This is a genomic window from Lactobacillus kullabergensis, from assembly GCF_000967195.1.
Taxonomy (GTDB): domain Bacteria; phylum Bacillota; class Bacilli; order Lactobacillales; family Lactobacillaceae; genus Lactobacillus; species Lactobacillus kullabergensis.
Window position 1 is genome coordinate 1,640,671 of record NZ_KQ033871.1, and the last position, 57,671, is coordinate 1,698,341.

General features: G+C 37.0%; 51 protein-coding genes and 1 pseudogene. 15 read left to right on the forward strand and 37 right to left on the reverse strand.

The window, feature by feature from the left end; translation table 11 throughout:
* On the forward strand, positions 1-1,039 hold a 1,039-nt coding region (hflX, locus tag JF76_RS08270; RefSeq protein ID WP_045928602.1), incomplete at its 5' end, for a GTPase HflX.
* A gap of 119 nt (positions 1,040-1,158) precedes the next feature.
* Here hflX and JF76_RS08275 read toward each other — a convergent pair.
* The 4 genes from JF76_RS08275 to JF76_RS08290 all read right to left on the reverse strand — a co-directional run bounded on the left by JF76_RS08275 (position 1,159) and on the right by JF76_RS08290 (position 4,394).
* A complete protein-coding gene (locus JF76_RS08275; RefSeq protein WP_045928603.1) occupies positions 1,159-2,073 on the reverse strand; it encodes a C40 family peptidase in 915 nt (304 codons plus the stop codon).
* Positions 2,074-2,227: 154 nt separating this feature from the next.
* The gene (locus tag JF76_RS08280) at positions 2,228-2,959 is read right to left on the reverse strand and encodes a C40 family peptidase (RefSeq protein ID WP_045928604.1); all 732 of its coding nucleotides are present in this window, start codon (positions 2,957-2,959) and stop codon (positions 2,228-2,230) included.
* A gap of 201 nt (positions 2,960-3,160) precedes the next feature.
* The gene (locus JF76_RS08285) at positions 3,161-3,754 is read right to left on the reverse strand and encodes a C40 family peptidase (protein WP_244267938.1); all 594 of its coding nucleotides are present in this window, start codon (positions 3,752-3,754) and stop codon (positions 3,161-3,163) included.
* Positions 3,755-3,839: 85 nt separating this feature from the next.
* Positions 3,840-4,394 (reverse strand): guanylate kinase, encoded by a 555-nt coding sequence (locus JF76_RS08290; RefSeq protein WP_045928605.1) that lies wholly within the window; start codon positions 4,392-4,394, stop codon positions 3,840-3,842.
* Between the two features lie 94 nt (positions 4,395-4,488).
* Here JF76_RS08290 and JF76_RS08295 point away from each other — a divergent pair, with 94 nt between their 5' ends.
* Positions 4,489-4,803 carry a hypothetical protein gene (locus JF76_RS08295; protein WP_045928606.1) on the forward strand — a complete coding sequence of 105 codons (315 nt, stop codon included), beginning with the start codon at positions 4,489-4,491 and terminating at the stop codon, positions 4,801-4,803.
* Between the two features lie 109 nt (positions 4,804-4,912).
* Complete coding sequence (locus JF76_RS08300) at positions 4,913-6,448, forward strand: O-antigen ligase family protein (RefSeq protein ID WP_045928607.1); 1,536 nt, start codon at positions 4,913-4,915, stop codon at positions 6,446-6,448.
* A 145-nt stretch (positions 6,449-6,593) separates the two neighbouring features.
* On the opposite strand, the gene JF76_RS08305 is transcribed toward JF76_RS08300, so the two are convergent.
* Positions 6,594-7,214 (reverse strand): LVIS_2131 family protein, encoded by a 621-nt coding sequence (locus tag JF76_RS08305; protein WP_045928608.1) that lies wholly within the window; start codon positions 7,212-7,214, stop codon positions 6,594-6,596.
* Between the two features lie 122 nt (positions 7,215-7,336).
* Positions 7,337-7,879 carry a hypothetical protein gene (locus JF76_RS08310; RefSeq protein ID WP_045928609.1) on the reverse strand — a complete coding sequence of 181 codons (543 nt, stop codon included), beginning with the start codon at positions 7,877-7,879 and terminating at the stop codon, positions 7,337-7,339.
* Between the two features lie 359 nt (positions 7,880-8,238).
* Here JF76_RS08310 and JF76_RS08315 point away from each other — a divergent pair, with 359 nt between their 5' ends.
* Both JF76_RS08315 and JF76_RS08320 read left to right on the forward strand, forming a co-directional pair.
* A complete protein-coding gene (locus tag JF76_RS08315) occupies positions 8,239-9,816 on the forward strand; it encodes a multicopper oxidase family protein (protein ID WP_045928610.1) in 1,578 nt (525 codons plus the stop codon).
* 99 nt (positions 9,817-9,915) lie between these two features.
* Positions 9,916-10,626, forward strand: a complete 711-nt coding sequence (locus tag JF76_RS08320; protein ID WP_045928611.1) for a C39 family peptidase — start codon at positions 9,916-9,918, stop codon at positions 10,624-10,626.
* Positions 10,627-10,799: 173 nt separating this feature from the next.
* Here the strand turns inward: JF76_RS08320 and JF76_RS08325 are convergent, their stop codons facing one another.
* The 5 genes from JF76_RS08325 to JF76_RS08345 all read right to left on the reverse strand — a co-directional run bounded on the left by JF76_RS08325 (position 10,800) and on the right by JF76_RS08345 (position 15,301).
* Entirely contained in the window at positions 10,800-11,276 is a 477-nt protein-coding gene (locus JF76_RS08325; protein ID WP_045928612.1) for a threonine/serine exporter family protein, read from the reverse strand.
* Positions 11,277-11,279: 3 nt separating this feature from the next.
* Positions 11,280-12,056 carry a threonine/serine exporter family protein gene (locus tag JF76_RS08330; protein WP_045928613.1) on the reverse strand — a complete coding sequence of 259 codons (777 nt, stop codon included), beginning with the start codon at positions 12,054-12,056 and terminating at the stop codon, positions 11,280-11,282.
* Between the two features lie 8 nt (positions 12,057-12,064).
* Positions 12,065-13,612, reverse strand: coding sequence for an ABC-F family ATP-binding cassette domain-containing protein (locus JF76_RS08335; RefSeq protein WP_045928614.1), 1,548 nt, complete (start codon positions 13,610-13,612; stop codon positions 12,065-12,067).
* Positions 13,613-13,713: 101 nt separating this feature from the next.
* The gene (locus JF76_RS08340; protein ID WP_045928615.1) at positions 13,714-14,088 is read right to left on the reverse strand and encodes a hypothetical protein; all 375 of its coding nucleotides are present in this window, start codon (positions 14,086-14,088) and stop codon (positions 13,714-13,716) included.
* A gap of 28 nt (positions 14,089-14,116) precedes the next feature.
* Positions 14,117-15,301, reverse strand: coding sequence for an LCP family protein (locus tag JF76_RS08345; RefSeq protein ID WP_045928616.1), 1,185 nt, complete (start codon positions 15,299-15,301; stop codon positions 14,117-14,119).
* 147 nt (positions 15,302-15,448) lie between these two features.
* On the opposite strand from JF76_RS08345, the gene pepF reads away from it, so the two are divergent.
* Positions 15,449-17,254: an oligoendopeptidase F gene (gene pepF, locus JF76_RS08350; RefSeq protein WP_045928617.1), complete on the forward strand. Its 1,806-nt coding sequence runs from the start codon at positions 15,449-15,451 to the stop codon at positions 17,252-17,254.
* Positions 17,255-17,380: 126 nt separating this feature from the next.
* Here the strand turns inward: pepF and JF76_RS08355 are convergent, their stop codons facing one another.
* The 12 genes from JF76_RS08355 to JF76_RS08410 all read right to left on the reverse strand — a co-directional run bounded on the left by JF76_RS08355 (position 17,381) and on the right by JF76_RS08410 (position 29,887).
* Positions 17,381-18,523, reverse strand: coding sequence for an ArgE/DapE family deacylase (locus JF76_RS08355; RefSeq protein ID WP_045928618.1), 1,143 nt, complete (start codon positions 18,521-18,523; stop codon positions 17,381-17,383).
* A 14-nt stretch (positions 18,524-18,537) separates the two neighbouring features.
* The gene (locus tag JF76_RS08360) at positions 18,538-19,287 is read right to left on the reverse strand and encodes an amino acid ABC transporter ATP-binding protein (protein WP_045928619.1); all 750 of its coding nucleotides are present in this window, start codon (positions 19,285-19,287) and stop codon (positions 18,538-18,540) included.
* The gene (locus JF76_RS08365) at positions 19,280-20,776 is read right to left on the reverse strand and encodes an ABC transporter substrate-binding protein/permease (RefSeq protein WP_045928620.1); all 1,497 of its coding nucleotides are present in this window, start codon (positions 20,774-20,776) and stop codon (positions 19,280-19,282) included. Before JF76_RS08365 ends, JF76_RS08360 begins: the two co-directional genes overlap by 8 nt.
* Positions 20,777-20,945: 169 nt before the next feature.
* Positions 20,946-22,175: a lactate oxidase gene (locus tag JF76_RS08370; RefSeq protein WP_045928621.1), complete on the reverse strand. Its 1,230-nt coding sequence runs from the start codon at positions 22,173-22,175 to the stop codon at positions 20,946-20,948.
* 172 nt (positions 22,176-22,347) lie between these two features.
* On the reverse strand, positions 22,348-23,145 hold the full coding sequence (locus tag JF76_RS08375) for a metal ABC transporter permease (protein WP_045928622.1): 798 nt from the start codon (positions 23,143-23,145) through the stop codon (positions 22,348-22,350).
* Positions 23,145-23,765, reverse strand: a complete 621-nt coding sequence (locus tag JF76_RS08380; protein WP_045928992.1) for an ATP-binding cassette domain-containing protein — start codon at positions 23,763-23,765, stop codon at positions 23,145-23,147. Before JF76_RS08380 ends, JF76_RS08375 begins: the two co-directional genes overlap by 1 nt.
* A gap of 53 nt (positions 23,766-23,818) precedes the next feature.
* Positions 23,819-24,946, reverse strand: coding sequence for an SLAP domain-containing protein (locus JF76_RS08385; RefSeq protein ID WP_045928623.1), 1,128 nt, complete (start codon positions 24,944-24,946; stop codon positions 23,819-23,821).
* Positions 24,947-24,965: 19 nt separating this feature from the next.
* Positions 24,966-25,865: a metal ABC transporter solute-binding protein, Zn/Mn family gene (locus tag JF76_RS08390; protein ID WP_045928624.1), complete on the reverse strand. Its 900-nt coding sequence runs from the start codon at positions 25,863-25,865 to the stop codon at positions 24,966-24,968.
* A gap of 253 nt (positions 25,866-26,118) precedes the next feature.
* Positions 26,119-26,844: an LrgB family protein gene (locus JF76_RS08395; protein ID WP_034978143.1), complete on the reverse strand. Its 726-nt coding sequence runs from the start codon at positions 26,842-26,844 to the stop codon at positions 26,119-26,121.
* Entirely contained in the window at positions 26,844-27,278 is a 435-nt protein-coding gene (locus JF76_RS08400; protein ID WP_233560919.1) for a CidA/LrgA family protein, read from the reverse strand. Before JF76_RS08400 ends, JF76_RS08395 begins: the two co-directional genes overlap by 1 nt.
* A 157-nt stretch (positions 27,279-27,435) precedes the next feature.
* Positions 27,436-28,173 carry a LytTR family transcriptional regulator DNA-binding domain-containing protein gene (locus JF76_RS08405; protein ID WP_045928626.1) on the reverse strand — a complete coding sequence of 246 codons (738 nt, stop codon included), beginning with the start codon at positions 28,171-28,173 and terminating at the stop codon, positions 27,436-27,438.
* Positions 28,154-29,887: a LytS/YhcK type 5TM receptor domain-containing protein gene (locus tag JF76_RS08410; protein ID WP_084600385.1), complete on the reverse strand. Its 1,734-nt coding sequence runs from the start codon at positions 29,885-29,887 to the stop codon at positions 28,154-28,156. Before JF76_RS08410 ends, JF76_RS08405 begins: the two co-directional genes overlap by 20 nt.
* A 334-nt stretch (positions 29,888-30,221) precedes the next feature.
* Here JF76_RS08410 and JF76_RS08415 point away from each other — a divergent pair, with 334 nt between their 5' ends.
* Positions 30,222-30,821, forward strand: a complete 600-nt coding sequence (locus tag JF76_RS08415; protein WP_045928627.1) for a hypothetical protein — start codon at positions 30,222-30,224, stop codon at positions 30,819-30,821.
* 163 nt (positions 30,822-30,984) lie between these two features.
* Here JF76_RS08415 and JF76_RS08420 read toward each other — a convergent pair whose 3' ends face one another.
* The 5 genes from JF76_RS08420 to JF76_RS08440 all read right to left on the reverse strand — a co-directional run bounded on the left by JF76_RS08420 (position 30,985) and on the right by JF76_RS08440 (position 36,864).
* Positions 30,985-32,955, reverse strand: coding sequence for a PTS fructose transporter subunit IIABC (locus tag JF76_RS08420; protein WP_045928628.1), 1,971 nt, complete (start codon positions 32,953-32,955; stop codon positions 30,985-30,987).
* 17 nt (positions 32,956-32,972) lie between these two features.
* Complete coding sequence (gene pfkB / locus JF76_RS08425) at positions 32,973-33,887, reverse strand: 1-phosphofructokinase (protein ID WP_045928629.1); 915 nt, start codon at positions 33,885-33,887, stop codon at positions 32,973-32,975.
* Positions 33,887-34,642, reverse strand: coding sequence for a DeoR/GlpR family DNA-binding transcription regulator (locus JF76_RS08430; protein ID WP_045928630.1), 756 nt, complete (start codon positions 34,640-34,642; stop codon positions 33,887-33,889). The genes pfkB and JF76_RS08430 overlap by 1 nt, the downstream gene beginning before the upstream one ends.
* Before the next feature lie 242 nt (positions 34,643-34,884).
* Complete coding sequence (locus JF76_RS08435; protein WP_045928631.1) at positions 34,885-36,270, reverse strand: MDR family MFS transporter; 1,386 nt, start codon at positions 36,268-36,270, stop codon at positions 34,885-34,887.
* Positions 36,271-36,414: 144 nt separating this feature from the next.
* Entirely contained in the window at positions 36,415-36,864 is a 450-nt protein-coding gene (locus tag JF76_RS08440; RefSeq protein WP_045928632.1) for a MarR family winged helix-turn-helix transcriptional regulator, read from the reverse strand.
* A gap of 170 nt (positions 36,865-37,034) precedes the next feature.
* Here JF76_RS08440 and JF76_RS08445 point away from each other — a divergent pair, with 170 nt between their 5' ends.
* Positions 37,035-38,390 (forward strand): threonine/serine exporter family protein, encoded by a 1,356-nt coding sequence (locus JF76_RS08445; RefSeq protein WP_045928633.1) that lies wholly within the window; start codon positions 37,035-37,037, stop codon positions 38,388-38,390.
* Between the two features lie 178 nt (positions 38,391-38,568).
* Positions 38,569-39,588: an adenosine deaminase gene (gene add / locus JF76_RS08450; RefSeq protein ID WP_045928634.1), complete on the forward strand. Its 1,020-nt coding sequence runs from the start codon at positions 38,569-38,571 to the stop codon at positions 39,586-39,588.
* 207 nt (positions 39,589-39,795) lie between these two features.
* Here add and vprA read toward each other — a convergent pair whose 3' ends face one another.
* The 8 genes and pseudogenes from vprA to JF76_RS10135 form a co-directional block, all read right to left on the reverse strand.
* Positions 39,796-41,241, reverse strand: a complete 1,446-nt coding sequence (vprA, locus tag JF76_RS08455; RefSeq protein ID WP_045928635.1) for a vinyl phenol reductase — start codon at positions 41,239-41,241, stop codon at positions 39,796-39,798.
* 65 nt (positions 41,242-41,306) lie between these two features.
* Entirely contained in the window at positions 41,307-43,172 is a 1,866-nt protein-coding gene (locus JF76_RS08460; RefSeq protein WP_045928636.1) for an FAD-dependent oxidoreductase, read from the reverse strand.
* 29 nt (positions 43,173-43,201) lie between these two features.
* Entirely contained in the window at positions 43,202-44,422 is a 1,221-nt protein-coding gene (locus JF76_RS08465) for an MFS transporter (RefSeq protein ID WP_045928637.1), read from the reverse strand.
* Between the two features lie 30 nt (positions 44,423-44,452).
* Complete coding sequence (locus tag JF76_RS08470; protein ID WP_045928638.1) at positions 44,453-45,937, reverse strand: FAD-dependent oxidoreductase; 1,485 nt, start codon at positions 45,935-45,937, stop codon at positions 44,453-44,455.
* A 204-nt stretch (positions 45,938-46,141) separates the two neighbouring features.
* Positions 46,142-47,053: a LysR family transcriptional regulator gene (locus JF76_RS08475; protein ID WP_045928639.1), complete on the reverse strand. Its 912-nt coding sequence runs from the start codon at positions 47,051-47,053 to the stop codon at positions 46,142-46,144.
* A gap of 195 nt (positions 47,054-47,248) precedes the next feature.
* On the reverse strand, positions 47,249-48,460 hold the full coding sequence (locus JF76_RS08480; protein ID WP_167594941.1) for an MFS transporter: 1,212 nt from the start codon (positions 48,458-48,460) through the stop codon (positions 47,249-47,251).
* 368 nt (positions 48,461-48,828) lie between these two features.
* A complete protein-coding gene (locus JF76_RS08485) occupies positions 48,829-49,719 on the reverse strand; it encodes a LysR family transcriptional regulator (protein WP_045928641.1) in 891 nt (296 codons plus the stop codon).
* A gap of 115 nt (positions 49,720-49,834) precedes the next feature.
* A pseudogene (locus JF76_RS10135) lies at positions 49,835-49,939 on the reverse strand (FMN-binding protein); the annotation flags it as partial.
* A 129-nt stretch (positions 49,940-50,068) separates the two neighbouring features.
* Between JF76_RS10135 and JF76_RS08490 the strand changes: the two are divergent.
* Complete coding sequence (locus JF76_RS08490; RefSeq protein WP_045928642.1) at positions 50,069-50,602, forward strand: hypothetical protein; 534 nt, start codon at positions 50,069-50,071, stop codon at positions 50,600-50,602.
* 513 nt (positions 50,603-51,115) lie between these two features.
* Here the strand turns inward: JF76_RS08490 and JF76_RS08495 are convergent.
* The gene (locus JF76_RS08495) at positions 51,116-52,918 is read right to left on the reverse strand and encodes an FAD-binding protein (RefSeq protein WP_045928643.1); all 1,803 of its coding nucleotides are present in this window, start codon (positions 52,916-52,918) and stop codon (positions 51,116-51,118) included.
* Positions 52,919-53,116: 198 nt separating this feature from the next.
* Between JF76_RS08495 and JF76_RS08500 the strand changes: the two genes are divergently transcribed.
* The 5 genes from JF76_RS08500 to lepA all read left to right on the forward strand — a co-directional run bounded on the left by JF76_RS08500 (position 53,117) and on the right by lepA (position 57,581).
* Positions 53,117-53,530 (forward strand): cupin domain-containing protein, encoded by a 414-nt coding sequence (locus JF76_RS08500; protein ID WP_045928644.1) that lies wholly within the window; start codon positions 53,117-53,119, stop codon positions 53,528-53,530.
* Positions 53,531-53,533: 3 nt separating this feature from the next.
* Positions 53,534-53,851: a carboxymuconolactone decarboxylase family protein gene (locus JF76_RS08505; protein WP_045928645.1), complete on the forward strand. Its 318-nt coding sequence runs from the start codon at positions 53,534-53,536 to the stop codon at positions 53,849-53,851.
* A 170-nt stretch (positions 53,852-54,021) separates the two neighbouring features.
* Positions 54,022-54,990 (forward strand): asparaginase, encoded by a 969-nt coding sequence (locus JF76_RS08510; RefSeq protein ID WP_045928646.1) that lies wholly within the window; start codon positions 54,022-54,024, stop codon positions 54,988-54,990.
* Between the two features lie 112 nt (positions 54,991-55,102).
* Positions 55,103-55,765, forward strand: coding sequence for a TetR/AcrR family transcriptional regulator (locus JF76_RS08515; RefSeq protein WP_045928647.1), 663 nt, complete (start codon positions 55,103-55,105; stop codon positions 55,763-55,765).
* 1 nt (position 55,766) lies between these two features.
* Complete coding sequence (gene lepA / locus JF76_RS08520; protein ID WP_045928648.1) at positions 55,767-57,581, forward strand: translation elongation factor 4; 1,815 nt, start codon at positions 55,767-55,769, stop codon at positions 57,579-57,581.
* Positions 57,582-57,671: the final 90 nt, after the last annotated feature.

The window sequence follows — 57,671 nt, forward strand, 5'->3', positions numbered from 1 at the left end:
TGATGAATTGACGCCAGTTCAAATTCGGAACTTAGAGAAATTAACTAAATTACGAGTAATTGACCGTACCGAATTAATTTTAGAAATATTTTCAAGTAGAGCACGCACTAAGCAAGCAAAACTGCAGGTTCAACTGGCACGCCTGCAGTATGAATTGCCACGTTTGCACCCATCAGAAAATACCCTGGACCAGCAACGCGGTAATGGTGGCTCAACTGGCGGCGGCTTTGCCAACCGTGGTGCTGGTGAATCCAAACTGGAATTGAATCGACGCACTATTGGTAAACAAATTTCTATTATAAAAAGGGAATTGCAAGCAATTGATAAGCAGGAACAAATCAAAGCCAAAAGACGTAATCAAAATCATATCCCTAAAGTAGCACTAGTTGGTTATACCAATGCTGGCAAATCTACCACCATGAATGGACTGCTAAAAGAATTTTCCAAACATAGCGATAAACAAGTTTTTGTGAAAAATATGTTATTTGCCACATTAGATACAAACGTACGCAGAATAGACTTAGAAAATAATTTTAGTTTTATTCTTTCAGACACAGTTGGTTTTATTTCTAAATTACCTCATAATTTGATTGAATCTTTTAAAGCTACTTTGCAAGAAGTTAAAGATGCCGACTTATTAATAAACGTTGTTGATGCTTCAGATCCTAATATGATTCAAATGATTCGCACTACACAAAATGTGCTTAATGAAATTGGTGTCAAAAACACTCCAATAATAACTGCCTATAACAAGGCTGACAAGTCGGAACGCAATTATCCCCAAATTGAAGGCAGCGGCATTTTATATTCCGCAGTTGACACTAAATCTATTGAAACCCTCGCTGATTTAATAACAAAACGAATTTTTACCAATTATAAAAAAATCAATTTGTTATTGCCTTTATCCGCAGGAAAGATTTTATCCTATTTACATGAAAATGCCCAAGTATTAACAGAGACATATCAAAATGATGGTGTTCATATTGCTGTGCGGCTCTCACCTAGAGAACAAGCACAATTGGCCAGTTATATTGTCTAGACGAAAATAAACGATAGAAAACTAACACTAATAAAAAAGATTCTCACTTCAATATGAGAATCTTTTTTAATATAAATTAATAATCGAAAATCAATTTGATCATTAACTTTGCCTGTAAATTAGAGAAGAACACGTTTTGCTACACAAGGATAAAAATATGAGCTGATTGTTTGTAATACAACGCCTTGTTCCGGTGTTGCAGCACTGACATACTGATTATTTCCAACATAAATGCCAACATGATAAGGCGCCTCTGTCGAACCCCAATATAATAAATCTCCGGGTTGTAATTGATTCATTGACACCGTTTGCCCAACCTTCACTTGATCAGTCGTTACACGAGGTAATTTCACACCACCAACTTGATTATACACATACTGCACCAGACCAGAGCAATCATAGCTATCTGGTCCATTGCCACCCCAGACATAACTTTTGCCTAATTGACTTTCAGCTAAATTGACTACAGCCTGTGCACGTCTTGAAGTATCGCTTGAAGAATTATTAGAAACAGTTTTATTACCTAAATTAATTGGATTTACGGTAGTTTTATTACTCTTCCTTTTAATAACATTATTTAAACTAGGAACAACTACTTTTTGTTTTTGAACCTTTTGCTTTTTTGGTACTTTTAATGCCTTTTTAGGCTTTATTTTTTTATCTTTCTTTTTTGTGGCAACAGATTTTACTTGTTCACGAGCAGTTTTAGCATCAGATTTTTCTTCTAGATCTTCAGTATAGCGAGCTTCAATCCACTCACTGTCACCAATCATATACCATAGCTTACCTTTGCGGTCCACTGCAGTTTTAGCAACATTCCACTTACTTTTATTTTTAGCACGAAAACTTATTAGTTGTCCCCCCTCAAAATTAGTCCATATCTTGACATCTTTATTTGGTAAACAACTAATTTGAATCCTCTTGACTGGGACTTTTAATGTAGCAGCATCCACAGCTTTCTGCGGTGAAGCCACACCAATTCCGGTTAGAGTCAATGCCGCGGCAAGACCCATTTTCCAAAAATTACGCTTCATCAAATCAGTTCTCCTTCAATAGCTTAATGTGATCAAAAATTAGTATTCAATTTTATTTTAAACGCTTCAGATTTTTAATCAAGTTACACCAATCAATTAGCAATAAAAAAACACTTAGAAGATTTTCTAAGTGTTTTAAATTTCAAACTTATTCTTATTCAAGAACACGTTTTGCAACTGATGGATAGAAATATGAACTTAAATTTTCTTTTACAACCCCTTGAGCCGGAGTAGCAGCATGTACATATTGATTGTCACCAACATAGATACCCACATGATATGGAGCTGTTGATGAACCCCAAAATAGAAGGTCACCGGGCTTTAAATTTTGCATTGAAACTTTCTTGCCCTGCTTAACTTGTGAATAAGTTGTACGACTCAAGTTTACTCCGGTAGCTTTGCTGTAAACATATTGAGCTAGACCTGAACAATCAAAACCTTGAGGACCATTTCCGCCCCACGCGTATGATTTACCAACTTCAGCATTTGCCAAATCAACAACTTTTTCAGCTTGTTTTACACTTTTCTTCTTGACAGTTCTGGCTTGAACTTTTGCTATTTTGACTCCCGGCTTGACAGTATAACGAGCTTGAATCCATTGATTTTCACCAATTTGATACCAAGTATTTCCCTTTTTATCAATTGCACTGCTTAAAATGCTCACTGTTTTACCGTGCTTAATTCTTTTTCCAGTAAAAGTAGGATTTTCATAATTATCCCACACATTAATGCCGTATCCAGGAACATAATTGATTTTTAACTTGTTTGTAGAAGCCTTAACATTAGTAGCCACAGAGTTGGTATTTACTGCATTTGCAATGCCAAATCCAGTAACAGTCAAAGCTGCAGCAGTAGTAAATTTAACTAAATTACTTTTAACTTTCAAAATCAAAATCCCCCCGTATTCGCATCAAATTTTTTAAAATTAAGTTCTATTTCTATGTTACAAAATCAATTTTACTCGCATATTGTTACAATAAGGTTACAATAATAATACCAGTAAGTAAAAAAGCCCTTTCAACTTCACTATACTTGAAAGAGCATATCTGCAATTTTATAAATTTTAAAATATAGAACTAGAGTTTAATTAATCTAAGATACGTTTAGCAGCGGAGGGATAGAAATAGGCACTAAGTGATTGCTTTAAAACACCTTGACTTGGGGTAGCTGCATGAACAAATTGGTTATCTCCAACATAAATGCCAACATGATAAGGTGCAACAGAAGAACCCCAGAAAAGCAAATCACCTTTCTTTAATTTTTTTAATGAAACCTTTTTACCCTGTGCTACTTGAGAATAAGTGGTTCTTGGTAAAGTTTTATCCCCAGCTTTTTTATACACATATTGTACTAAACCGGAACAATCAAAAGAGTAAGGACCTGTAGCACCGTACACATAGCCTTTACCTACCTGTTTTTTGGCTAATTTAGCTACAGCTGTCCGTTTCTTAGTTACACTACTGGCACTGACATCATTTGCAGTGGTAGCACTAACTAAAGTTACACTAGTTGTACTAGTGAAAAACAAAGCAATGAAAGTTATTAACTTAACTAATCTCTTTGAGTGTCCGTGTTTCAAAATTAAACTCTTTTCTAGTTCATAAGCAAAACTTTTTAATTCCAACAAATGATAATTAGAAATCATTCGCCCTATTTCTTCGACATTTTCTATAATACTCATTTAATGTTACACATTTGTTTCAAACGAGCTACAAAACGTTAAGAATTTTATTTTGAAACGGGTATTTTTTACAAAAGTAATTTAATTAGTTCGGTGAGTTTCTAAGACTTGTAACAATGGTAAGAAGTTCTTTTTCAGTCTGCTGCCAGTTATCATTAATTAATATGTGAGCGTCTTTTTTCAAGTTATCAGGTAATACATTTAGCTCGCTGCCACTTAATCGTTCTTTAATTTTATGCGGATCATCACCCCTTTTTAATAAACGCTCAGCAAGCATCTCTTTAGAGCTGGTAGTAATATATAAAAAATAAACTTGCTTATTGATTGCAGCCAAATATGAAGCAGCTCCCTTAATATCAACAATCAAGGATACTACATCATGGTTCAGCCAGGCTTTCTCTAATGCTTCTCTGCTCGAACCATATTGATATGAGCCATATTTAACGTGCTCAAAAAAATGCAGTTTTTTAAAACTGTCGTTAGTTTCAAAATGATAAGATCCCTCTGGGCTTTCTCCTGGTCTAATTGGCCTGGTAGTATGAGTCAAGACTCTGGGAATATCAAACTTATTTGCTAAGTATTCTGAAACAGTAGTTTTGCCTGCACCACTGGGGCCAGCAATTAAAATTAATTTTTGCAAAATCCAGGCTTCCTTTACTTGAAAACAATTCGCTTTTATAATAATATCTTTCTATTATAATGAAACATGGGTAAGAGAGGAAGTAAAACTTATTATGAAAAAAGCAGATGTGAAAGCAGATGACATTCTTAGCGCTAAATCTGAAGAAGAACTGACCAAACCTTTTTTAGGTAAAGTAGAAAAAATTTACGAAAATTCTGCCCTGCTAAAAATCATTGATTATGATCCTACTGACAGAACTGCAGTTAGTGATCTTAATCAAAAAATTGTAGTGAATTTTAAAAACTTGAAAAGCATTCCTAAAAAGAAGATCAAAGAAATTCAGGCTTTGGCCAAAAGTGATGTTAAAGTAGAAAAAATTAAAAAAGCTGCCAAAGAAAAAGCAAATACTGACAAGAAAAAAGATTAACAGCTATTTTTTAATTAAGAAACAGTGAATAAAGATTCACTGCTCTTTTTTTTTGCTGCGTTTTTGCCTAAAATTAAACCATGAAAATATTTATAATATGGAGAAAAAAGTGAAAGAAAAAGCAAGAACTGTCTTATTTTGGTTCATTTTAATACAACCGTTTTTAGATTTATATTGGTTTTACCATGGTACTCTGGCTAATATTTTACCATTTACTCTGCCTACCATTATTCGTATTTTAGCTGTGGCAACACTAGTTTGCCTTTATTTTAGTTCGCAAAATTCCTGGCAGAAACTATCACGGGAAAAGTGGCTGTTAATTTATATTATTCTTTTAGTTGTCTATTCAGCACTTCATTTACTGCATGTGCAACACTTTACCAGTGTCAGCCCTAACAATTATGGTTACACTGCCAGTGGAGAAATCTTTTATTTAATTAGAATGATGCTGCCCTTAACAGTTCTTTATTTGACTAATGAATTAGACTTTGATCAAAAACAATTGCAACTTGTGATTGAGGGTATTTCAGGACTTTTTTCAGGCACTATCGTTGTTTCCAACCTTTTTGTCATATCCCTTAAATCATATGAAACAGGAACTATTAGCGCCAATTTTTTTGAATGGTTTTTTAATCCTAATATTGGCTATTCTCATATGGCTTCCAAAGGTTTCTTCAACTTTACCAATATGATCTCGGCAGTCTTGTTCATGCTGCTACCACTTATGCTGTTCTACCTTTTTACTTCATTTAGCTGGCATACAGTTTTGCTAAATGTTGTGCAAGCTCTGGCAATGATCGAGATTGGTACTAAAGTAGCAGCAATTGGCCTAATTGGTGGCATAATAATTGGCCTTATCCTGTTTGGACTACATAAATATTTGATTAAAGATGTAAAAAACGGTGGTAAGGCATTTTTAGTTGCAGTCCTAATTGAAGTAGGATCTCTGTTGATTTTGCCTTTTGGCCCTGCAATTCAGCGTTACAATTATGAAATTTATTTAGCCAAACAATCTGACCACGACTTAACTGATGAAAAAAAGGAGCTGGCTGCGGGCTTACAAAAATATCCCAGTGGCGAAAAAAGAGCTGAATTTTTACGTTACTTCATTAAGAAAAATTATCAGGAATATGCTCTCAATCCCAAGTTTGTTTTCAAAAGCTATCCGTACCAGTATGATCCAGAATTTTGGCTCAAAATTATGAATGAACCGGGTCAAGCGCGGATGGAAAACCGCCATATTGAAAAGGCTATGCTTAATCAAGTAGTCAAAACCAATAACAACAAGCTAGACAAGCTTTTTGGTATTTCGTACATTCGAGAAAATAATATTTTTAATTTAGAACGCGATTTTACCGCCCAAATATATTCTTTAGGCTGGCTCGGAATGCTCCTGTTTGTCGGACCATATTTGGCAGTTTTATTTTATGGAGCATACAGGTGGCTAAGATATAAGTCAGCACGCACTTATTTAGTCAGTTCTTTAATTGTTGCCAGTGGCTTCATTCTGCTAGCTGCCTTTTCTTCTGGTAATGTAGTCGACTTCTTGACTGCCAGCTTTATTCTCGCTTTTGTCGAAGGAAATCTCCTGGTTCAAGTTCGTAAAAAGGAAGCAATACAATACAAAATTGCGAATTTATCATAAGATTCAATTTTAATTAAGGGGCTCATGTCGCTATCGGACTCGGTCCCTTTATTTTTACCTTTATTAACTTTTTTGACCATTAGAAAACCCCGAAATTTATCCAATTTCGGGGTTTAAACTAAGTTAGTTGCTTAAATTTTATTTTTTATTTCTCTTTGATAAATGATGAATCTGGAATTCTAATTAAATAGTAGCGAGTCGCATTATGACCAGCATGCATACCAATGCCATTCTGCCATACCTTTTTATAATCGGCCGTATAAATTGCAACATAAGCACGTTGATACTTACGGTCCATTTTCTGTAGTTCTTTTTTATCATACGGAATTTTTGCAGCATTAAGGTCTAAGGGACTTTTGCCATATGCAACAGTGGCAAAATCGCTGGATACTTTGATCTTCTTACCTGGTCTATAATAGGTAAAAGTCTGAGTGCTAATTCTTTTCTTTTTCGAATTAATCGTAACGTAACTTGAATTACCTTCCCCGGTGTTCATGACAATAGGTTCGTAAGTAATATGCGACGTAATTTTACTTGTATCCTCAAGGTCAGGATTGTCCAGTATAGTTTTGTTAAACAACCATACAATACCTACTATTAAAGCAACCACTTCAATAATATCGATTAAAAAATTTGGCCAGCTAAACTGCCTGTGCTTCTTGATAATCATAGTAATTCGGCGTTTGCGAATATTTTGCACAACAAAAACTAAATAAAGAATAACAATTACCCATAACAAAACTCCAAGTAGATTCCAGCTAACCATAACGGACCTCCTGCTTCTTTTTCCATTATATTGTAAAAAGTATCTTTTGAATAGCTGAGCTTAAAAATAGTATTATTAACGCAATAATTAAAAAACTTTTACCTGTTAAAAATTGAATATTTTTATTTAGTCTTTTTAGTAGTAGTTTTCTTAGTTTTTGCAGTATTTTTAGTGGCAGGCTTTTTTTTGGTCGAAGATGAAGTCTTTTGATATTCACGGACCTGCTTAATTTTTTCCTGCATTGCATCTGACAGTCTATCTGCAATTTCTTCTTGATTTTGTTCAATCTCTTCTTCTGTCGCTATTTGATCAATTCTAAACCCTGATGCATTCAAATATTCTGATTGTGTCTCAAAATATATAGCAACAGGATATTCTTTACCTTCTTCGAAGAAATTAGCGATCTTTTTGTAATTGCTATAAGGCAAATTAATGATATTGCTTTCCAAAGCAAAGACAACAGGCCTCTGTCCGCTTATTTCAAGTGCAACATGACTTAATGAACTATGTTTAAGTGCTGCTCTAGTTTCTGTAACTAATTTAGTCGCCAGCTCATGCATTCTAGCTTTTGACTTGCTAATGTCTGCATATTTAACAGTTTCTAAGTCTTCAATATAATCTTGTTTTTCTATTTTTGCAGTTAAATCTTTTAAGCTTATTTTCAAATTAAAAACCCTTATCTAAATTTATTAATTTTTATCAGTCTTTTATACGATACTCAAATTTTTGTTTAAAAACAATTTTTTTATTTCTTTTAAAAATATTTTTTAAAAAACACTTTTGCTAGTCAATGTTAATTTAAAATATCTAAAAACCGTTTTTATCCATAGAAAACCACTATTAAAGCAGAATTTTTGCTAATATTAAATAACACTTTGCTCTATAAAATTTTAAAAAAGCGTTTTTATAAATTATTATTTAAAAAACTTGGCCATATCTACTTTACAAGCGTTTTCACATAGAGTAAATTTAACATGTAACTAAAAATTTTTCACTAAATTTTTTAACTGAAAGGTAGACGAATATGTCAGATAAAGTTTACACAGATTATTTCTATAATTCCGAAGATTTTGATAAAAATCACGAAATGGGATACAAGGATCTTCATATTCCTGAAGGTGTTGAAGCTCAACCTTTAATTGTTCCACCAGTATTAGAGCCTGATAAACAAGAAAACAATGATGTTTGGTACACAATTGAGTCCCAAGAAGGTGACTTCCAATTTTTGCCAGGTAAAAAGACTCATACTTGGGGCTACAACTTCCCAGTTCTTGGTAAAACTATGGTTTTGACCAGAGGTCAACACGTTCACGTAACTTTGAAGAACAGCTTGCCAGAATTAACTACATACCACTGGCATGGTATGGAACTTCAAGGTCCTGGTAATGATGGTGCTTGCCACTCACCAGTTTATCCAGGTGAAGAAAAGCATATTGACTTTACTGTTAAGCAACCGGCAGCCTTAACATGGCTTCATGCTCACCCATGTCCATCAACAGCCATGCAAGTTTGGATGGGGCTGGCAATGGGTGTCGTTATTACTGACGCCAACGAAGCTAAGTTGCCAATTCCTAAGACATACGGCAAGGACGAGTTCCCAATTATTTTACAAGACCGTATTTTCCACGAAGATAACCAATTTGACTACAAGGCAGACTACAACGCAATGGGTATCTTTGGTGATACTCCAATTATCAACGGTGTCGTTCGTCCATACGTTGATGTCACTACCCAAAAAGTACGTTTGCTCTTCTTAGGTGGTTCCAACCGTCGTGAATGGCGCCTGCACTTCAGCGATGATTTGGTAATGACCCAAATCGCCGGCGATGACTCATTCTTGGAGCACCCAGTTAAATTGACTAAAGTCTTAATTGGACCAGGTGAGCGTCAACAAGTAGTTGTTGATTTCAGCAATTACAAAGAAGGCGATGTTGTCAACCTTTACACTGATGACTTCAAGTTGGTTGAATTCAGAATTCACAGCTATGAAAAAGATGACAGCGTAATTCCTGACACATTGTTCAAACCATACGATCCAGTTGTTAACCCTAACTCATCAATTCCTCATGTTACTATGGACAACCACAACATGATCAACGGCAAGTTGTTCTCAATGGAAAGAATTGACATGAAGCAGGAATTGATGAATGCTGAGTACTGGGATGTAACTAACACAAACGATAAAGTTAACGGCATGTTGCACCCATTCCACACTCACGGTGCCCACTTCTTGGTTGTATCACGCAACGGTAAAGAACCATATCCAAACGAAAGAGGCGTTTACAAAGACACTATCGAAGTAGCACCTCAAGAAACGGTTCGCATAAAGGTTTACTTCCAAAACACAGGTGTGTTCATGTACCACTGCCACATTATCGAGCACGAAGATGCCGGTATGATGGCGCAAATTCAAATTGTTGATCCAAAACACCCAGACAAGAAATATCATTTGATGGACATGGAAACTTTGACTAAGGCATTCGCCGAAGAAAGAGGAGTACCTGAAGACGAAGTCTTCTGCCCAGGAATGGACGTTGAAGGTATGGCAGTTAAAGGTGAAGATCACAGTCTTGATGCTTTATCAAGCGCAACTCACCACTAATTACCGCTTTCAATAAAGAAAAAATAAAATTTAGCAAAATCGCTCATTAATTTGAGCGATTTTTTGCTTTTAATAATCATCCTATGTTTAAATAGCTTTATGAAAAAGAAAAGATTTTCCTTTAAAGCTATTTTGATATTACTATTGGTTATTTTTTCTCTAGGTTTAGTCTATACAATCTTTAATTCTACAGGTGTTAAAGACCGCTATGATTGGTTAACCTTGAAATCATCCCAGAAGTTAGATGTTCCTTTAGAAAATCAGTATCCGGATTTGCCCAACGGCTGCGAAGTGACTTCTCTTTCGATGCTTTTGCGCTATTATGGTGTTAAAGTTAATAAACTCGATCTCTCAGAGAATATTAAGCACGTTTCTTCATATACGGATGATGGCAAATACCGCGGCAACCCTCATGTTGGCTTTGTTGGCTATATGAGTCAGGCCAATGCTGGCTGGTGCGTTTATAATGAACCGCTAGAACAAGTCGGACTAAAGTACACTAGTCGTATTAAGAATTTCACGAATCATGATTTTATCCAAGTAATAAAATTGGTTTCTGATGGTCATCCAGTTTTAATTATTACTACCACCAATTTTAATCATGTTGGCGACATGCAAACGTGGCAGACAGCTCAAGGTGAAGTTCATGTGACTCCGTCTTCACACGCTTGCGTTATTACCGGCTTTGATAAAAAGGCACGAATCGTTTACGTTAATGATCCCTTTGGTCATAAAAACAAAGCAATACCTTGGAAAAACCTGGAAAAAAGTTATAACCAGCAAGGAAAGCAAGCATTATATGTGGAATAAAAAAGAGCAGATTCAATTAAGAATCTGCTCTTTTTCAAATCGAGGCCCGTTAAAATTAACAGGTGACTACTTCTGTTCACATCAGGTTGGTCAACCACCAGCACTTCCCGTGCCTGCCACTTAAGGCGGGTGTCCTCATACAAATACGCATCTCGCGTTTTTGTCGACTCGCATTAATTATTATACTTATCTGAGTAACGTTTGTAAAATTTTTTTATTCTGAAGAAAATTTCCACACACATATTTGATAAAAGCATCCCCAAAGCAATTGATCCTGTGACAATTATTACTCTTAAAACTGCGTCATTTGCACCCCTAAGGTTGCCGGATGTTAATTCACGCACAGCCTGGTATGCTGGAACACCTGGCACTAAAGGCACAATCGCAGGGATATAAAAAACTGTAGCCGGGCATTTTTTCATTCTGGCAAAAACTATCCCTAAAATACCAATCGCAAAAGAGCCAAGTAAATTGGATAATAACCGACCCATCGACGCTCTCATTGACAGCCAATAAATAATCCAGCTAATAATTCCACTCACGCCGGCCAAATTAAGTACTCGTCTTGGGACATTGATTGTTAATGCAAAACAGGCTGAAGCCAAATAGGCGAAAGCAACATTAATTACTATTTCTAACCAAAAAGGCATTTTCTAAGCTCCTAAAAATTTTAAGACAATACCAACTCCGCCGCCCAATGCAAATGCTGTAAGCAGAGCCTCACAAATTTTCACCATTCCTGAAAGAATGTCACCTTTAAATAAGTCTCGCAGTGCATTTGTCAAAGCAAGACCCGGAACTAAAGGCATCAGCGCACCAGTTAGAATATGGTCAATAATCATTTGCGGAAAAAGTTGAACTAAACCGGCTGCAATAACCGTCATAATCAAGGCTGCAACAAGTTCAGCCAAGAATTTAACGTTAGTAAAACGTTTAAAATAATAAAATGAAAGAAATCCAATAGCTCCCACAATAGCCGCAGCAGGAAAATCAATCCAATCATAATTATTCATGAACAATACCATGAGCGTTGCACTTAAAATTGCGGCTCCAATCGTCTGTAGCCATATGGGAAAATTGGGATAATCACCCTTTGCCATCTTGGTAACTTCTTTTTTAACTTCTTGCAAAGTTATTTTTTTATCTGCAAAAGCACGGGACAAAGAATTGATACGGTCAACTAGTTCAAGGTTGATATTGCGCTCATGTACAAGTGTGCTCTGGCAATAGTTACCATGATCCAAGCTCATAAAAACACCCGTTGGTACTACAAAAACACGTGGATCAGGTTCACCAGCACTTTTGGCAATGCGCACCATCGTATCTTCAACCCGATACATTTCGCTTCCGCCTTCAATCATTAATTCACCGACAGTTAAGCAGGTCTCAAGCAAATCTTGGTAAAACAATTCACCTGGTCTAGCATTCATTTTTCACCTCAAAGTTTATTCATAGTCTCAATATCAATAGTTTTATCAACCCAATTGCCTTGGAAAAAATCACGTTCATGGCTAACGATAATTACTCCTCCCGGAAATTTAACGATAGCCTGTCTTAATGCGTCTTTAGAATCCCGGTCCAAATGATTGGTTGGCTCATCCAAAAATAATAAATTTGCCGGTTCAAATAACATTTTTGCCAGTTTGACTTTTTCCTGCTCACCGCCTGATAGCTTTTTCAAAGGGCTCATTGCCTGTTGAGCAGTGACGCCCAATTTTGCCAAAGCCCCTCTTAATTCTTTGGGTTTTATGCGTTCAAAGTTTTCCTGCAAATATTGCAAAGGCGTCATGTTATTATTTGGCCAAGTTAATTCCTGTTTAAAGTAAGCAATTTTAGCAGTTTCAGACAATTTATAGGTACCAAAAATCGGATCAAGTTGTCCCAGTATGGTTTTTAAAAGCGTTGATTTCCCAATACCATTAAAACCGGTAATAGCAACTTTTTCATTACCTCCAACAGAAAAATTGAACGCTTCTTTGACTAATGCCTGATCATAGCCAATTACTAAATCCTGTGTTTGCAATAAAAGATTGGCTGCTGTAGCCACATAAGGAAATGCAAAGTGAGGTTTATGGTTATTTTTAGGTGGATTCAGTACATCCATTTTTGCAAGTTGCCGAGCACGTGATTTTGCACTTTTTGAACGGGTACCAGCCTTATTTTTGCGAATATAAGCTTCTGTTTTGGCAATTTTACGCTGCTGGTTAGCATAAGCTTTCATATACGTTTCCCGATTAGCTTCTTTTTGACGCATTGCCTGTTTTAAAGTACCTGTATAACGTGTAATTGTGCCGATATCTATATCAATGATACAATTGGCAATTCTGTCTAAAAAGTCATAATCATGGCTAACTACGATAAAAGCACCGGCAAAATTGTTCAAATAGTCAACCAGCCAATCGATATGAGAAACATCAAGATAGTTGGTCGGCTCATCTAGCAGCAACACATCTGGAGTCTGCAAAAGCAACTTAGCCAAAATAATTTTTGACCTTTGACCTCCTGACAATTGACTCACATCATGATCATACCCCAGTTCTGCCAGACCTAATCCAGATGCAACTCGTTCAATTTCGGTATCAATATTATAAAAATTATTTTCTTCCAGGTAGGTTTGCATCTTACCAGCTTTTTCTAATATAGAGCTATCACCCTCAGCTGCATACTTTTCATATAAAGAGTTTAACTCTTTTTCCTTATTATAAAGTGATGCAAAAGCCGTACGTAAAAACTGGCGAATTGTCACCCCTGGTTTCAACTTGGCATACTGATCAAGGTAACCAATTGCAATTTTGTTTTGCCATTTAATTTGTCCATCATCAGGTAATATTTCACCAGTTAAAATTTTAATCAAGGTCGATTTGCCAACCCCATTTTGACCAGTCACGCCCATATGATCTTCTTTGTTAAGTACAAAACTTGCATCTTGATATAAAGTTTTATCTTCAAAACCTTGTCCCAAATTTTTAACTGTTAGTATGCTCATTATGCATCTCCCTAAATATCATTATAAGTTGTACAAAATAAAGTAAAACTATCTTTAATCTTTTGGCTTGGTTTTGCTAATATGCACAATAAAAAAGTGGGCTATTTGCCCACCTTTTCGTCATTTTCTTGTTCATATTTCTGCAAGGAATCCAATACTTTAGGCCAATAACGCTTAGGTAAAATCAACTGCAATTTATCATTATATATTGGAAAATCGCTTGCTTTCATGCCAGTAATTTTAGCTAAATCTTTATTAGATAAATGATGTTCACGTGCAATTCGTTTAATTTCAGCAGAAGCATGACCGCGAAACCATGAAAAAGCAAAGAAAAATAAGGCAAATATGCTTGCTGCTAATACAGAAGCAGGTAAATTCCAATGAAATGTGCGTAAACAAATGAATACTATGGCAATAAAAGCAATAAAGGCTGATATTGTACTATAAACAGCTATAAATGCAGATTGCTTACGCATATTTATTATCCTCCTTTACCAAGCACAGTTATTGACCTGCAGAATTATCTCCACTTGTTCCAATTCCTGAGGAATTGCCATTTGACTCATCAGTTACTACTGAACGGTAAATCTGATAATTAGTAAATGGTCTGGGATCTTTCCACTTAATATTATTGTTCTGCTCATTTAACTTATTGAGTTTCGTTTCATCATTATCCAATACTTTTTTATCCAAGTCAAGATTGGTACGTATCTTGTCAGAAGCCTTTTGAAGCTCTTTAGTTGATGCTACCTGAATAGATGCTCCATCAATCCAAGCATCATGCCCCTGAATATAACCACTGGCAATATTCTGGGAACAGCCGCGGTAAGTCAGAGCTAAGGCTAACATATCATTAAACGTAAGATTAGTTTTGACATATTTTGAAAAGATCTTAACCAACTTGCGATAATTGGTAATTGAGTCAACTGAAATAGCTTTATGAACTACAGCAGTGATAACCTGTCTTTGACGCATTTGCCTGCCATAATCACCTCGAGGATCATCATGGCGCATTCTAACATATGCTACAGCATGGCGTCCGTTTAAGTGCTGTTTTCCTTTATGAAAATCACACCAATCATATGAAAACTTGAACGGCACTTTAACGTCAACTCCACCAACAGCGTCAACCAGGCTTTTTAGAGCTTTCATATTTACTTCCACATAGTAATGAATGGGAACACCAATTAAAGCTGAAACAGTTCTCATTGAAGCAGAACTGCCACCAATGCCGTATGCCGAATTAACCCGAAACATATTGTACTTATTTCCAGGATCACCTAAAATATTAGCGAGAGTGTCTCGAGGAATTGAAGTCATTGTCGACTTATTTTTAGCAGGATTTGCTGTTGCCAAAATCAAAGTGTCAGAATTACCTTTATCATGTCGTCCTTCAAGTCCCTGATCAACTCCGAGAATTAAAACAGAAATCGGCTGTCTGTTGGCAATTCTTGCAGATGTGGCATAATTGCCACCATTGCCATCAATTGCACTGTGCAAAGCAAAATACATGTGTGCTACCCAAGCTAAGCCAAAGCTGACACACAAAACAGCTGCAATACCACAAATCCGAGCAAAAACGCTGCCTTTAAAGGCTTTAGCAGGTTCTGCCAAAGCAATATTCCGATGAAGATTTAGGGAAGAATGCTTTTTGTGGTAATCTTCTCTGCGTTTTGAATTTGGATTCATTCCTCTATTCAAACCCTTTCGTAGTTTTCCATCTATTATTTTTAACACTTTCAAACATGAATTAAAATAATATCAATTATAATTAATAATATCTTATTTTTTAATCTTTAGTATAATTTAATTAAATAGCTAAAAAGGAGAATTTTTATGTCAATTCCTAAACGTAATGAAGTCCCAGAAAATCTTAAATGGGATTTAACCAGGATATTTAAAACTGATAATGACTGGGAAGATGAATATACACTTGTCAAAAAAGAAATACCAGTTTTAAGCACTTTAAAAGAAAATTTTACCACTTCTGGTGCATCTTTATATAATGGTATTACTCAAATTTTAACAGTTAGTCGGAGACTGGAAAAAGTCTATTCTTATGCTACTCTTGCCAGTGATGTTGATACTGGAAATGCCCATTATTTGAGTTATGTAGCTCAAGTGCAAGGACTTGCAAGCCAGTTTGAAGCCGCTACTTCTTTTATGAATCCAGCAATTTTAAGTCTTTCAGCAGAAAAGTTGGGTGCTTTAGAACAAGAAGAGCCTAAACTCAGCAACTACAAACACTTACTTGATCAAATTACCAGATTGCGACCATATACGCTATCTGCAGAAGAAGAAAAGCTAATTGCAGATGCTGGTGATGCTTTATCTGCTTCAGAAAACACTTATAACGTTTTAACCAATTCAGATATGGAATACGGTTATACTCAGGATGATAACGGTGAAATGGTTCAACTTTCCGATGGCTTATACTCATTGCTTATTCAATCCCAAAATCGTGAAGTACGTAAAAATGCTTTTGCTTCCATGTACGCTACTTATGGCCAATTTGAAAATTCCCTGGCAGCAACTCTTTCCGGTGCTGTCAAGGAGCATAACTATAGTGCCCGTGTTCATCATTATCCATCAGCTCGTGAGAGTGCAATGAATGCAAATGGCGTACCATTAGTCGTTTACGATACTTTGATTGATGAAGTCGATGAACACTTAGACCTATTGCATGAATATGTAGCGTTACGCAAACAGATTTTAGGCTTAAAGGATCTGCAAATGTGGGACATGTATGTTCCATTAACTGGTAAACCAGCATTGAGCTATACTTTTGAGCAAGCTAAAGCAGAAGCCAAAAAGGCATTGGCACCATTAGGAGAGGACTATTTAAAGCAGGTCGACTATATTTTTAATAATCGCGTAATTGACGTGGTTGAATCACAGAATAAAGCTACCGGAGCATATTCTGGCGGCTGCTATGATACAGATGCATATGAATTGCTCAATTGGGAGGACAATGTTGATTCATTATACACATTGGTTCATGAAACAGGACACTCAGTCCACAGCATGTATACCAGGCAAAATCAGCCATATGTTTATGGTGATTATCCTATCTTTGTTGCTGAAATAGCTTCTACAACTAATGAAAATATTTTAACAGAATACTTTTTGGCTCATATTACCGATCCTAAAACACGCGCTTTTGTCCTTAATTACTACCTGGACTCTTTCAAAGGAACCTTGTTTAGACAAACGCAGTTTGCTGAATTTGAACAAAAAATTCACGAAATGGATGCAAATGGTGAACCTTTAACTGCCGATCGCTTAGATGATATCTACGGTAAAATTAATCAGCGCTATTACGGTGATGCAGTAGAATCTGGTGGAGAAATTGCTAAAGAATGGGCCAGAGTACCTCATTTTTATTACAACTTCTATGTTTATCAATACGCTACAGGTTTTGCCGCAGCCACTGCCTTAGCAAACAATGTCGTTCATGGATCGACCGAGCAACGAAATGCCTATTTGAACTTTCTAAAAGCTGGCTCTAGTGATTATCCTGCTGAAATCATGAAAAAAGCTGGAGTTGATATGACGAAGCCAGATTATTTAGAAGAAGCTTTTAAAACTTTTGCCAATCGTTTAAGCGAATTTAAGAAAATTATCCAAAATAATTATAATTAATACTTGCATCTTTTAGTTACAAATAATATAACTGGTATGTAAATAATAATTTCTCACATCAAAAGCCACTCCTATTTTTAAGAAGTGGCTTTTTTCTGTTATAAAAATATTAATGATAGTCAAAAATCAGTCTAATGAGTTCCAAAACTGCCTTGCTAATTCTTGGTATAAACGACAGCCATCTAAATAAGCATTTACTTCTATATACTCATTTGGTTCATGATCAGTAGTTCCAGCTCCCGGTCCCAGAATAATAATAGGGAAACCTCCAGCTTGAATATATTCTGATGCATCTGTAGCAGCAGTCCCTGCAACAAATTCACTTGGCCTGCCAATTTCTTGCTCGACAACTTTTTGAGCCATTTTAGCTAATTTTGTCTGAGATTGGTCAGGTAAAGGCACCTCAGGAAAACTATATCTTATTTTTAGCTGAGCGCCATTTTTATTTAAATCAGCAACTATTTGTTCAAGTTCAGTATAAATTTGCTCATTGGGATATATAGGCGTTGTTCTGATATTGCCGGAAAGCCAAGCACTGTCAGGAACAGAATTAATTTGACTGCCACCCTGAATTTGGCTAACCACATGAGTAAAAGAGCCTAAAACCGGATCCTTTTTTTGATGACTGTCCATTAATTGTTGCGCTGCTTGTGCAAACTCAATCAGTGGCATTATAGCATTCTGACCTTTTTCTGGGGTCGAAGAATGAACACAAATACCCTTAGAATAAACGTAATAGTCAATAATACCCTTATGTGTCACACGTACGTCAAAGTTTGAGGGTTCACCAATAACAAGTCCATCCAGGTCAGAAGCATAGCCTTCTTTAGTCAACTGAGCCGCCCCATATTCACCGGTTTCTTCGCCTACAGAAGCTAAAAGTCTAATACGACCGGGCAGTTCTTTCTCACTATCAAGTAAATCAAGCATTGCAACAATCATTGCCGCCAGACCGGATTTCATATCACTCGCACCACGCCCAAATATTTTTCCGTCTTTCAAAACGGGCTTAAATGGGTCTGTATGCCAATTGGTCAAATTCCCAGCTGCAACAACATCTTCATGCCCTGAGAAACCTAACAATGGACCATGATCTCCAATGGTTACTACCAAATTATCTCTGCCGGAAGAATAAGAAAGTCTGTGAATTTCTACTGGATATCCGCTAAACAATGCGGTTACATAATCAGCTATCAGGCTTTCATGATCATTTGCCGAATCTATCGCTAACAAGTCTGTTAATATTTTAATCGCTTGTGTTTCTTCCACTTACTATCTCCCACCTAAGCCTCAAGAACTTTTGCCAAAAAGTCCTGTGCGCGCGGAGTTTGTGGCTGAGCAAAAAATTGCTGTGGTGCAGCTTTTTCTTGAATATAACCGTCAGCCATAAACCATACTTCATCTGCAACATTTTTGGCGAAACCCATTTCATGAGTTACAACTACCATAGTCATCCCTTTTTGTGCTAAATCCTGCATTACTTTCAACACTTCACCCACCATTTCCGGATCAAGCGCTGAAGTTGGTTCGTCAAAGAGCATTACTTCGGGATCCATTGCCAAGGCACGAGCAATGGCAACCCTTTGTTGTTGTCCACCTGAAAGATTGGTTGGAAAGGCTTCTGCTTTATCAGCCAAACCGACCTGATCCAACAATTCCATTCCCTTAGCTTTAGCATCACTGTCACTCATGCCCTTAACTTTCATGGGCGCTAATTTAATATTTTCAATAATATTCATATGGGGAAACAAATTAAACTGCTGAAAAACCATTCCCATTCTTTCACGCAGTTGATCAAGCTGATCTTCGCTTAAGGCAGTTAACTCCTTATCCTCAAAAATCACTTTGCCAGAAGATGGCTGATCTAATAGGTTCAGACAACGCAAAAAAGTGCTTTTTCCGGCACCAGACGGTCCAATTAGACAGATAACCTGACCTTCATTTACCTGAGCATTAATATCCTTTAAAACTTTATTATCACCAAAATTTTTCTGTAAGTGTTCAACTTTAATTACGGGATTTGCGTTAGTCATGATTCATTTTCCTTTCAAATACTTTCATTAGGCTAGATAAACCAAAAGTAATGATAAAGTACAAGATCATTGTGATTACCAATGGCATTACTCCACGATAAGTGTCAGCCTGAACTACACGCGATTGATAAATCAAATCCTTAACGCCAATTACTGAAACTATTGAACTTTCCTTGATGAGAGAAACAAATTCGTTTCCCAGAGCCGGCCAAATATTTTTCATTGCCTGTGGCATAATAACATAACGCATAGTCGCTGTGCGTGACAGCCCTAAGGAGCGAGATGCTTCAGTCTGTCCCACAGCAATTGAATTAATGCCTGATCGTATTACTTCTGCTACATAAGCTGCAGAGTTAAGAGAAACGGCAATTATACCTGACAGTAGAGCCGGGAAGTTTACTACTACTCCCAAGCCAAAGTAAATGAATAATAATTGCACCATTAATGGTGTGCCCCGAATAAATTCTACATAAGCTGTCGCAATTGAACGTGCAATTTGGTTATGGCCTAAGCGCATAAACGCCAGTATCGCACCTAATAAGAAACCAAAGAATACTGATATAGCAGAAATAAGTAAAGTGTACCCGACGCCCGCAATAAAGAAGTCTTTATATGCCCACATTGAATTAGACGCTTTGACTTCCTTTTTTGTCTTACCGGCGGTTAAATATTTTCCAGCTTTGGGTAAATATTCTTTATCTATTAAATCTTTTTGCTTAATCTCCGCTATTGATTTATTTGCAGCTTTAACTAAACTATTGGCTCCTTTATGAAAAGCAACAGAAGTAGCGGATGACTCTGTCTTGAGGCCTGCCGGAATAACCATAATCCCGTCCGTATTTTGGGCAAAAGCCTCGGCTGTTGCCTTGTCAACTGAAACTGCATCAACCTTACGCGTTTTTAATCCTAAAACTAAGTCGTTATATTTATCCATGGTTTTTAGTTTGACATTTTTGGCCTGATTTTTGATCATTGTGGCCTGCATACTACCAGTTTGAGCACCAATTGCTTTGCCGGCAAAAGACTTATAATTATGATATTTGCCTTTATCTTCTTTTCTTATCAGTAATTTTTGATCACTTCTATAGTATGGCTGACTAAAGGCAACGCTTTTAGCCCTCTTAGGCGTCGCGTTCATTCCGGCAATGACCATGTCAATTTTACCTGTCTCAAGACCCACTAAAAGAGAGTCAAAGTCCATTGACCGCACAACAAGCTTAACACCCATATCATGGGCAATTTTTTGCCCTATTTCAACATCCATACCAACTATTTTTGATTTGCCCTTAATATTTTTGACAAACTCGTAAGGAGGATAATCTGGACTAGTTCCCATGACTAGTTCACCTTTTTGCTTGACTCTTCGTAGATAATTGTCGGTTCTTTGTTCAGTTTGGCCTTTGTCAGCAGCTGCTGCATTCTGGGGTAACAAGGTTAACATTATAAATGCTATCAACAAAGTTTCAAGCAATTTCCACGCTTTCTTCATAATTTTCCTCCATTATTATTTTTATTATGACAATTATAAAGATATAAAAATTAAATTACAACTATTAATTAAAAACAATCATTTTTTAAGCAATAAAAAAGGCTCTGCATGTCAGTTAAAGCACCGAATATATGCAGAGCACTTTTTACTACTTAAAACTAAAAGCTAATTATGCTTGAGAAGCACCAGTTACAGCGTCTGAGTCATCTTCTTTTAATTGATTCTCAGCTGTTACAGGATATGGCTTAACTCTTGTAGGATCAGTATTTGACTTCAAGTTGTCGGCAGTGTAATTAATATGAGTAATCTTAGCGTGTTTAACATCTTCAATTGTCTTGCAGCCAGTCAATTGCATATCAATTAATAATTCTTGGTTCAATTGCTCAATAACTGATTGAACGCCCTTAGCGCCACCAAGTGCAAGGCCGTATAAGTATGGACGACCAACACCAACCATATCAGCACCAAGTGCCAAAGCCTTAAAGACATGCGAACCACGACGAACGCCTGAATCAAAGACAATAGGAACACGGTGGTTTACGGCCTTAGCAATCTCTGGCAACATATCAATTGTTGCAGGACCACAGTCAACTTCACGACCACCATGGTTAGTTACATAAATACCATCAGCGCCAGCACCCATGGCTAAGTAGGCATCTTCTGCACAAACAACGCCTTTAACAAATACTGGTAAGCCTGACATTTCCTTAATACGTCTAACATCTTCTGGCCCGATCTTTTGGGCTGAAGAAGCATACATCTGTGCTACAGTTTGGCCTTCACCCTTTGCTCCTTGGTAGCGAGTAAAGAAGTCTAGTGGAACAGGGTAGGCAAACTTAGTTCTGAGGTTAGCTTCACGAAAGCCTGATACCAAAGCATCTACTGTCAGGAAAATGCCCTTGTAGCCAGCTTTTTTAACTGCATCAAAGACCATCTTGTTGAAGCCCCAGTCTTTGCTGAGATAAAGTTGGAAGAAACGTGGTGCATTTGGAGCTGCTGCCGCAATCTCTTCCACACTCTTATTAGCATAAGTACTCGATGCAAACAAGGCACCTGCTGCAGCTGCACCCTTTTGAGTAGCAATTTCTGCATCTTTGTGCGCGATACCATGACAGGCAATAGGTGAAATCATTACAGGTGTCTTTAATTTCATGCCCATAAATTCAGTATCCAATTTAGGATTATCCATATTGGTCAAAGCACGAGGCACAATCTGAAAGTGATTGAAAGCAGTGGTGTTATTACGCCAAGTCCACTCATTTTCTGAACCTGAAGCAATATAGTAATATGCACCTTCTGGCATAACTTTCTTTGCACGTTCCTCGAGTTCATCGAGGTTAATCATCTTTAGTGTTTCGTCACGATCACTTTGGGGAAAACCATTATAATATGATGTCATTTTTAAGACTCCTTCTTTATTTAATATTTCCAATTTCTATTATACATGTAAATGCTTACAAAAGTTAGTGAAATTTAAAAATAAATGTTTAAATAACGGGATTCCCACTGTTTATTTTTTCACAAAGTAAAGCAAAAAATAATAATTGATGTTATTTTTATATTAATAATTACTACAAACTATGCTTAATAATATGAGTGAAGTATGTAACAAGATAGATCGTAACTTCAATGACAGCAATAAAAAAAGTTACTGGCAGATTCGTAATATAGCCCAAGTATAAGCCAAGCCAGACGCCAATCAAGGCAAAAAAGACAGACCAGCCAATCATCGCCGGAATTGTTTTCCCTAAATAGTTTGCAGTGGCTGGTGGTAATGTTAGCAAAATAAAAACTAAAAGCGAGCCCACTATTTGAGCACCAATTGATACCGACATCGCCAGAGCAATTAAAAAAATAACACTTACTGCACCAGTTTTTACTCCATGAGCAAGAGCACCAATATGATCAAATGAATCAAAATTTAATGAGCGCTGGATACTAAAAATCATCAGCAATACAATTATAGAAAGGGCTATAAGCTGGATCACGCCCTGATGATCAACACCAATAATACTGCCAAATAAAATATTCGTAGCATAATTGCTGTTAGCTCCAGAAATGGCAAGAAAAAGTACGCCTAAACCCGTAAACAGGGCTGAAATAGCACTAATTGAGGATTCTTTTTGCTCACTATGAAGTGACAATTCCCCAACACTGATTGAACCCAGAAGGGTAAACAAAAGCATCCCCCACAAAGGTCCAATTCCCAGCCAAACAGCAAATGCAGCACCTGCAAAACCAATTTCGGAAAGCGTATGTGCTAAAAAACTAAAATTACGTGCGACTACATAAACACCGACAGTGCCACAAGTTATCGCAATAAAGGTACTCGCCAAAAATGCGTTGCGCATAAAACCATATGCAAACATTATTCATATGCCTCCTTAAATTGGGACATTTCACCATGTTCAATTTGACCATGATTTAAATATAAATAGTTTTGCATATACTTGTGAGCTAATGATATATCATGAGTTACAAACAAAACTGTTATTTTATGTTTTTCATTCAAATGTCTGATCAGCTTCATCAGCTCATCTTTAGCCATAGGATCAAGACTTGCCGTAGCTTCATCTAAAATAATCATATTAGGATTATCAAGCAGGGCTTGAGCTAAATAGGCTCTTTGTTTTTGTCCACCTGAAGCTTCCCCCATACGAGTATTTTTAATTTGATAGAGATTGGTTTCCTCTAACTGCTTTTTTATTGCTTCCTTAGTTTGACCGTTTTTAATAATCGGTGCATTCAAACCAACAAAAGCTTCAATTGATAATGGATATTCAGCATCTATATTGCGAAACTGAGGTACATAACCCAGACGAACATCATCTGCAAATTTAAAAGATCCCGAGCTAGGAGTCAACATCTTCATTAGAATATTTATTAAGGTAGTCTTTCCAGTACCATTGGGACCTAGGAGTGCAGTTAACGAACCCCTTTTTAACTTGAACTTTAAGTTCTCAAAAACATTATTTTTATCAAATCTCATTGAGAGATTATTAACTTCTAAAATATCAGACAATTTGTATTTTCCTATATTATCTATTTAAAATTGCCCACTTTGACAAATTGATTAACATCAATTGGGTAATATTTACGACCCTTAATCTTAACGCGACCGCCATATGTCCGCACATAATTGCCGCGGTATAACTTGTTTGTACCAACCCGTTTCCCTTTGCCATCGTAAAGGTAAGCATTGTGGCTTAATTGACGTAATTTGCCTTCAACGTTGCTGGCAACAACATATTGATTAACACCTATTTGCAAATACTTTCTTTTTTTAATGGTTTGATTGCCATAAATTGTTAACTTGGTACCAGCCTTTTTAGTTGGTAAATCAGTCGCCACACCATTTTCATTATAAACCAATGCATTATGAATTAAGACTTTGGTAGCAACTGGCTTAGGTAGAACAGCCGGCTTTTTAGCAGGTGCAGCAGGTGCTGGTGGAGTTACTGTATCATTATCAACAGGTGCATTATCAGCTGGCGTTCCTTGATCATAATAATATTTAACCAGATCAAAGAAATCATCCATTGAATAACCCCATTTAGCAAAGTAACCATCCGGATCAGTATGATCAGTACCTCCTAAAAAGGTAGACACAGCATGGTGAGACCAAATTGTCCCTTTGCCATCATGAACAGCGTTGTCAGGTTCCAAATTATATCTGTGCAAAATTTGCGCAACATAAATTGCGTCATTATTCACGCCTTTGGCAAAATCAGCCAGATTGTTTTCTTCACACAGTTCCACTTGCACAAAACGATTGTTGGCAACAGGACCAGCACCCCATACACCGTAATCTGGGCTTGTCATTTGAATGACACCTGTTTTATCCACAAAAGCATGAACATAAGAATAAATATTCATCCATTCACGATTAAAATAAATACATTCATTACGTGCAGTAGCATTGGGTGTTGCAGTTTCGTGAATAACAACGCCTTCAGGCTTGCCATTGCGATAATTAATCGGATTAGCAGCAGAAAAATCGTTATATTTAATACCTTCTTGCGCTAATACTTGTTCTGCATAAGTTACACCGCTGAAACTATTTTGCTTAGCAGTATCATTAATTGTACTTGCTTGTACTATCATCGTCTCTGGAGCAGCAACAGTTGCAATGCTCGCTCCTAAAGCTAAAACGGCAATCAATTTCTTCATTTTTAACGCCTCATAATAATCATTTTCGGACTACTTCAGCCAAATCCTGATAACTATCATTCATCCAATCAAGATAATTGGTATTATCCGGGATAGTTTCCCTTATTTTTAGGATACGGATGTTTTGCTTTTTTGCCAATTTCAGAAAAGTGTCAACTGTAGAACTTGAAGTTTGTTCATTGATCACAAAAAACGCAATTTTCTGCTTCTTAATACCATCAGTCATTTTCTGAACAGCTGCTGGACTCGGATCTGTATTATTTTGGATTGCTTTCTCAAAGTCTTTATTTGCGACTTTAATGTTGACAGAACTTAACGCATAGTCAAAAACCGGCTCACTGACATAAACGGGCTTTTCAACGTGGTGACTTAATTTAGCAGAAGTCCTTTTAATACGGGCAATTTCAGCTAAATACCTTTTCCCGTTTTTTCTATAATAACGAGCATGCTTTGGATCTTTTTTACACAAGCTCTTAACTAAGTAATTAACATACTTGGTGGGCATAGTCAAATCAAACCAAATATGCGGATTATCACCTTTTTTTAAACCCATCAGGTCTTCACCAACGCGAACCGGCTTTTTGTCAACTGAAGAAGCCAATTTATCCATCCAACTGTCGTAACCTAGGCCATTTTCTATTACTATGTCTGCGTTAGATAGAGCCTTGGCATCGTTAGTAGTAGGTTGAAAATCGTGAGGGTCAATTGCAGATTTTTTAATAATTGCTTCTGCTTTGCCATATTTGCCAACTATATTTTGAGCAATGTCAGAATAGACATTCGTCGTCGTCATAATTGATATCTTACTGCTTTTGTGTGACTTTTGTGAACATGCACCTAATGTTAAAAGAACTATGCCTAATAAGGTAACTGCAGCAAATAACTTTCTAAATTTAACAAATTTCAATATTGTTGTCATTCCTTTTCGTATTTAAGTGTAGTTTTTAAGTAATAAGGCAACTTTTTAATTGCAGTACAAAATAAAAGTTACTTACAATTAATAACCATTATACACTAATTAGGGAGTGCTTTAAAAGCAACGCCTTATTATAGTTTCGTTACAGTTTCATTTCTCTATAAAGCAAATATACGACAATCTAAAAAGCACACGATTCATTCGTGTGCTTTTAGAGTAAGTAAACAAACAACTATAAAATTATAAAAATTATAAACTACAACCCAATTAAATGGGCAAAAACTGGAACTAACAGATTATCCACTAAAGCTGTCGCAACAACTGCCACTGCAGCAGTTGCTCCTTGCACAGAGCCCATTTCCAATGCAAAAGCTGAGCCGATAGTATGGCCTGCAGAACCTAAACCCAAGCCTGTTCCCAATGGATCACTATTTAAGTTGAACCACTTAACTAATTGTTTGCCTAAGGCGTAAATTACTACAGCATTAAGTATGCATGCCATAGCTGTAACCGAAGCATTGCCCCCGATAGCTTTTGTTATTGGCATAGCTACTGCAGTAGTAGCAGACTGACTTAGCATTGACTTTATTCCGACAGTATTTAAACCAACTGCTTTAGCGACAAGTGTTATTAAAGCCATTGAAATTAACGTACCGAAAACCAACCCTAAAAGAATAACCAGCCAGTTTTTCTTTACAACATCATTACGCTTATACAATGGTACCGCGAAAGCAATTGTAGCTGGCGTGATGAACCAGAAAATAATATCTCCACCTGGTTTATAAGCTTTAGCATAAACAGTAGCTGTTGAAACATCAAAGCACTTAGCAAGGATAATCAGAATTGCTATTCCCAAAACCATTGCTACAAAGAGTGGTTGAAAAAGGAAAAAACCTTTTGATTTTTTGAACAGCCATTGTCCAGTTAAAAATACAATTAATGACAAGAAAACTCCAAATAATGGATTCGTAATATATTGCATTATTTAACATCCCCTACTTTTTTGTGATTCATAACAGTTAGTTGATTATTAGTTACTTTTCCTATAACCCAACTAAAGAATTTAGTGGTATAAGCAGTTACAACTAACAAAATGATTGTAGAAGCAATTACCACTATAATTAGTTGTATTCCCTGCTCTTTCATAATCTTTAAATTTGCGGCTAAAGAGATTCCAGAGGGAACAAACATGAAACTAATTAGTGAGATTAGTGCACTGCCAAAAGAATCTACCCATTCAACTTTGATTACATGAAAAGTCAATAAAAAATAAAGCAAAACTAACCCAATCACTGGAGTCGGTACGGGAAAAGACTTTGGCATCAAATCAGAAATTACTTGTGCCACAAACAAAATTGCAGCATAAATAAACATTTGTACTAAAATTGGAGCTGATTTTGTTTTTTCTTTTTTCATAAGATCGATTTCCTTTCTCATTTTCAGCTTTCTTGCTTTCAAGTAATAAGATAATAGAAAATATGATTTTTGTAAGCGATTAACTCGTGAATTGCAAAAAATGACCTGTGAACTGCACTAAAGCAAATTCACAAGTCAATATAAATTAGAGAACTATTTACAAACCTAATTTTTGATTTAATTCTTTGCGGTAGGATCGACCTACCTGAACTCTGGAATCATTATTCATAATCAACATCAATGTATGATTAAACCAGGGCTGGACCTCCTTGATATCTTCAATATTTACAATTGCATTTCTATGGACTTGTAGAAAGCATGAATCTGTTAGTCGTTCCTTTAGCCAAGCTAAGGTCTTGCGTGTTTCATATTTTTGCTTGTTCGTTTCAATTGTTAGTACACCATTATTAACCGTTGCAGCTATTACTTCCAGTTTCTTAATAACTACGTTGCGATCTTCAAGTTCAATACTAAGAACGTCACTTCCCGCTTTTTGCGCCTGCACAGCATTGTTATTTTGACTGTTTAAAACTTTCACAGCCTTTTGCAGTGCCTGATCAACCCTCTCTTGTTCGAATGGTTTTAAGACATAGTCAAGTGCACCAACGTCAAAAGCCTTCACGGCATAATTATCATACGCAGTAGCAAATACAATCATCGGTGAATAGCTCAGTTGTTTCAATTCATCGGCCAGTTCAAAGCCGTTTTCTTCATTAAGCGAAATGTCCAAAAACAGCAAGTCAATTTTATATTTAAGCAAAGTTCCCTGTGCTTCCTTGATATCTTCTGCTTCATAGAGTTTAACGGTTTGCTTATTTAAAACTGAACTTTTTTTGATCAAATAAGATAATTCAGTGCGGGCTAATGGTTCATCATCAACTACCAAAATTTTCATTTTTAGCTCCCCCTTGACCTTCAAAATCACTTTTTTCAGCTTGTCTCAATGGTATCTCGGTTTTAAAAGTAGTTCCATTTTTACCAGTTTTGATATGCAATTGACTATTTGTGCCATATAAACCTATCAGACGCTTATTTAAATTATAGAGTGCCGTACCACTGCCGCCAGATTCACTTATTGGCTCTTGACCCAGCCTTTTTAAAATTTCCGGTTTAATACCAACACCATTATCACTTACTAAAATCTGCAAGTAATCTTTTTTTTGACTTAAATTAATGATAATTTTGTTACCAGTTTTTCTGCCTTTGAAGGCATGTTTGATAGCATTTTCCACAAAGATTTGTAAACAAAACGATGGCAGAAGCGTACTATCAGGCACACTTATTTGATAGTCAATTTTAAATTTATGCGGAAAACGCAGCTCTTCAATTCCAGTATAAGCACTAACATACCTTTTTTCCTGATCAAGGGTAATTTCTTTTTCCTGGCCATTTTTCAAACTTAATCTAAAAAATGTACTAAGCTGCATTAAAGCTCTGTGAGCTTCACTAACATCAACCCTCATTAAGGCGCCAATTGTATTAATTGCATTAAATAAAAAATGCGGATTAATTTGAACTTGTAATGCCCGAATTTCAGCTTCATTTACCAAACTGGTCTGCTGTTCTGCAATGCCAATAGCCAATTGTCCTGAAAAAATCATAGCAAGACCGCGAACCAAATTTTCTTCAACTACTGTCATTTCTTGTTCAGCACAAAAGTACAGCTTTAGTGCTCCAATCGTTTTTTTGTTTACTTGCAGTGGACAAACGATAGCGGATGTTAATGGGCAATTCGGATGAGGACAACCAATTTCTTCTTTTGAATGAGCCAGTTTTTCATGTCCTGAAGCAATAACTGTTTTAGATAAATCAGTTATTACCGGCTCACCAGCAATGTGGTGATCTTGTCCAGCGCCAACATGAGCCAGTACATTAACACGATCAGTTAAGCCAACCGCATCAAAATTAGTGTATTTTTTGATAATTTTACAGACATGCTCTGCAGAATCAAAGTCCAGTCCATGGCGAAAATAAGGCAATGTTTTATTAGCCAATTCCAAAACGTCTTTAGTTTGCACAGCCCGCAATTGACGCTCATTTGATAAATAGGTTTTCAAAATTTCTATAAACAAGCAAGAACCAATTGTGTTTAACAATATCATGGGTACAAAAATTAATTTAATCAAGCCGAAACCATGAAATGCAAAAATAAAGGCCATCTGAATTAGTTCTGCTAAAAAAGATAAAACTGCTACCCAAAAAGTAGAAGGATACAAGTTATTTTTCTTAACCTTATCACCTAAAACGCCAATTAAATACCCAATTAAAACTGAACTGACAATATAAAAATAATCCGAAAAGCCACCAAAAATCACACGGTGTAAACCACCCACTAACCCAACTAGAAGTCCTACATAGGGTCCAGCAGTCAAACTTGCAGTAGTGATAACCAACATCCTGGTATTTGCTATTGAATCAGATTGAGGTAATTCTGTCAGAATAAGCGGGGTAACTATTTCTTTTGTGCTCGAAATTTCTACACCAGTGAGATTGGCAATGACAACGAAGAGTGAAAAAATGATAAATAACCAGATTTGCGATTTTAAGGTTCTTTTTTCAATTAAATCCCTAAAAAATCGCATGTTAACAAGGAGAAACGCCAGAATCATAATAATACCCAGGCGTTCTGATAATAATATGAATAGACTGAACACGTTTTTCTCCAATCCGTAAACTAAGCTGGAATTAACCTTTTATATCATATAAGTATGACAATTTTTTCAGCTTACGCAATAGAAATCGTATTCAACTGCTCAAAATAGTGGCTGAAATGATTAAATCTTCGCCTTAAATTCACTAAGATTTTTGAAACTTATTGCTTATGAAATTTATTAAACAGATAAAGGGCAGTCATCTAACTGGTAATTTGCTTTTATTTATTTGCTGTCAAGTGATACCATTAATAATATATTAATTGCTAAAGCAGTTTAAAAGGAGAGAAAAATGAAACTAAAGAAATCACTAATTTCAGTCATTGCTTTAATAAGCTTGGGGACGGTCGGAAGTCAGATCAACAATTCCGCAACTACTGTAGAAGCGAAAAAAGTACCAACCGTTTATCCTAAGGCAATGCGGGGCAACTGGTATTTTTTCAATAAAGAAGATATAAATTATCCGTTCGTCACCAAAGAAACTTTTACTAAAACTAAAGTTACCAGAACATATTATTATGGCGAAAATCCTAAAAAAATGAAGATGGGAACTGATTCTAAATTTTTACATAAATATATCCCACATACTGCCACAGATGCACTTGGCAGCGATGATAATAAAGCTTTACATTGGGAGTTTCTAACTGGTTATAAAAAAGAAGGTGGCCATAAATGGTTGAACGTAAAACAGTGGAACTCAACTAATGCCATCGGCGGTCACGAAGAAGATGGAGGTCTTTTTTACAACGTGTCTAAGCTTAAAGGACATCAAGTATTAACTGAGGCTAATGTTATGCATGGCAGCAAAATACACAATTGTGCTCACTGGTACCGTTCCAAGAAATTGGCCCGGAAATGGTCATTACATGAATACAAAGGATTTTTATATTAACGTTTTTATATAGTCAATATTTTTTAATCTTTTATTTATAATGCAATAGAGTGATCTATATAATTGAAGACATTCAGCTTATAAGCATTAATTTACAAGCAAAAACTGCACTGAGCTTTTTAAACAGCCCAGTGCAGTTTTTGTATAATTCAATTAAATTTTGTTATTTATCTTCTTGTTGGTAAACCGGCTTTTTCCACAGACCTAAAATGACGCCTGCAACAATGGAGCCAATAAGAGTAGCAACAAAGTAAAGCACAATATGGTTAGCAAGCGGAGATACCCAGAGACCACCGTGAGGTGCAGGAACACCGATGCGCCATATGCCCACTAAGGCACCACCAACAGCAGAACCAATGATGCATGAAGGCAGAACGTGTCCAGGATCAGCTGCAGCAAACGGAATTGCACCTTCAGTAATGAAGGAAAAACCTAAAATCCAGTTGGTTAAACCTGCACGGCGTTCATCTAAAGTATATTTATTCTTAAAGAAAGTCGTACCAATTGCAGTCGCAAATGGTGGTACCATACCCCCAACCATTACGGCAGCCATCATTACAGCAGCAACAGTTGAATGCGGGTCGTTGGCAAAAGCACCAGAGGCAAAGACGTAAGCAGCCTTGTTGAAAGGTCCACCCATATCAATTGACATCATGGCAGCTAAAATAGTTGTCAAAACAGCTAAGTTGCCCGTACCCATTTGGTTTAAAAAGTTAGTAATGGCGAAGTTAACTGCACTAAAGATTGGGTTAACAATGTAGTACATGATAAGAGCAATGAAGAGCAGGCTCAAGATTGGATAAATGAGCATTGGCTTCATTCCTTCAAGAGACTTCGGCAATTTAGCAAACAATTTTTTTAAGCCGACTACCAAGTATCCGGCAATAAATCCAGAAGCCAGGCCGCCTAAGAAACCGGCAGGTGATTTAGCATTAGTTACCACATTGGCAACATAAGCACCACCGTAGGCACCACTGTAGACCGTAGCCATAAAACCACCGACAAAACCAGGCATTAAAGCAGGCAGGTCACCGATTGATTCAGCGATGTAACCTGACAAAATTGGTACCATGAAAGCAAAGGCCATGTTACCAGCATTATTCAAGAAAATAAATGCAGGAGATTTTGGACCACCAGCATAGTTTTCCACAATAAAGGAAATTGCCATTAAGATACCGCCACCGATAACAAATGGCAACATGTGGGAAACACCGTTCATGAGGTTCTTGTAAATTGAGCCCCAAACGCCTTCTTTAGCATTGTCACTATCATCGCTGCTCTTTTCACCATTTGAATGGTAAACGCTAGCTTTAGAATTCAAAATGTTATCAATCAATTCGTCAGGTTTGTTGATACCGTCAACAACTGGACGAGAAATTAACGGCTTGCCATCAAAACGAGGCATGTCAACTTTCTTATCAGACGCAATAACAACACCTTGAGCGCGGCTAATCTCATCAGCGGTCAATTTATCTTTGACACCTTCTGAACCGTTGGTTTCAATGCGGACATCAACGCCACGTTTTTTGCCGGCTTTAATCAAAGCTTCTTGAGCCATGTAAGTGTGGGCAATGCCGTTAATACATGCAGTAACGCCGACAATTAAAGGTTTTTCTTCCTTCTTACTGTCACTGGTACTTGCAGCCTGCGCTTTTTCAGCTTGCTTGTCTTGATCCTTTTGTTTTTCAGCATCTTCAAAAAGCTGAATTACCTCTTCAGGGGTTTGCGCCTCTTTAAGTGCGCTAACAAGATCCGGATCAATTAGTAAACCAGATAACTTAGCTAGAGCTTCAAGGTGAGTGTTATCAGCACCATCAGGTGCAGTAATCATAAAGAATAAATGAACTGGTTGACCATCAAGCGAATTATAATCAATTCCCTTTTCGCTTTTAGCAAAAAGCACGCGTGCCTTGTTAATTGTCTTATTACGGGCATGAGGCATTGCAATTCCATCACCAATACCGGTGGTAGATTCATTTTCACGAGCCCAAATTGACTTAATGAATTCATCTTCGTCATTGACGATGCCAGTTTTGACTTCTAAATCAGCCATTTCCTTAACAGCATCTTCTTTATTAGTCGCTTTAAGCGCCATAATCATGGATTCAGGAGCCAAAATATCTTTAATTTTCATTTTAAATTCTCCTCAAATTACGAAATTTCTTCAACATTAATTTGCGGCAAGACCGCATCAATCTGACTTTTAACAGCAATATCTTTAGTAAAGGCAGTGGCAGCACCACAGGCCATACCGATGCGGAAACTTTCGGCCGGATCTTTCGTTTTAACATAAGTACCGACAAAGCCAGCTGTCATTGAATCTCCAGCTCCAACCGAATTAACGGCAGTACCAACCGCTGCTTTGGCATGATAAAAGTGTTTAGGTGTAATCAAGTAGCCACCTTTACCAGCCATGGAGACCATAACATTTTGTGCACCCATGTCAAGCAATTTGCGCGCACACTCAAGCATTTCCTGATCTGACTCAAATGTAGTTTTGAATAGATCAGCCAGTTCATGATGATTTGGTTTAATTACCAGTGGCTTATAACTCAAAGTGTCTAGCAAAGCCTGACCAGTAGTGTCAATTACAAATCCTGCTCCTGCTTCTTTAATAATAGGTAAGAGTTCTTTATAAAAATCAACTGGCAAGCTTGGTGCTAGGGAGCCACTCAAAACCACAATGTCACCTTTTTGCAAATCGCTAAGACGTGCTTTAAAAGCGGTTATTTCCTGATCTGTAATATTAGGACCAGCGGCATTAATCTCTGACTCCTCTTCTGCATGTATTTTAACGTTCACGCGAGTCACGTCAGAAATAGTGACAAAATCATTAACAATGCGGCGCTGGTTTAGCTGACGTACCAGCTCTTTGCCAGTAAAACCACCAACAAAGCCCCAGGCAGTATTATCTATATCCAACTGGTTAAGAATTTGGGAAACATTAATTCCCTTGCCGCCTGCCAGAAACGTGCAGTTATCAGCACGATTAACTTCACCACGGTTAACCTGCTCTAATTGAATTACATAATCCAAAGCAGGATTAACGGTAACCGTATAAATCATTAGCAAATCTCCTTCAAATTAATTTTAGCGGGCAAGAATTTTTTATTCTTGGCACTTAAAGAAGTAGTAAGAACTGTTACGTCTTTTACTTGTGCAAAAGTCGCAAAACTGCGCTCCCCAATTTTAGAAGTATCGGTCAAAATGTATGCCTGATCAGCCTGAGCAATCTCTATTTTCTTAATTGCTGCTTCTTCAGTATCAGGTGTAGTCAAGTTTCCCTGGCTATCAAGTCCATTGGTGCCAACGAAACTGGCAGAAAAGTTCATTTGCTGCAATTGCTTTAGAGCTGTTTGCCCCACCACAGCATGAGTATTTTCTTTAATCCGACCACCTAAAAGTATAGTCTCAATTCCATGATTAAGGGCACAAAGAGCAGTTTCTAAACCATTTGTGACAATCGTTACTCCTGGAATCATAGCAATAAAAGGAACCATTTCATAAGTTGTCGTACCTGCGTCAATAAAAATATAATCATCTTTATGCACAAAGTTTTTAACAGCATACTGAGCGATTAGCTTTTTATCATTATGATTCATTGAAAAACGAATGTGTTGCGACACATCATGAGTAAAGCTTTTGACTGACTGCGCACCACCATGCACTCTTTTGATTAAACCATGTTCTTCCATCTGGTTAAGATCACGCCTAATCGTTGATTCAGATGTTGAAGTCATTGCGCAAAGGTCGCTCACCCGACACAAGCCATGCTGGTTAACGTAGTCTTCAATCACTTTTTGCCGTTCCTGCGTTAACATACATTTCACCTCCAGTCAGTATTTTATGCGCTTTAATAATTAAAAGCAATCATTTTCAATCATAATTTGTCATTTTCTTGCAAAAGCGAGCAAACTTAACATTTATTAGCCATATAAATTAAAAAAGCAACTGATAATTCAAGTTTAACTAATACTGAATTATTAGTTGATATTACTTAAAAACAAGCAACAGTAAAATCTTAACTAGTTTTGTCTTATTTGTGGTTAATTCAACAAATTTTTTATTTTTCTTTTTCAGACAAGAATAATGAGCCTAAAAATCCGATTATTGCAAAAGTCAGCATTAAGACAAAACCCCAGCGGTATGCAACTGTCAAATTTGCAGTCTCAGCATTTGAAGTACCACTCGCACACAAGCTAATTACTAACATTGATAACGCCGTTCCCAGTGAGCCACCGATTTGTCTTACTGTGGAAGAACCCGCATTAGCATGTGCAGTCATTTGAGGTTCTACCACATTGATGCCTGCGGTAAACGTGGTCATCATAGTAAAAGATACGCCTACCATGCGTAAGGCATAGCATAAACTAATTAAAGCCAGACTTGTTTTGCTATTAAAAACAGTCATTGGGAACGTCCCTAATAAAAGCATAGAAAAACCAAAAAGTGCCAATTTTTTAATACCAAATTTATCAAATAAAACGCCCGATACAGGATTGCAAATGATCATTAATAGAGCCCCTGGCATCATTACTAAACCAGAAGTTAATGCACTCTCTTGTCTAGTAGTTTGTAAATATAAAGGTAAAACTAATTCAATTCCTACCATTGAAATGTTGCTAATAGTACTTAATAAAGTACACAAATCAAATTTTAAATTTTGAAAGACTCTAATATTAAGCAAAGGTTTTTTCATATGCAACTGCCGACGACAAAATAACAGAATAATTAGCAGACCTATTGTAAAGAATGCAGCTATTGTAATCGTAACTTTACCAGTGTTCCCAATATCTGACAGGGAGTACAAAATTAAACCAAAGCCGGCAATTGATTCAATAAATGATATTAAATCGGTAGTATTTCTATGGGGTTCAATGATATTTTGCATACAAAAAGTTGCACAAATGGCTACCATACCACTGGCAATACTTAAAATGATAAAAAGCATTTGCCAGTCTGCATATTTTAAAATTAATCCTGAAATTGTGGGACCAACAGCAGGTCCAAAACCAATTACTAGTCCAGTAATTCCCATCGCCACACCTCTTTTTTCAGGAGGAAACATAAGTAAAATGACATTTTGAATAAAAGGCATTAAACTACCAGCCGCAACTGCTTCAATAATTCTGCCTAGCAATAGCACCGGAAAATTAGGCGCAAAAACACAAATAAGTGAACCTGCTAAAAAAATAAGCATCATTGTTAAAAAGTTTTGTCTTAAGTTAAATGATTCAAAGATCCATGCCGACATGGGAATCATTAGCCCTACGACCAATAAATAAGAAGTAGTAAGCCATTGAGCAGTGGATTGATTAACTTTAAAAACCGTCATTATTGTTGGCAGAGCATTATTGAGAAAAGTTTCGGCCAACAGCGAAACAAATGCTCCAAATAGTAAAACAGCCATCATTAAATTTCTTTTTTTACTAGAAATATTTTTGATCATTTTTATCCTTTCATCTATGTAGCATGCTACATTTTTGTTAAAATAGTAAAACAGCCATCATTAAATTTCTTTTTTTACTAGAAATATTTTTGATCATTTTTATCCTTTCATCTATGTAGCATGCTACATTTTTGTTAATAATAATTAAAAGTTATCCGAAATTCTATTTAAAACTTGTTCAAGATTTAAAATTTCTTGCTGAGACAATCCCTTAGTGATACGAGTATTAATATTTGTCATTATTGTGCGAATCTTGGCAATATTTTTATTTATCAAATTAAAGCCTTTATCCGATAGCTTTAAAACAATTTGCCTTTGATCATTTTCTAAACGCGAAGTAGCAATTAATTTATTTGCTTCTAAGCGTTTAACTATTCCTCGAATTGTAGGATGACTTAGCACAAATGCATCTGCCACTTCTTTTTGGGTAATTTGCCGTGCTTTTGATTCATATAAATAAATCATCAGAGAAATTTGGGCACCTGTTAAAGAATAATCTCTAAATATTTCTGCAAACTGCTTGTTTAATTCCTTTTCAATCAAAGTATTCGCAATTTTAATTTTGGGACCAATTCGGTTCAAAAAAGCTGTCATATAATTTCCTTAGAAGTAAATCTCATACTAATATTTTATCATACTGTAGTATACTACACTTTTTTATAATAAACATGTTTTTAAAAACTCAATTCTACAAAATTGGTCCAACCACGAGTGTGATAAAATTAAAATATTACGTTATCAAAAGAAGGGTTATAAATTAAGTTATGAAAGACAAGCAGACTCCAGAATCATATCCCAAGATTTCTAGTAAGCATCACATGAGAATTCACTGGAAAGAGTTCTTTAAAAGTTCAGATGATACTTTAGTTAAAGATATCACCTTGGTAGAAAAGGGATCTTTAGTAGGCAGAGTTGGCATAATGCTACTGCAATGCGGGACAGGAGCCTGGCGTGTGCGCGATTCCATGAATACAATTGCAAGAGCACTCAAAATCACATGTTCAGCAGATATTGGTTTAGTAACTATTAGCTATACCTGCTTTGACATTGACAACAAGTCTTACTCACAGACTCTTTCCTTACCAACTACAGAAGTGAATATGAACAAGCTCAATGAGATGGAAGAATTTGTCCGTAAATTTGAAACTGAAAATGATTATTGGACAATTGGCGCAGTTCACCACAAACTGAATCAAATTGAGCGCCATACTCAAAATTATCCTTTAATCATTTCCGCTTTGAGTGCCGGCCTGGCGTGTGCTAGTTTTATTTTTCTGCTTGGTGGAGGAATACCGGAAATGTTTTGCACATTTTTTGGAGCCTTTATTGGGAACTATTTGCGTCAATTATTAGGAAAGAAAAAAGTTACCTTGGTCGCCAAAATAACTGTCGGTGTGGCAGTTTCCTGCGCCGTATATTTCATCTGTTTTAGATTAGGCACAATAATTTGTGGTTGGAGCAATAATCATGCCTATGGTTACATCGGTTCGATGCTTTATGTCATTCCCGGATTCCCTTTTATCACTTCTGGCCTTGATATGTCGAAACTTGATATGCGTTCAGGCCTTGAAAGATTAGCCTACGCAATACTAGTGGTCATGATTGCAGCAATGGTAGGCTGGGGCATGGCTACTATGCTCAACTTATCGCCAGGTGCCATGCCCAAATTAAATCTTAGCCCAACTTTATTAACAGTTTGCAGAATAATTGCCAGTTTCTGCGGTGTTTTCGGATTTTCGATCATGTTTAATGCCAAAGTATCAATGGCGACAGTAGCAGCAGTCATTGGTGCGTTAGCAAATACCCTGCGTTTAAGTCTAGTTGAATTTAACCACGTTCCGGCTGCCTTAGCAGCATTCACCGGAGCATTATTAGCAGGACTAATTGCCAGTTTTGTGCGGGATAAAGTTGGTTTCCCCCGTATTGCAATCACGGTTCCCGCAATTGTTATCATGGTTCCCGGTTTATACATGTATCGCGCTGTCTTTAATTTTGGTATCACCAATATCAACGTTGGTGCTTATTGGATTATGGATGCTTTAATGATTATTACTGCTCTGCCAATCGGTTTACTTACTGCTCGCATTTTAACGGACGCAAAATGGCGCCATTGCGACTAAAATACTTAACTGGAATTTTTAATTATTTTACCTAACTAGATTTTTAGTTAAGTATTTTATTAGGAACATATATGCTATAATTCTTTAATTTGTTCGTTTTTTGCTCTATTATTGTTATTAAAATTATGCTAAACTAAGATAATAAGTTAAATACAAGAACATTATCAAGGAGGATTACATGAGTTCAGTTGTTACACCAGAATTTACCCGTGGCCTGCCTAAAGCCGAATTGCACTTGCATGTTGAAGGTACTTTAGAACCTGAATTGAAACTAAAATTAGCTAAACGCAATCACGTCGATATAGGCCAAGCTACAATTGAAGATGTCCAAAAAACATATAACTATCATGACCTAGCATCATTTTTAGCTGTGTATTATCCAGCAATGAATGTTTTACAAACTGAAGAAGACTTTTATGACTTGGCTTGGGACTACTTAACTAAAGCTGCTGCAAATAATGTACGACACGTTGAACTCTTTTTTGATCCCCAGGCTCATACTAGTCGCGGTATTCCTTTTGAAGTTGTACTCAATGGTCTTTATCAAGCTACTATTGATGCAAGGGCATTAAACGTTGACGCTCATCTGATCATGTGCTTTTTACGTGATTTTTCAAAGGAATCAGCAAGAAAAACACTGCAAGAAGGTCTGAAATACAAAGATAAAATTATTGGTATTGGACTTGATTCTGATGAGCATAACAATCCGCCACTAAAATTTGCCCGCCAGTTTGAAGACGCAGTAGCGGCTGGACTTCATATCACCACTCACTGTGACATTGATCAAAAAGATTCAATCGAACATATCCGTCAAGCTTTAGAAATTATGGAGGTTGAACGTCTTGATCACGGTACCAATATTGTGGAAGACCCTGATTTGGTAGAATTAGCTGCCAAAAGACAGATTGGCTTAACTTCTTGTCCATTGTCTAACAGTTTTGTGTCACCAGAGATGAAGGGTAAAGAAGTAATTGACCTTTTGAATGCAGGAGTCAAAGTATCAATTAACTCGGATGATCCTGCCTACTTTAAAGGCTATATTAGCGACAATTACTATGCTTTAGCGCAAAAATTTGATCTTAGCAAAGATCAAATAGTGCAACTTGCTAAAAATTCTTTTGAAACTTCTTGGATAAGTCAACGACAAAAGCAATTATATTTAGATGAAATTGATCAATTTGTAAAAGCAAACTCATAACTTAAAAATACAAACAAAAAGGAGTCTGGGAAAAAACTCTAACTTAACTAAAAAGGCTGACAAATCACGTCAATAAAACGTTGATTTGTCAGTCTTTTTAAATTGTGAAATTTTTTAATTTAACTTCAAAGAGCACTTTTTTCCCACACACTTTTTCGCTAGTATAGTGTTTTATTTTATCTCTTAGAAATTATTTTTTTGATTATTTTACTTCTGGTCTGCAATTGCTTTGATTGCATTACGTCCTGAAAAGATGCAATATCCTGCATGTGTCCCCGGAATATTAACACCGTAAGTGTCACCATAAAGAACTGCAGAGCCATCGCCACCAATAGCATACAAACCCTCAATAGGTCTGCCCTTTGTATTCAAAACTTCGTTATTGGTGTTTACGCGTAGTCCATCACCTGTAGTGTATGCACCTACACCTAATTCGATAGCGTAGAATGGACCGTCACCATCTACTGGCAACATGTATTTAGCCGGTTTATGAAAATCAGTATCTTCACCATTTGCAGCCATTTCATTATAGTGCTTGACATATGCCACTAGGTTAGGGGTATCAATTTCTCGAGCTAATTCTTCCAGCGTTGCAGCTTTATGCAGGTATTGACGACCTTCTTTTTCAGCTTTGGCAATATCATCACGCAAAGTGGGATATCTGTCTTCTGGAACAAATGGCTTCATGGATCTCGGATAAGACTTGTCAGTAAAGTCATCCAAGATCTTTTGGCTAAAAATGCAGAAGACGCGGTCTTGACGGTTCATTGAATTGCCTTCATTAGCCCAGTTGACCACAGCTGCACTTTCGTCGACAAAGCGCTCGCCCAGTTCGTTAACCCACATTTGCGGTTGATCACAAACTGAACTCCAGATAGCAGTACCCCACAATTTAAATGATGGCACCGTCTTATCTTTCAGCTGACCGCCAAACATCATTGCCATTCCAGTAAAGTACTTTTTAGCACCTAACTTCCAGGCAAGTCTCAAACCATCCCCAGTGTTTTTACCAGAGTTAACTGGAATAATGTTGTCTGGATTTTGGTGAGGAGTACTTTCTAATAACTTTTGGTCATTTAAATAACCACCGGTAGCAAGCACAACATTTTTAGCAGTGACTATTTTGGTAACTTTTTCAGCCACATTGGTCAGTGTGACATCAAAAGTGTGGTCAGAATTTTGTTTTAGATCAGTCACGCTAGTTAGGGTAACTATGGTGATGCCCTTCTTCTTAGCATACGGTTCCAAGCCATTGTGTATGGCATCATGACCCTTGCCTTTAAACAAGTGCCAAGTTCTAGCTCCAGAACCTAGATTTGCTACCATTTCAATTTCAGCACCATGATCCTCAAGCCAGGAAACATTTTTGCCGGCATTGGCAATGTATTTTTGCCACATCTTGCCGTCTGCTTTGTAGTGCGAATATGTTAACTCTTCTTTGAGTAAATCATCTTTATCAAGAGTTGCATTATCCTTTTTTTGCAATTCAGAATCGGCAGCAAAAACTCCTTCAACATAGTTACCAGTGCCACCAGTTGTTTTACCTTTTTCGACCAGCAAGGTCTTTAAATTATTATCTACAGCCTCATCTGCAGCAGCAAAGCCTGCAAGACCTGCTCCCACAATGACTACATCATATTTTTCTTGTGTCATAATCTATTCCTCTAGTAAAAAATCATGTATAAATCAATTAATTCATACATGATTTTTGCCATAATCTACTTACCGGCTTTAGCAGTTTCAGCCGCATCAATTCCGGCTAGTCTACCAGAAATATAAGCAAAACCTAAAGTACCACCTTCAAAATCAACGTAAGCTTTGCCATACATTCCTGATGCATCGGCACCAGCTACGTAAAGGTTTGGTACTGGTTCACCATTTGGAGCTAAGGCGTGCATTTTTTCATCAATGGTTGCACCACCAAGAGTGCCTAGGTTACGAGCGATGAATTTCACAGCGTAAAATGGACCCTGCTCTACTGGAATCATTCTCTTCGTATCAGAGAAGAACAAGTCGTCCTCACCTTTCTTCTTAGCATTGTTGTATTGCGCAACTGATTTGACCAAATTATCTTTGTCGACACCCATCTTTTCAGCCAATTCTTCGATAGTGTCTGCAACAAAAATAACATTGGTTGAAGCCAGTTTATTCAGTAATGAAGTAAAGTCAGTCTTCTCGTGTTCGTGCTTGATATTTTCATCAGTATCCGTTGGGAAGTTAAATTCCATGTAAAACTGATGGCGATTCTTCCACTTGCCATAGTGGTCTTCAATTGCGACTGTTCCGCCTTCTTTAATCTTATCCAGCATTGCCTGATCAAAGACAACGAATTCAGTTTGTTGTGGTTGTTCTGACAATTCTGCACCGTGAACAGCGAAATCTAGTGCATGGGTTTCACTAGCATAACGTTGACCACGATTATTAACACGCAAGTTCGGAAAATCAGCTAGGGCATTGACAGGCATCCAGTTTGGACCAACAAGTTTAGCCATTTCGCCAATATCTTTATCACTAAAAGTTTGCCAGAAGTAATGAGTAGAACCATTAATGTGGTGAGCAGTACCAGCATCCCAGGCCATATTCAAACCATCACCAGTATTTTGCAAAACTTGACCTTGCGTGCTGACGTCGCCAAGATACTTTTTGCGCATTTCAGGACTGCCGCCAAAGCCACCAGTTGCAATAACTACTTTCTTAGCATTAACGTGAAGAGTTTCTTCATCACCTTCGGCAATTAAACCAGTGACTTTACCTGCACTATCTTGCAACAATTTTTTACCTGCAAAGCCAAAGTACATCTTGCCACCGATTGACTTGAATTTTTCAATTAGTTTGGTTACGGCCTTAGTACCGCCTTCTTGATAGCCATGAAGAGTGGCTGGCATACCAATGTGATCGTAACTGCCACCTGTACCAGCGTCAACCAATTTCATAATTGCACCGTTTTCATTTAACCAGTCAACCGTCTTACCTGATTCGTCGATAATGCGGCGCACAAGAATTGAGTTCATGTAGCCTTGGGAGGCATCCATGTATTCGTCATAAAGCCATTTCTTAGAAACAACCGCATTTTGATCTTTTTGTTGTTGACTGTCGCCGGCAAACATACCACCAGCAAAAGTAGTCGCACCAAGTGGAGAAATGGTTTTTTCAAGCAAAGCTACACTTGCACCATGTTGACGAGCTGCTAAAGCGGCTGCTACGCCTGCACCACCAGCACCAACTACTGCGACATCAACATCAATAGTTTCTTCCTTCTTGCCAGCAGTTTGGCCACCATTTTCTTTAAGGGCATCAAAGTCAACCCCTGCCTTATTCAAGGCTTCTTTAACGCCTTCAATAATACCGTGTGAAGTTTCAGAAGCACCAGAAACAACATCAACATCGACTGATTGCTGATCCACAATTTTTTGTGCCATTTTCTTAAATGCGTTATCAGCTAAACTATCGGGAGCATATTTATCTAACGGTTTAACATTTACTATCTTGTCTGAGTCAACCTCAACTTCAAGATTAATTTGACTTTCCTTACCTTGACCAGAACCAGTATATTTGCCTGGATTTTCGGTTATTTTTTGTGCCATATAAATGACCCCTTTCACTTTAAAAAATCTTATTCAGCATGACGACGAGCAGCATTTGCGTCTGGTAAAACTGCCAATACGATAATTTGGACTACAAAGACAAGGCCTTGAATAATAAAGGTTAATGCATAGTTCTTACCAGCAACTGAAGAAATAATAACGGGCAAGAAGAATGATAAGAGCAGTGATACTGTCCCAACGAGTCCACCAGCACTACCAGCATTCTTAGGACCGATCTCTGGGAATGTAATTGGCATAGCCTGCATAATTGGGCCAGTCATAGCGCCAAATACGCCGCCAAGGATTAGTGCAATGCTTAATGGCATTCCTAATGGAATATACCAAGTTATGGCCATCAACAGACCACCAAGAGCAGTAATGACAATCATCATTGGTTTGGCCTTTTTAGCCTTATTAATAACAGCTGGGCCAAAGAGTGAACCTGCTAAACTACCAATAGTAGCAACAGAAGCAACCACACCAGCAGCTGCAGGAGTCATTCCCCTAGCAGCAAATGCTTGGGGCAAAATGCCTGAAAAGGCTTCACTAGCACCCATACCAAAGCCAACGGCTAAAGCAACGTACCAAGTTTTCTTACTTTTAGCAGCAGCCTTGAAGAATTCAAACGATGACTCAGATTTGCCTTGTTCTGTTTGAGGTTGTGGAACTTCTTCACCCTTAGGAGTGTCTTTAACAAAGATCACCCAGCAAACAGCTAAAACCAATAGTACAGTCGATGAAAAGATATATGCCTTTTCAACAGTTGGGAACAAAGAACTGGTAGCTTGGGAAAGCATAATTCCGACACTGGCTGAAGCAAAGAAGACACCCATAGCTGTGTTAGTATCTTGTTTAAACCAGGTACCAAAGATTTTCAGAGTATTAGCATTTAGCAGAGCCATATAAACTCCGAAAAGTAACAGGGTAATAAACATTGTGATAAAGTTATTAGCAAAAAGGCGACCATACGCACCTAGTACTGAGATAACTAAACCAACAGAAACGATTTTCTTAGCTCCGAACTTATCAGCAAGAGAGCCGGCAGGAATACTTAAGAAAACTGCAATAAGCATTGGTGCCATAAGCAAACTTTGGAATTGCGCTGGTGAAATATGCAGTGCTGGCATAATTTGGACAGCTAAAGCAGAGATCTGAAATTGAATGTAACTACTAATTGCATCAAGCAAAGCAGCTATTGCTAAGATTACCCACCTATAATTTGAAAGCTTAGGTAACTGTTTTTCATCCATGATATATAAAAACTCCTTTTATGATAAAAACTAATTTTCAGCAGCATATTGTCCGGCTAGACGACCAAAGGTCTGGGCGTGACTGCAAGTAAGGCCAGGAATTCTATCTGGATAACTGCCCCAGAAGAAACCACCACTGGCGTTACCGGCTGCGTAAAGGTGAGGAATTGGATCACCATTCTGGTCAATAACTTCCATCTTAGTATTGATCCGTAAACCATCCAGAGTAGCAAGCAAACGTCCGCCCATGATGACACCATAGTATGGCGCTTTATCTACTGGGAATAATCTGAACTTTTCTTTACCAAAGTCGGTATCTACGCCTTTTTCACACATTTCGTTATAGCGTTTAACACTGTTAACTAAGTTATCTTTTGGCAAATTCAATTTTTCAGCTAATTCTTCAATGGTATCTGCTTTCTTGACTAAGCCATCATCAATCCTGCGTTGAATTTCTTCTTTGTTTTCCTCAGTATTGTAAATACCAGGCCAGCCTAAACGAGAACAACCTTGAGTATCAAATTGTGCCAAATGATCCATAGTATCTTCAGACCAAATTTGTGCTTCCAGGTAGCCTGGTTGCTTAGCCATTGCATTAATATCAAATTGGTAAGGTACACTTTCGTTGCCGAAACGCTCACCTTTTAAGTTAACTTTTAGTAGTGGGTAAGCACCCATCCAGAAGTAGCCTGGATCCTTAAAGTCAATGACATAATGGTCTTCAGCCTTAGTGCCAACAGGAACTGCACCACGGTCAAAAATGATTTCAGCTGGTTCTTCATCGCGGGCAGCACCGACTTTAAGGCCAGCAAGAATACCTGAACCATCATCACGAGGTCCATCTGAATAAACATTCTTCTTGTAGCCAAGTGGATCCCATTTCTTCATCAATTCAACATTGGCACCGTAACCGCCAGTACAAATGATGACACCCTTATTAGCTTTATACTCAGTCTTTTCGCCACTTTCACGATCACTGGTAATTACACCGGTTACTGCACCACTATCATCTGTCACTAATTCTTCTAATTTAGTGTTGTATTTAAGGGTTACTCCTAGTTCTTTGACCTTATCAATTACCCAATCGCCATAATGAGCCCAGCCGTTGTCAGGTGTTGCAATTGCTAACTCAGTATTGAAAGCTGTATTAACAACAGTTTCATAGTGGGCATCTTTTTGTGGTCTCAAAACACCGCCATTTGGTTTCAAAATGTTATCTTCCAGCCAATTGGCAGTTTCATCTGCATGATTTGCCCAAGTCCAAAGTAAACGTTCATCAACGTTATCTTGGAAGAACAAAGTTAAAAAGTTCATTAGTTTAGCTTTATCAACTTTAATTCCTGCTCTTCTTTGGGCGTTACTGTCCAGCGCAGCAAAGAATGAACGGAACAAAAATCTTGAACTTCCTTGCTTATCAATCAGGAGAACTTTTGCTCCCTTTTCAGCAGCGGCACAAGCTGCCATAGCGCCAGAATTGCTTGCACCTGCAATAATGACATCATAAGTATTTTCCATTTTTATACCTCACTTCTTTAAACAAATCCTTTAACCGTTTTCATAATACTATGAATCAAGTGAATTTATGCACCATATTTAGAATTAAAAATTACTAAATGGAATACAGAACATAACAATTTAAAAAGGCAAAATAAAAATGCTTGTAAGATCAACGTTTAAGCGCTGACTACAAGCATTCCAAAAACAACTTTTATTTGTGCATTACTTATTTTTATCCTCAGATAAATATTCGTTTATTGCTTTTTTTAACGTACTGGCCACTTTTTCAAGTACAGAGTCGTTAGTAAAGCTTTCCATGTATGCAATACCATATGGTGAAATATCATGAAAATCAATGGGAATATATTTAATTCCCTCTGATTGATAATCTGCAATGAAATTGGGCAAAATACCATAGCCCCAGCCACCTCTAACATAAATATCCATGGCCAAAAAATCTTGTACAAATTTAATATGTTCAATTCCTAATTTATTGATCAAGGTAGTTTGAAAATTTAATTGCACATTTAAAGAACTGTTAGGATCAAGCAAAAATACGTCACGATCAATTAAATCTGAAATAGAGATCTTAGATTTTTCTGCTAAAGGAGAACCTTTTGGGCAAGCTACAACTACTTTACCCTGAACCATTGGTTCGAAGTGAATATCTTCAACAACATCAACATCTTCTCGGGCAATTGCACATAAATCAACGTGATGGTTAAGAAGCTCACCAATAGAATTGTTGAGTACAAAGACAAACTGAATGTTCAAGTTACTACCGGATTCACGCAATTTGCGCAAAAAAATGGGCAGAATTTTTTGTTCAAACGGTGTATCACAGACTCCTATTCTTAAAAGCGTTTCAGGGTCATTCTTTTTGCTTTGCAAGTATGCTACCGTGTAATCCATATCATCTACCACATTGCGCGCAACACGATAGAAGTACTTGCCAGCGCTCGTTAAGGAAATACGGTGATGAGCACGATTGATTAAAGTTACCCCCAGTGTATCCTCAAGATCCTTAATATTTTTAGAAACTGCCGACTGGGAGAAATTTAAGCGCTCAGCTGCAATAGTAAAACTGGAATTATCTATGGCCTTAATAAAACAGCGTAATTGAGTGAAATTCATTTTATTACCTCATCAAATTAACAAAAAATTTTCTTTCTGTGTATATTATACTAAAAATTTTTCGTAAAAATAAATTTGCCAAAAGTAGAATCCATACTTGATTTACTTGTTACTACTATTATTTTTGCCGATGAGGATAAAAAAAGCAAAATTCTATTTATGCTTTAGAGAATCTTACACTTTTTTGATTAAAAATCACCTACGTTTATTAACATTATTAGCATCAGGTAGTATAGCAATGAAAATTGCTGTTAAAGCAATAACAATACCTTGAATGAAGAAAGTAAAAATATAACTACGTCCAGCAATTAAGGAAATAAGAATTGGAACTACATAAGCAAGTAATAAAGTTACTGTTCCTATTAAGCCACCTGCAGAACCAGCATATTTTGGACCAATTTCAGGAAATTGAATAGGCATAGCCTGCATAATCGGTCCAGTCATTGACCCGAACAAGCCTCCAGCTACTAAGCTTATAACTAATGGCAATCCGGCAGGAACAAACCAAGTTATTGCCATTAAAATTGCTGAAACTAAAGTTACGGAAATCATGAATCCTTTTGCCTTTTTAAGCTTAGCAATAATGGCTGGCCCCAGTAAGGCACCAAAAAGACTGCCAAAAGAGGCAACTGAAGCAATAATTCCTGCAGTTGCATCTGACATTCCCCTAGCAGCGAATGCTTGAGGCAGTATACCGGAAAATGCTGTCGAAGCAGCAGAACCCAAGCCGCCACAAATTGCAATTAACCACGTTTTTTTACTTTTAGCGGCAACTTCAAAGTATTTTATCGTTGATTCAGAATCAACAGTTTGCTCTTTTTGAATACTCTCCCCCTTAGGGGCATCTTTAACAAACACAATCCAGCAAATAGCTAAAATTAATAAAACTATTGATGAAAAGATATATGCTGCATTGACACTTGGGAAAAATGAGCCTGTAATTTGCGAAAGAGCGGCACCCACTCCAGCGGAAGCAAAGAAAACTCCCATAGCCATGTTAGTATCCTGTTTAAACCAGATACCAAAAATTTTTATTGTATTTGCGTTTAATAATGACATGTATACACCAAACATCAATAACATGATCATCATTGACCAAAAATCTTTAGCAAATAATCTGCCAAAGGCACCGATTACCGATATAATACAACCTATACTTACTACCCTTTTTGCCCCGAACTTATCAGCAAGTGAACCAGCTGGTATACTTAAAAAAACTGCAATTAACATTGGTGCCATAAGTAAACTGGAAAATTGCGGAGGCGTAATGTGCAAAGCCGGCATGATCTGTGTAGCCAGCGCGGAAATTTGAAACTGCACATAATTACTAATGACATCCATTAAAGCGGCAATTGCCAAAATTACCCACCTATAATTCGATAGTTTAGGTAGTTGTTCTTTATCCATCTTAAAAGTCCTTTCATGAATACTTTTCACAAATTTATCTAAAGTTAGACTATTATTCATTAAAAATTTGAAGCAAATCTATACTCATAAATATAATTACTAAATAAAATATTATTTTTTCTTACGTCAGTATTTTTCTATGTAGAATATTCACAGAATATTCACACGTACAAAATAAGTAATTGCTTTCACAAAAACTTTTCCCATTAAATTTCATCCCTTCTAGTTCAAGTTCTTACTCTTCTCAAAGTAACATTTAGAAAACTTATTAAGACAAGACCATTAGAATTAATAATAACTAAATGGAATGCTAAAAAAGCCACAAAAGTTATTGGCTTTTGTGACTTATCAACATATTTTTGTATTTTTTACTCTAACACGTGGACACAGACTCGCTTAAAAGTATTGATTACTTTTGCAACATCCATGTCTTGGACTGACGAATTGATATAGGCAATGCCATAAGGTGAAATGGCCGGATAATCTAAAGGAACGTATTTAATAGCTGTTTTATCATAATCTTTAGCAAAATTTGGTATAACACCGTAGCCCCAGCTGGCTTTTACATACAGTTTCATTTTAAAAAAATCACGGACAAATTTAATGTGTTTAACACCTATTCCCGATATTAAATCATTCTGCGTTTTAAAATTGAGTGTACTGTTTGGATCAAACAAAAAGACTCTTTGCTTTTGCAAATCTGATAAAGTAATCATTTTCTGTTTACTTAAAGCGGAATTGACAGGACAAGCAACCAAAAATTTACCGGTAATTAATTTTACAAACTGAATATTTTGGATTGCTGCCACAGTATCATATGAAACCAAGCAGATATCTACATGATGATTTAAGATTTCAGAAATTGTAGTCTCCTCTACATTGATAAACTGGATATCAAGATTGCTATCATATGCACGTAATTTACGCAAAACTGCTGGTAATACCTCTTCTTCTAATGGTATTTCACAAACACCTATTCTTAATGAACTTCCAATCCTACCTTTTTGACTTTTCAGAAATTCAGTTGTGTTGTCCATGTCATCGACCATGTTACGTGCAATTTTATAAAAATACCTGCCACCTTTGGTAAGAGTAATGCGATGATGCTCCCGAATTATAAGGGTAATTTCCAACTCATTTTCTAAATCTCTAATATTTTTTGAAATTGCAGGTTGAGTAAAGTTTAATTCTCTAGCAGCAAGTGTAAAGCTGGAATTATCAACAGCCTTGATAAAACATCGTAATTGTGTAAAGTTCATGTTGGCTTCCTGATACTTATCTTAATCACTTTAATTCTCTATACTGCAATTATAATATACAAAAATATTTTTCAACCAAATTTTTTGAAAGAGTTGAAACAAATTTTAAAACTTACTATTTTATTTTACTTAGCGCATCCCTAACTGCGTCTTTGAGACCGCGTGATGAACTCGAAGCACCACTGACTGCATCAACATCAACAGTATTTGCATAAAGCATATTTTCCCGCTACTTCTACCAAACAACATAAATGAGCTTATCGCAGTTGTTTAAAATATGTACTTATTGTTAATGCTAATATACAGTATTATAATGCTTATGATTGAAGTTAGATACGGAGGTAACTCAATGAAACTTAAAAAAATGTGGATTACACTTATAGCTATCTTTAGTTTGGGGATGATTGGCAGCATTGCAACAATTAAATTAGCTAATCCCGTACAAGCCAAAATTAATGTATCTGTTTTTCCAAAAAAAATGCGTGGCACATGGTATCAATATGATAAACAAACTCATTTAGTCAATAAAGAGACCATAACCGCTAAAAAGTGGATATTCTATGAAGACAATGGTAAAAAAAGCATCTATCCATTACATGTTCTACCTAAAAATGGGTCACATTGGAATAAAATGAGCAAGAAAAAAGATAAATGGATGTATATAGTTAATATGCCTGTAAAGGTTCATGGTCACACTTGGCTAGCTATTCGAGGTTGGTACGAAATGACAGCTGGACCATTTTTCACTGTTTCTAAATTAAAAGGTCACCAAGTGCTAACTAATGCAGCTGGACACCTTGTTACTGGTGCAAACCATTGGTATCATTCGGTAAAACTCGCTAAAAAATTAAAAAATAGGCATTATGCACACTTTGTTTATTAAATTTCACCTTTTAATAATGAAATTAAAACTTATTTAAATAAAAAAGTCTGGAAAAGCCATTGATCGTTTCTACAAACATTTTTCATTTCTTTCACTACCAATGGGTTCAACCTAGTAGCATTCAAGCTACTTTGGTAATATGCATAGCAACAAGCAGAGACTCATTAATTATAATCTGATCTAGCATCATTTTGAAAGCCAATCTAAAACAGCTTTTAGAAGTAGAACCTGCAAACGTATTCTACGACCAGCGTAAATTAGTTGTAGAATCAGTTCTCAACATTTGTTAGAGACTTTTAGCTTACAGCGAACGCACTTCAGATGATAGACATAATTTGAAAACAATCTCAATTTTATGTTTTTAACAATGGATTTGAACAAATATTGTCACAAAAATGCCATACTATATTGACAAATAAAGCTACGGATTAAAACATAGTAGAAAGGAAAGCAGGCAAATCACTAAAATTGTGGTTTGTCTGCTTTTTATCTAGATCTTTTTAGCAATATTCATTAATTTATTTTACTTAGCGCATCCCTAACTGCGTCTTTGAGACCGCGTGATGAGCTTGAGGCACCGCTGACCGCATCAACATCAACGGTATTTTCCTGAACCATTTTGGCAGGTAAAGTCTTGATAGCTTTCAAGCCATAGTCATCTGATTCAGCTTGCTTCAAAACTTCAATATTCTTTAAGTTCTTTTGTTCATCAACAGTTACCCGGACAACTATTTCATCACCCATGCCTTTAGTTGATTTACCAATATATTGGTTCTCTCCTGTTTCATAGGTTTCGTGTTTAAGATCTGAAGTTAAGTGCTTTTCAGGCATAGTAGCACCACTTGCTGCATCAGTAGTTGCAGCAGCTTTTGGCTTAGCAGCATTTTCCCCTGCAATCTTGCCCCAAATTAAGCATTCAGCCAAGTTATTGCCACCTTGATATTGGTTAGCACAGATACCGCCAAGTTCACCAGCAGAATAAAGATTAGGAATTGCTTTACCTCTGGTATCTAAAATTTCGGCATTCTTATTTCTTCTAGGACCACCTTGCGTATTAAGCATAGTTTGTTCTAGTTTGACAGCATAAATTGTGTTACCAGTAAATGCACGTAAAGTTGCTGGATCTCTTCTAAATTCGGGATCGTCTTGTTCTTGACAAGCTTGATTGAAACGACTGAGAGTGTCAGACAAAACTGCCGGTTCAACACCAATTTTATCGGCTAATTCAGCAGCAGAGTCAGCCTTGATAACATTTTCTGTATATGGTTTGTAATCGCCAATAATTTTATCGCTATCTAATTCATGCTTTTTAGTTTCATCAAAAATCAAGTATGGGTGCTCTTGATTTAGCGGCACTTTCCATTGACCATGATTCTTGATATGGCCGTGGCGGTTTTCTTCTGCTTCATTAAAGTATCTGGTACCGTCATCACCTACAACAAAGGCACTACCGCTAGAAACAGCTTCATTTTGAGGCCCTAACATTAAGCGACCGCGTTGTCCTGCTGGTACCGCAAAAGCCATGCCATGAAGCATACCTAAAGATTCATAATTATGTAAATGCCAAAAATCAGCGCCAACTTCCTGGGCCATTCTCAGACCATCACCTTTGTTGTAAAGGGTGCCTAAAGGTGCCAGTCTTTTGGCGCCAATAAAGTCTTCAATCATTCTTTGATTATTTTCAAAACCACCGGTAGTCATGACAACACCATTTTTAGCCTGAACTTTGAGCAGCTTACCGTCACGCTTAATCACTACGCCGTAAATCTTTTTAGTTTCCGGATCTTGAATTAGTTCTTCTGCAGGTGTGCTGTACAAAACATCTATTTTGTCTTGCCGTTTCACTACTTGCTCTTTTAAAATCTGCCATAAGGAAGCATCAAACCAATGTTTAGTTACAGTGGTATAATCGTAGGACTCTGAACCTGGAAATTCCGGGAATTCCCTGATAGCACTAATTCTGTCAGGGGCATATTCTTTAGCGCTCTTTGGTTTAACACCCAAATATTTTGAAACAAATTCAGGAATGTGCACCATCCCATCGACATAAGTATCAATCATCTCTTCGTCAAGTTCCATTGGCGCTGTTAGTTTCTGATAATACTTTTTCAACTCATTAAAGTCATTACTCGTACCAATTAATTGGGCAGAATACCGGGTATTACCACCTTCGTGCCCTTCAGGAGCTGCATCAACCAGCAGCACTTTAGCGTCATGATCAGCCGCAAACTGAGCAGCAATGGCACCAGCACCGCCAAATCCTAAAACAACAACATCATAATTTGCATCCCATGCAAAATCTTTATGATAAATCATATAAATCTCCTTTGTATAAATCGCTTTCATTTATCAAATTAATTTTATCACATTATATTTTTCCAATATATACTATTCGAAAAAAAATAATCTTTATTAATAAAACTCATTGAACTCATCTGTTAAAACAACTTGACTTAAAGTTCACGTTAAGGATTAAAGTAATCTTATTAAATCAAATATAAAGGAGTTAAAAAAATGGACGATCATAAAAGTGATGTGCAAGATGGTATTTTTGCTTTAGGTGCCAAAAATACTGCTTATCAAAAATATTTTAAGGGTCAAAGCTACCAGCAAAGTTTAGTCAGTGATCCTGATATTAATGTCAGCGTCTCAAACGTTAGTTTTGAACCGGGTTGTCGCAACAACTGGCACCAGCATATTGGCGGCTTTCAGATTTTGTTAGCAACAGCTGGTACGGGCTGGTATCAAGAAGAAGGCAAAGCGCCTCGTAAATTGCATCCTGGTGATGTAGTGGTCGTTCATGACAGTGTTAAACATTGGCATGGCGCAACTAAAGACAGTTGGTTTGCGCATATTGCTATCACTGCGGGAACACCCAAGTGGCTCGAACCAGTCACAGATGAAGAATATGGAAAATTGGAGGATTAAAAAATGAAAAAGCAAACAGCTGGTAGAGATAACTTAGGTGATTTTGCACCTAAATTTGCAGAATTGAATGATGATGTTTTATTTGGTGAAGTCTGGTCAAGAGAGGACAAGTTATCTGCTCATGACCGTAGTTTAATTACTTGTGCCGCATTAATGGCACAAGGAGCTTTTCCTCAACTTAAATCACATATGATTATTGGAAAAAAGAACGGCATTACGAAAGACGAAATGGTCGAACTGATTACTCATTTGGCATTTTATTGCGGCTGGCCGAAGGCTTGGTCTGCTTTTGATTTAGCAAAAGAAATTTTCACTGATTAAAACCTTTAATTTAAAGCAGCTGGCCTTTTTGAAGTGACACCCAAATTTAGGACAAATTTGGGGGCTATTTTATGTCTAAAATCTATGGTCTTTAACGGTTTCTGCATCCCTAATTTTATGCTAACCTGTAGAAGTATTAATTAAAGAAATTACAGGAGCAAAAACCTATTATGAGTAAAAAAATTCTGATCTTACATACTGGTGGCACCATTTCAATGTCAGAAGATGAAAATGGAAAAATTAAGCCTAACAGTCAAAATCCCTTGGCTGACCTCTCTTTAAACGTTAATGATGATATCCAGATAGTTACTGAAGAAATTTTCAACTTGCCTTCTCCTCATATGACACCAGAGCGCATGTTGCAACTTTCTTTGCGGATCCGCCAAGCAGAAGCTGAAGGCTTTTTCGGGGCAGTCGTGACTCACGGCACAGACACTCTGGAAGAAACAGCTTTATTTTTAGATTTAACCATTTCCAGTAAAATGCCTGTGGTAGTAACCGGAGCTATGCGCTCTTCTAATGAAATTGGCAGCGACGGGTTGTACAATTTTAGAACCGCAATCATGGTCGCCAGTTCTGATGCTTCTATTGGCAAAGGTGTTGTAGTTGTGATGAATGATGAAATTCATCCCGCCCGTTATGTTACGAAGACCCATACTACAAATGTTGCTACTTTTCGCACCGCTACATTTGGTCCTATAGGCGTTGTATCTGAAGGTCACGTTAATTACGTGCAAACTATCAATCCCCAGCAACACTTACCAATTGACCACATTATTGCAAATGTTTATTTAGTAAAGGCCTATGCAGGAATGGGACCCGAGATCTTTCAAGCTTTAAACAAGCCATCAACAAACGGGTTAGTAATTGAAGCTTTAGGTGCCGGTAACATGCCACCGCAAACATTACCTGAATTGCAAAAACTACTTGATAATGGAATTCCCCTGGTATTGGTTTCCCGTTGTTTTAACGGTATCGCTGAACCAGTTTATGATTATCAAGGTGGCGGTGTTGGCTTAGCCAAAATGGGCATTATCTTCTGCCGCGGCCTCAATGGCCAAAAAGCCAGAATTAAGCTCTTAGTGGGCTTAAGCGCCGGACTTCATGGTGAACAATTAAAGAAATACATTAATAATTAAATCAGCAATAAAAACCATCTTCATATAAAGATGGTTTTTTCTTGCAAAAATTGGCGAATATTTGTAAAATGACCGTTGGTCATTATTGAATGAAAGGAGTATATCTGCCATTATGTATGTCTTGACTCCCAAAGAAAAAGAAGCAAAAAAACAGCTCATTGCAGCTGCTGCCAGCAAGTTATTTCAAAAAAATGATTTTAACCAAATATCTATGGCGCAAATTGCCCATGAATCTGGCGTTGCCAAAGGCACACTATTTAATTATTTTAAAACTAAAGAAAATATCTTTATGTACTTATTGCTTTCTGGTTACCAAGATTACCTCACGGAAGTTCTTCAGCGTTTTCAAAAAACTGAAAATATCACTTCTTGGGCTGATTTTTCCTCTTTTATTTTAGAGCAAAACCATTTGTTAATTAGTCAGAGGACTGATTTATTACGTCTTAACGCATTACGTGGTCCAATTTTAGAAACTGCCGCTGACAGAGAACAGACATTGGCTGGTCGCGAAAAACTCTACGAAATAAACAGGAAATTGGGACAAGCAATAGCCGAGAGAATTTCACTGCTTAGCGTTAAGCAAGCCAGCCACCTTTTCATCATTCAAAGTGCAATTATTAGCGGACTAATGAATATGATGAACCTGGATGAGTTTCACCACGATCAATTACCCGTTGATTTTAAAGTTTTTCAAATCGACCTCGAACAAGAAGCAAATCAATTAATGCTCTTTTATTTACAAGGCTTAGAGCAAAAACTGGAAGGAGCAAAATAAAATGAAACTTGCTAATATTAGAAATTTTGCCATTATTGCTCACATTGATCATGGTAAATCAACATTAGCTGACAGAATTATGGAACAAACTGATACTGTGAGCAAAAGGCAGTTAAGTGACCAACTTTTGGACAGCATGGAAGTTGAGCAGGCGCATGGCGTAACAGTCAAATCAAGATCAGTGCGTAACTTTTATCAAGCAGATAACGGTCAGGAATACGAATACAATTTAATCGATACCCCAGGGCACGTTGATTTTTCTTACGAAGTTTCTAAAAGTCTGGCTGCCAGTGATGGTGCTATTTTACTGGTCGACGCAACTCAGGGTGTACAAGCACAAACCGTAGCCAATTTGCGTTTAGCTTTAAAACATAATCTGACTATCATTCCGGTGATTAACAAAATTGACAATGCAGCGGCAGACGTTGCGGCAACGGAGGCACAAATACGTGCGCTGAGTCCCGAATTTGTAGACGCGGATATTTTAAAAATTTCTGCTAAAACAGGAGAAAATGTTCATCAAGTATTAGAAGCAATTTATCAAAAAATTCCAGCCCCTCAGGGAAAACCCGATGCAGCACTTAAGGCACTGATTTTTGACTCACAGTATGATTCATATCAGGGAATTATCGCGGATGTCAGACTAATTGATGGTCAGTTAAAGAACCAGCAAAAATTGCAGCTAATGCAGGGCGGTAGCAAGTTTAATGCGCAAGCAATAGGGATTTTCACCCCAAACATGCAGCCGGTAAAGGAATTAAATGCGGGAGAAGTCGGCTATATTGTGACTGGAATTAAAGATGTTGCCAGTGTCCAAGTTGGCGATACCTTAACCACTGCAGAAAATCCTACTAAAAATGCCATTCCCCACTTTAAGCCAGCGCAATCAATGGTTTATGCCGGTTTTTATCCTAAGGGAGATACCAGTTATGAAGCCTTAAAACAAGCTATTAGTAAGCTGGCTCTCAACGATTCCGCTTTTCATTACGCTCCTGAACAGTCTGAAGCTCTTGATGCCGGCTTTCGCTGCGGTTTCTTAGGCATTTTTCACTTGCAAATAATCCAGGAACGACTGCGCGATGAATATCATGTGGAAGTGTTGACCACTGCGCCGAATGCCACCTATCACGTTTACCTCAAGCAGCCTCAGCCTAAGCAGGAATATCTCACTATCACCAATCCGGCAAAATTTCCTGATTTTTCTGAAATTGATTATGTCACTGAATCATACGTTAAGGCCGTAATTACCACGCCCAATGAATACTTGGGTGCCGTCATGAAATTATGTGACCAGCATTTTGGGGAAATGGTTGACTTGGACAATCAACAAGATATAGTCACATTAACATACAAACTGCCTGTTTCTGAAATTGCCTATGACTTTTTCAACAGCTTAAAATCAATTACTCATGGGTTTGCGACGCTTGATACTGAATTTTTGGATTACGAACTGGTTGATGTAGTCAAAATTCAAATTCAGATCAACTATGCCGCTGTTGATGCTCTCGACATTATTGTGCCACGCCAAAAAGCCGATTTGATCGCCCATAAGTTGGTCAAAAAATTAAAATATACGGTTCCGCGTCGTCTATACCCGATGCCGGTGCAAGCAATGGTGGAAAACAAAGCAATTGCGAGAGTTGACGTGCCGCCTTTACGCAAAAATGCGGCTGTGAATGGCGAAAAAAGAAGTATTTCGAAAAAACAACAACTTTTACGCAGACAAAGCTTAAATAAACGACAAGCTGTTAAAAGCGATATTAAGCTACCCCAAAGCGTCTTCGATGCCATTTTAAACATTAATGAACCAGATTAAGAGCACATACCCAATAAAAAGCCAAAAGTCCCCTTATTTAGACTTGCAATCTCTAATAAAGGGGCTTTTTGATTAAATTATTCAAATAAA

Excerpts from the sequence above, each read along its gene's own strand:
- JF76_RS08405 (WP_045928626.1), bottom strand. The coding sequence starts at position 28,173 with ATGAAAATTTTGGTAGTTGATGATGAACCATTAGCCCGCACTGAATTA.
- JF76_RS08515 (WP_045928647.1), top strand. The coding sequence starts at position 55,103 with ATGTATGTCTTGACTCCCAAAGAAAAAGAAGCAAAAAAACAGCTCATT.
- JF76_RS08380 (WP_045928992.1), bottom strand. The coding sequence starts at position 23,765 with ATGAGATTTGATAAAAATAATGTTTTTGAGAACTTAAAGTTCAAGTTA.
- JF76_RS08415 (WP_045928627.1), top strand. The coding sequence starts at position 30,222 with ATGAAACTAAAGAAATCACTAATTTCAGTCATTGCTTTAATAAGCTTG.
- JF76_RS08370 (WP_045928621.1), bottom strand. The coding sequence starts at position 22,175 with ATGACATCATATTATAATGGTTTTCCCCAAAGTGATCGTGACGAAACA.
- pepF (WP_045928617.1), top strand. The coding sequence starts at position 15,449 with ATGTCAATTCCTAAACGTAATGAAGTCCCAGAAAATCTTAAATGGGAT.
- JF76_RS08420 (WP_045928628.1), bottom strand. The coding sequence starts at position 32,955 with ATGAAAATTAAAGATATTTTGGCTCCTGAATCCATGATTATGGCGCTT.
- JF76_RS08400 (WP_233560919.1), bottom strand. The coding sequence starts at position 27,278 with ATGAAAAAAGAAAAAACAAAATCAGCTCCAATTTTAGTACAAATGTTT.
- JF76_RS08375 (WP_045928622.1), bottom strand. The coding sequence starts at position 23,145 with ATGTTTGCATATGGTTTTATGCGCAACGCATTTTTGGCGAGTACCTTT.
- JF76_RS08495 (WP_045928643.1), bottom strand. The coding sequence starts at position 52,918 with ATGATTTATCATAAAGATTTTGCATGGGATGCAAATTATGATGTTGTT.
- JF76_RS08475 (WP_045928639.1), bottom strand. The coding sequence starts at position 47,053 with ATGAATTTCACTCAATTACGCTGTTTTATTAAGGCCATAGATAATTCC.
- JF76_RS08440 (WP_045928632.1), bottom strand. The coding sequence starts at position 36,864 with ATGACAGCTTTTTTGAACCGAATTGGTCCCAAAATTAAAATTGCGAAT.
- JF76_RS08460 (WP_045928636.1), bottom strand. The coding sequence starts at position 43,172 with ATGGCACAAAAAATAACCGAAAATCCAGGCAAATATACTGGTTCTGGT.
- JF76_RS08410 (WP_084600385.1), bottom strand. The coding sequence starts at position 29,887 with ATGATTCTGGCGTTTCTCCTTGTTAACATGCGATTTTTTAGGGATTTA.
- JF76_RS08275 (WP_045928603.1), bottom strand. The coding sequence starts at position 2,073 with ATGAAGCGTAATTTTTGGAAAATGGGTCTTGCCGCGGCATTGACTCTA.
- JF76_RS08430 (WP_045928630.1), bottom strand. The coding sequence starts at position 34,642 with ATGTTAACGCAGGAACGGCAAAAAGTGATTGAAGACTACGTTAACCAG.
- JF76_RS08305 (WP_045928608.1), bottom strand. The coding sequence starts at position 7,214 with ATGGTTAGCTGGAATCTACTTGGAGTTTTGTTATGGGTAATTGTTATT.
- JF76_RS08330 (WP_045928613.1), bottom strand. The coding sequence starts at position 12,056 with ATGAATGCTAGACCAGGTGAATTGTTTTACCAAGATTTGCTTGAGACC.
- JF76_RS08465 (WP_045928637.1), bottom strand. The coding sequence starts at position 44,422 with ATGGATGAAAAACAGTTACCTAAGCTTTCAAATTATAGGTGGGTAATC.
- JF76_RS08320 (WP_045928611.1), top strand. The coding sequence starts at position 9,916 with ATGAAAAAGAAAAGATTTTCCTTTAAAGCTATTTTGATATTACTATTG.
- add (WP_045928634.1), top strand. The coding sequence starts at position 38,569 with ATGAGTTCAGTTGTTACACCAGAATTTACCCGTGGCCTGCCTAAAGCC.
- JF76_RS08285 (WP_244267938.1), bottom strand. The coding sequence starts at position 3,754 with ATGAGTATTATAGAAAATGTCGAAGAAATAGGGCGAATGATTTCTAAT.
- JF76_RS08470 (WP_045928638.1), bottom strand. The coding sequence starts at position 45,937 with ATGGAAAATACTTATGATGTCATTATTGCAGGTGCAAGCAATTCTGGC.
- pfkB (WP_045928629.1), bottom strand. The coding sequence starts at position 33,887 with ATGATTTATACGGTTACCGTTAATCCTGCTTTGGATTATGTAATTCAA.
- JF76_RS08505 (WP_045928645.1), top strand. The coding sequence starts at position 53,534 with ATGAAAAAGCAAACAGCTGGTAGAGATAACTTAGGTGATTTTGCACCT.
- JF76_RS08385 (WP_045928623.1), bottom strand. The coding sequence starts at position 24,946 with ATGAAGAAATTGATTGCCGTTTTAGCTTTAGGAGCGAGCATTGCAACT.
- JF76_RS08390 (WP_045928624.1), bottom strand. The coding sequence starts at position 25,865 with ATGACAACAATATTGAAATTTGTTAAATTTAGAAAGTTATTTGCTGCA.
- JF76_RS08345 (WP_045928616.1), bottom strand. The coding sequence starts at position 15,301 with ATGAATCCAAATTCAAAACGCAGAGAAGATTACCACAAAAAGCATTCT.
- JF76_RS08490 (WP_045928642.1), top strand. The coding sequence starts at position 50,069 with ATGAAACTTAAAAAAATGTGGATTACACTTATAGCTATCTTTAGTTTG.
- JF76_RS08335 (WP_045928614.1), bottom strand. The coding sequence starts at position 13,612 with ATGAGCATACTAACAGTTAAAAATTTGGGACAAGGTTTTGAAGATAAA.
- JF76_RS08445 (WP_045928633.1), top strand. The coding sequence starts at position 37,035 with ATGAAAGACAAGCAGACTCCAGAATCATATCCCAAGATTTCTAGTAAG.
- JF76_RS08395 (WP_034978143.1), bottom strand. The coding sequence starts at position 26,844 with ATGCAATATATTACGAATCCATTATTTGGAGTTTTCTTGTCATTAATT.
- JF76_RS08435 (WP_045928631.1), bottom strand. The coding sequence starts at position 36,270 with ATGATCAAAAATATTTCTAGTAAAAAAAGAAATTTAATGATGGCTGTT.
- lepA (WP_045928648.1), top strand. The coding sequence starts at position 55,767 with ATGAAACTTGCTAATATTAGAAATTTTGCCATTATTGCTCACATTGAT.
- JF76_RS08365 (WP_045928620.1), bottom strand. The coding sequence starts at position 20,776 with ATGAAGAAAGCGTGGAAATTGCTTGAAACTTTGTTGATAGCATTTATA.
- JF76_RS08340 (WP_045928615.1), bottom strand. The coding sequence starts at position 14,088 with ATGCGTAAGCAATCTGCATTTATAGCTGTTTATAGTACAATATCAGCC.
- JF76_RS08485 (WP_045928641.1), bottom strand. The coding sequence starts at position 49,719 with ATGAACTTTACACAATTACGATGTTTTATCAAGGCTGTTGATAATTCC.
- JF76_RS08295 (WP_045928606.1), top strand. The coding sequence starts at position 4,489 with ATGAAAAAAGCAGATGTGAAAGCAGATGACATTCTTAGCGCTAAATCT.
- JF76_RS08325 (WP_045928612.1), bottom strand. The coding sequence starts at position 11,276 with ATGCCTTTTTGGTTAGAAATAGTAATTAATGTTGCTTTCGCCTATTTG.
- JF76_RS08360 (WP_045928619.1), bottom strand. The coding sequence starts at position 19,287 with ATGACTAACGCAAATCCCGTAATTAAAGTTGAACACTTACAGAAAAAT.
- JF76_RS08480 (WP_167594941.1), bottom strand. The coding sequence starts at position 48,460 with ATGGATAAAGAACAACTACCTAAACTATCGAATTATAGGTGGGTAATT.
- vprA (WP_045928635.1), bottom strand. The coding sequence starts at position 41,241 with ATGACACAAGAAAAATATGATGTAGTCATTGTGGGAGCAGGTCTTGCA.
- JF76_RS08500 (WP_045928644.1), top strand. The coding sequence starts at position 53,117 with ATGGACGATCATAAAAGTGATGTGCAAGATGGTATTTTTGCTTTAGGT.
- JF76_RS08315 (WP_045928610.1), top strand. The coding sequence starts at position 8,239 with ATGTCAGATAAAGTTTACACAGATTATTTCTATAATTCCGAAGATTTT.
- JF76_RS08510 (WP_045928646.1), top strand. The coding sequence starts at position 54,022 with ATGAGTAAAAAAATTCTGATCTTACATACTGGTGGCACCATTTCAATG.